Origin of the sequence: Actinacidiphila guanduensis (assembly GCF_900103985.1) — a bacterium.
In the GTDB taxonomy this organism is placed as follows: domain Bacteria; phylum Actinomycetota; class Actinomycetes; order Streptomycetales; family Streptomycetaceae; genus Actinacidiphila; species Actinacidiphila guanduensis.
This window is the reverse complement of sequence record NZ_FNIE01000006.1, coordinates 1-57,326: the sequence shown is the minus strand read 5'-3', so window position 1 is coordinate 57,326 and position 57,326 is coordinate 1. Positions and strand designations below refer to the sequence as shown.

General features: G+C 73.6%; 48 protein-coding genes (1 of these 48 running past the window's edge). 27 read left to right on the top strand and 21 right to left on the bottom strand.

All coding sequences use genetic code 11. The annotated features are described in order from the left end of the window. Positions 1-1,060, bottom strand: partial view of an LPXTG cell wall anchor domain-containing protein gene (locus tag BLR33_RS14465; RefSeq protein ID WP_107408882.1) — the 5' portion only. 542 nt of this gene lie to the left of the window's left edge; only the first 1,060 of its 1,602 coding nucleotides appear in the window; its start codon is at positions 1,058-1,060; its stop codon lies off the left edge, out of view. A gap of 397 nt (positions 1,061-1,457) precedes the next feature. Between BLR33_RS14465 and BLR33_RS14460 the strand changes: the two genes are divergently transcribed. Further along, positions 1,458-1,973 carry a hypothetical protein gene (locus BLR33_RS14460; RefSeq protein WP_245771408.1) on the top strand — a complete coding sequence of 172 codons (516 nt, stop codon included), beginning with the start codon at positions 1,458-1,460 and terminating at the stop codon, positions 1,971-1,973. Positions 1,974-2,201: 228 nt separating this feature from the next. On the opposite strand, the gene BLR33_RS14455 is transcribed toward BLR33_RS14460, so the two are convergent. Next, positions 2,202-3,539, bottom strand: a complete 1,338-nt coding sequence (locus BLR33_RS14455) for a type III PLP-dependent enzyme domain-containing protein (protein ID WP_093785180.1) — start codon at positions 3,537-3,539, stop codon at positions 2,202-2,204. 184 nt (positions 3,540-3,723) lie between these two features. Here BLR33_RS14455 and hutU point away from each other — a divergent pair, with 184 nt between their 5' ends. From hutU to hutI, 4 genes are all read left to right on the top strand, one after another. Beyond that, positions 3,724-5,388 carry a urocanate hydratase gene (gene hutU, locus BLR33_RS14450; RefSeq protein WP_093784858.1) on the top strand — a complete coding sequence of 555 codons (1,665 nt, stop codon included), beginning with the start codon at positions 3,724-3,726 and terminating at the stop codon, positions 5,386-5,388. 101 nt (positions 5,389-5,489) lie between these two features. Beyond that, positions 5,490-6,686 carry an allantoate amidohydrolase gene (locus BLR33_RS14445; protein ID WP_093785179.1) on the top strand — a complete coding sequence of 399 codons (1,197 nt, stop codon included), beginning with the start codon at positions 5,490-5,492 and terminating at the stop codon, positions 6,684-6,686. Further along, a complete protein-coding gene (locus BLR33_RS14440) occupies positions 6,677-8,065 on the top strand; it encodes a formimidoylglutamate deiminase (protein ID WP_093784857.1) in 1,389 nt (462 codons plus the stop codon). The genes BLR33_RS14445 and BLR33_RS14440 overlap by 10 nt, the downstream gene beginning before the upstream one ends. Before the next feature lie 68 nt (positions 8,066-8,133). Next, positions 8,134-9,357 carry an imidazolonepropionase gene (gene hutI / locus BLR33_RS14435; RefSeq protein WP_093784856.1) on the top strand — a complete coding sequence of 408 codons (1,224 nt, stop codon included), beginning with the start codon at positions 8,134-8,136 and terminating at the stop codon, positions 9,355-9,357. A 105-nt stretch (positions 9,358-9,462) separates the two neighbouring features. Here the strand turns inward: hutI and BLR33_RS14430 are convergent, their stop codons facing one another. Continuing rightward, positions 9,463-10,383 (bottom strand): RNA polymerase sigma factor SigF, encoded by a 921-nt coding sequence (locus tag BLR33_RS14430; protein WP_093784855.1) that lies wholly within the window; start codon positions 10,381-10,383, stop codon positions 9,463-9,465. Between the two features lie 193 nt (positions 10,384-10,576). Between BLR33_RS14430 and BLR33_RS14425 the strand changes: the two genes are divergently transcribed. After that, complete coding sequence (locus tag BLR33_RS14425; RefSeq protein WP_093784854.1) at positions 10,577-10,945, top strand: STAS domain-containing protein; 369 nt, start codon at positions 10,577-10,579, stop codon at positions 10,943-10,945. 151 nt (positions 10,946-11,096) lie between these two features. Next, positions 11,097-11,594, top strand: coding sequence for an ATP-binding protein (locus BLR33_RS14420; protein ID WP_093784853.1), 498 nt, complete (start codon positions 11,097-11,099; stop codon positions 11,592-11,594). A 325-nt stretch (positions 11,595-11,919) separates the two neighbouring features. On the opposite strand, the gene BLR33_RS14415 is transcribed toward BLR33_RS14420, so the two are convergent. The 3 genes from BLR33_RS14415 to BLR33_RS14405 all read right to left on the bottom strand — a co-directional run bounded on the left by BLR33_RS14415 (position 11,920) and on the right by BLR33_RS14405 (position 14,887). Further along, the gene (locus BLR33_RS14415) at positions 11,920-13,119 is read right to left on the bottom strand and encodes a dipeptidase (protein ID WP_093784852.1); all 1,200 of its coding nucleotides are present in this window, start codon (positions 13,117-13,119) and stop codon (positions 11,920-11,922) included. A 78-nt stretch (positions 13,120-13,197) separates the two neighbouring features. Further along, on the bottom strand, positions 13,198-13,743 hold the full coding sequence (gene purE, locus BLR33_RS14410) for a 5-(carboxyamino)imidazole ribonucleotide mutase (protein WP_093784851.1): 546 nt from the start codon (positions 13,741-13,743) through the stop codon (positions 13,198-13,200). Further along, on the bottom strand, positions 13,736-14,887 hold the full coding sequence (locus BLR33_RS14405) for a 5-(carboxyamino)imidazole ribonucleotide synthase (RefSeq protein ID WP_407639675.1): 1,152 nt from the start codon (positions 14,885-14,887) through the stop codon (positions 13,736-13,738). The genes purE and BLR33_RS14405 overlap by 8 nt, the downstream gene beginning before the upstream one ends. Positions 14,888-15,079: 192 nt before the next feature. Here BLR33_RS14405 and BLR33_RS14400 point away from each other — a divergent pair, with 192 nt between their 5' ends. Continuing rightward, complete coding sequence (locus BLR33_RS14400; RefSeq protein WP_093784850.1) at positions 15,080-15,643, top strand: GtrA family protein; 564 nt, start codon at positions 15,080-15,082, stop codon at positions 15,641-15,643. A gap of 22 nt (positions 15,644-15,665) precedes the next feature. Here the strand turns inward: BLR33_RS14400 and BLR33_RS14395 are convergent, their stop codons facing one another. From BLR33_RS14395 to BLR33_RS14380, 4 genes are all read right to left on the bottom strand, one after another. Then, positions 15,666-16,934 carry an ATP-binding protein gene (locus tag BLR33_RS14395; RefSeq protein ID WP_093784849.1) on the bottom strand — a complete coding sequence of 423 codons (1,269 nt, stop codon included), beginning with the start codon at positions 16,932-16,934 and terminating at the stop codon, positions 15,666-15,668. Positions 16,935-16,946: 12 nt separating this feature from the next. Then, positions 16,947-17,621, bottom strand: a complete 675-nt coding sequence (locus BLR33_RS14390) for a response regulator transcription factor (protein ID WP_093784848.1) — start codon at positions 17,619-17,621, stop codon at positions 16,947-16,949. Positions 17,622-17,663: 42 nt separating this feature from the next. Then, the gene (locus BLR33_RS14385) at positions 17,664-18,623 is read right to left on the bottom strand and encodes a lysylphosphatidylglycerol synthase domain-containing protein (protein WP_093784847.1); all 960 of its coding nucleotides are present in this window, start codon (positions 18,621-18,623) and stop codon (positions 17,664-17,666) included. Between the two features lie 148 nt (positions 18,624-18,771). Beyond that, positions 18,772-19,140, bottom strand: coding sequence for a VOC family protein (locus BLR33_RS14380; protein ID WP_093784846.1), 369 nt, complete (start codon positions 19,138-19,140; stop codon positions 18,772-18,774). A 153-nt stretch (positions 19,141-19,293) separates the two neighbouring features. On the opposite strand from BLR33_RS14380, the gene BLR33_RS14375 reads away from it, so the two are divergent. Continuing rightward, complete coding sequence (locus BLR33_RS14375) at positions 19,294-19,845, top strand: CGNR zinc finger domain-containing protein (RefSeq protein WP_245771407.1); 552 nt, start codon at positions 19,294-19,296, stop codon at positions 19,843-19,845. Positions 19,846-19,933: 88 nt separating this feature from the next. Here BLR33_RS14375 and BLR33_RS14370 read toward each other — a convergent pair whose 3' ends face one another. Then, on the bottom strand, positions 19,934-21,274 hold the full coding sequence (locus BLR33_RS14370) for a UDP-glucose dehydrogenase family protein (RefSeq protein WP_093784845.1): 1,341 nt from the start codon (positions 21,272-21,274) through the stop codon (positions 19,934-19,936). 107 nt (positions 21,275-21,381) lie between these two features. On the opposite strand from BLR33_RS14370, the gene BLR33_RS14365 reads away from it, so the two are divergent. From BLR33_RS14365 to BLR33_RS14350, 4 genes are all read left to right on the top strand, one after another. Next, a complete protein-coding gene (locus BLR33_RS14365) occupies positions 21,382-22,659 on the top strand; it encodes an LCP family protein (RefSeq protein ID WP_245771406.1) in 1,278 nt (425 codons plus the stop codon). Between the two features lie 133 nt (positions 22,660-22,792). After that, complete coding sequence (locus BLR33_RS14360) at positions 22,793-23,956, top strand: acyl-CoA dehydrogenase family protein (RefSeq protein WP_093784843.1); 1,164 nt, start codon at positions 22,793-22,795, stop codon at positions 23,954-23,956. Positions 23,957-24,235: 279 nt separating this feature from the next. Continuing rightward, positions 24,236-24,910 carry an LAETG motif-containing sortase-dependent surface protein gene (locus BLR33_RS14355; protein ID WP_093784842.1) on the top strand — a complete coding sequence of 225 codons (675 nt, stop codon included), beginning with the start codon at positions 24,236-24,238 and terminating at the stop codon, positions 24,908-24,910. A 143-nt stretch (positions 24,911-25,053) separates the two neighbouring features. Further along, on the top strand, positions 25,054-25,476 hold the full coding sequence (locus tag BLR33_RS14350) for a hypothetical protein (protein ID WP_093784841.1): 423 nt from the start codon (positions 25,054-25,056) through the stop codon (positions 25,474-25,476). Between the two features lie 100 nt (positions 25,477-25,576). Here BLR33_RS14350 and BLR33_RS14345 read toward each other — a convergent pair whose 3' ends face one another. Beyond that, on the bottom strand, positions 25,577-26,782 hold the full coding sequence (locus BLR33_RS14345; RefSeq protein WP_093784840.1) for an LCP family protein: 1,206 nt from the start codon (positions 26,780-26,782) through the stop codon (positions 25,577-25,579). Between the two features lie 267 nt (positions 26,783-27,049). Here BLR33_RS14345 and BLR33_RS14340 point away from each other — a divergent pair, with 267 nt between their 5' ends. Next, positions 27,050-27,517, top strand: a complete 468-nt coding sequence (locus tag BLR33_RS14340) for an acyl-CoA thioesterase (protein WP_093785176.1) — start codon at positions 27,050-27,052, stop codon at positions 27,515-27,517. Positions 27,518-27,682: 165 nt separating this feature from the next. On the opposite strand, the gene BLR33_RS14335 is transcribed toward BLR33_RS14340, so the two are convergent. From BLR33_RS14335 to BLR33_RS14315, 5 genes are all read right to left on the bottom strand, one after another. Further along, positions 27,683-29,230, bottom strand: a complete 1,548-nt coding sequence (locus tag BLR33_RS14335; RefSeq protein WP_456049197.1) for an LCP family protein — start codon at positions 29,228-29,230, stop codon at positions 27,683-27,685. Between the two features lie 333 nt (positions 29,231-29,563). After that, positions 29,564-31,600 (bottom strand): LCP family protein, encoded by a 2,037-nt coding sequence (locus BLR33_RS14330; protein WP_107408881.1) that lies wholly within the window; start codon positions 31,598-31,600, stop codon positions 29,564-29,566. A 331-nt stretch (positions 31,601-31,931) separates the two neighbouring features. Then, a complete protein-coding gene (locus tag BLR33_RS14325) occupies positions 31,932-33,620 on the bottom strand; it encodes an LCP family protein (RefSeq protein WP_093784839.1) in 1,689 nt (562 codons plus the stop codon). Positions 33,621-33,672: 52 nt separating this feature from the next. Continuing rightward, a complete protein-coding gene (locus tag BLR33_RS14320) occupies positions 33,673-34,956 on the bottom strand; it encodes an LCP family protein (RefSeq protein WP_245771404.1) in 1,284 nt (427 codons plus the stop codon). A gap of 194 nt (positions 34,957-35,150) precedes the next feature. Further along, complete coding sequence (locus tag BLR33_RS14315; protein ID WP_093784837.1) at positions 35,151-35,918, bottom strand: TIGR03089 family protein; 768 nt, start codon at positions 35,916-35,918, stop codon at positions 35,151-35,153. A gap of 109 nt (positions 35,919-36,027) precedes the next feature. Between BLR33_RS14315 and manB the strand changes: the two genes are divergently transcribed. Both manB and BLR33_RS14305 read left to right on the top strand, forming a co-directional pair. Next, positions 36,028-37,164: a mannose-1-phosphate guanylyltransferase gene (manB, locus tag BLR33_RS14310; RefSeq protein WP_093784836.1), complete on the top strand. Its 1,137-nt coding sequence runs from the start codon at positions 36,028-36,030 to the stop codon at positions 37,162-37,164. Between the two features lie 374 nt (positions 37,165-37,538). Then, positions 37,539-38,492 carry a DNA-3-methyladenine glycosylase family protein gene (locus tag BLR33_RS14305; protein ID WP_093784835.1) on the top strand — a complete coding sequence of 318 codons (954 nt, stop codon included), beginning with the start codon at positions 37,539-37,541 and terminating at the stop codon, positions 38,490-38,492. Positions 38,493-38,607: 115 nt separating this feature from the next. Here BLR33_RS14305 and BLR33_RS14300 read toward each other — a convergent pair whose 3' ends face one another. From BLR33_RS14300 to BLR33_RS14290, 3 genes are read right to left on the bottom strand one after another with little or no spacing between them, the layout of a single operon-like run. Continuing rightward, a complete protein-coding gene (locus tag BLR33_RS14300) occupies positions 38,608-40,077 on the bottom strand; it encodes a coenzyme F420-0:L-glutamate ligase (protein WP_093784834.1) in 1,470 nt (489 codons plus the stop codon). Beyond that, entirely contained in the window at positions 40,074-41,030 is a 957-nt protein-coding gene (gene cofD / locus BLR33_RS14295) for a 2-phospho-L-lactate transferase (RefSeq protein ID WP_093784833.1), read from the bottom strand. Before cofD ends, BLR33_RS14300 begins: the two co-directional genes overlap by 4 nt. A 37-nt stretch (positions 41,031-41,067) precedes the next feature. Then, positions 41,068-41,601: a cysteine dioxygenase gene (locus tag BLR33_RS14290; RefSeq protein WP_093784832.1), complete on the bottom strand. Its 534-nt coding sequence runs from the start codon at positions 41,599-41,601 to the stop codon at positions 41,068-41,070. A gap of 707 nt (positions 41,602-42,308) precedes the next feature. On the opposite strand from BLR33_RS14290, the gene BLR33_RS14285 reads away from it, so the two are divergent. From BLR33_RS14285 to BLR33_RS14275, 3 genes are all read left to right on the top strand, one after another. After that, positions 42,309-42,572: a WhiB family transcriptional regulator gene (locus tag BLR33_RS14285; protein WP_031519519.1), complete on the top strand. Its 264-nt coding sequence runs from the start codon at positions 42,309-42,311 to the stop codon at positions 42,570-42,572. Between the two features lie 231 nt (positions 42,573-42,803). Beyond that, the gene (locus BLR33_RS14280; RefSeq protein WP_093784831.1) at positions 42,804-46,634 is read left to right on the top strand and encodes a glycosyltransferase family 2 protein; all 3,831 of its coding nucleotides are present in this window, start codon (positions 42,804-42,806) and stop codon (positions 46,632-46,634) included. Next, on the top strand, positions 46,631-48,088 hold the full coding sequence (locus BLR33_RS14275; RefSeq protein ID WP_093784830.1) for a DUF5719 family protein: 1,458 nt from the start codon (positions 46,631-46,633) through the stop codon (positions 48,086-48,088). Before BLR33_RS14280 ends, BLR33_RS14275 begins: the two co-directional genes overlap by 4 nt. Positions 48,089-48,151: 63 nt before the next feature. On the opposite strand, the gene BLR33_RS14270 is transcribed toward BLR33_RS14275, so the two are convergent. Next, positions 48,152-48,604 carry a metallopeptidase family protein gene (locus tag BLR33_RS14270; RefSeq protein ID WP_093784829.1) on the bottom strand — a complete coding sequence of 151 codons (453 nt, stop codon included), beginning with the start codon at positions 48,602-48,604 and terminating at the stop codon, positions 48,152-48,154. 349 nt (positions 48,605-48,953) lie between these two features. On the opposite strand from BLR33_RS14270, the gene BLR33_RS14265 reads away from it, so the two are divergent. The 8 genes from BLR33_RS14265 (at position 48,954) to BLR33_RS14225 (ending at position 57,041) form a co-directional block, all read left to right on the top strand. Continuing rightward, on the top strand, positions 48,954-49,373 hold the full coding sequence (locus BLR33_RS14265; RefSeq protein WP_093785173.1) for a DUF3499 domain-containing protein: 420 nt from the start codon (positions 48,954-48,956) through the stop codon (positions 49,371-49,373). A 91-nt stretch (positions 49,374-49,464) separates the two neighbouring features. Next, positions 49,465-50,823: a phosphomannomutase/phosphoglucomutase gene (locus BLR33_RS14260; RefSeq protein WP_093784828.1), complete on the top strand. Its 1,359-nt coding sequence runs from the start codon at positions 49,465-49,467 to the stop codon at positions 50,821-50,823. Between the two features lie 179 nt (positions 50,824-51,002). Next, positions 51,003-51,182 (top strand): Trm112 family protein, encoded by a 180-nt coding sequence (locus BLR33_RS14255; RefSeq protein ID WP_093784827.1) that lies wholly within the window; start codon positions 51,003-51,005, stop codon positions 51,180-51,182. Between the two features lie 33 nt (positions 51,183-51,215). Continuing rightward, complete coding sequence (locus BLR33_RS14250; RefSeq protein ID WP_093784826.1) at positions 51,216-52,355, top strand: SIS domain-containing protein; 1,140 nt, start codon at positions 51,216-51,218, stop codon at positions 52,353-52,355. A 5-nt stretch (positions 52,356-52,360) separates the two neighbouring features. Next, a complete protein-coding gene (manA, locus tag BLR33_RS14245; RefSeq protein ID WP_093784825.1) occupies positions 52,361-53,569 on the top strand; it encodes a mannose-6-phosphate isomerase, class I in 1,209 nt (402 codons plus the stop codon). Between the two features lie 105 nt (positions 53,570-53,674). After that, positions 53,675-54,634 carry a cation diffusion facilitator family transporter gene (locus tag BLR33_RS14240; protein ID WP_093784824.1) on the top strand — a complete coding sequence of 320 codons (960 nt, stop codon included), beginning with the start codon at positions 53,675-53,677 and terminating at the stop codon, positions 54,632-54,634. 229 nt (positions 54,635-54,863) lie between these two features. Next, positions 54,864-56,315, top strand: coding sequence for an adenosylhomocysteinase (gene ahcY / locus BLR33_RS14230; RefSeq protein ID WP_093784822.1), 1,452 nt, complete (start codon positions 54,864-54,866; stop codon positions 56,313-56,315). A 111-nt stretch (positions 56,316-56,426) separates the two neighbouring features. Next, the gene (locus tag BLR33_RS14225; RefSeq protein WP_093784821.1) at positions 56,427-57,041 is read left to right on the top strand and encodes a hypothetical protein; all 615 of its coding nucleotides are present in this window, start codon (positions 56,427-56,429) and stop codon (positions 57,039-57,041) included. Positions 57,042-57,326: the final 285 nt, after the last annotated feature.

The following is a 57,326-nucleotide window of genomic DNA, read 5'->3' as shown; positions in this document are numbered from 1 at the left end:
GGATGTCGACCAGCAGGCTGAGCTGGTCGTCACTGGTGAACAGGTCCACCGAGGCGGGGCCGTTGTTCGTGACCGTGGCTGTGAGCGTGGCCTCGGTGCCGGGCGCGGCCGTCACGGTGTCGCCGGTGACGGCGAGGTCGGCGGTGTTCTCGGCGTCGATGATCCACTCGTCGTGCGTCTGGCCGCTCTTGGGCGCGGTGCCGTCGGGGACGAGGGAGAGCGTCGGGCCGCCGTCGGTCTTCGCCGCGGAGGGCACCGCACTGCCGGTGGAGGTCGCCTGATAGCTGAGGAACTCGAACAGCGCGGAGTCCTTGACCTTCAGCTTCAGCGGCGTGGACAGGGCGTACTTCTTGCCCGGCTCCAGCGGGGTGTCGAAGTGGCAGACGGCGTCCTCGACCGTCTGGCCCCAGCTGTCGTCGACCACGGCCGTGCCGTAGGCGCAGTTGGCGTAGTGCTGGGCGAAGGAGAGGCCGGGGGAGATCGCGAACCGGTAGTCCACACCGGTGGAGGTGAGCGAGCCGGTGTTGGCGACGGTCAGCGGCGCGCTGACGGTGCCGCCCGGCGTCACGTCCTCCAACTGCGTGCGTGCGCCGACCACCAGGCCGACCTGGCCGACCGTCACCTTGACCGTGTAGCTCTTCAGCGTCGCGTCCGAGGCGGTGCCGGTGATGACGGCGGTGCCCGTGTCGCCGAGGTGGGCGCCGGACTTCGCCTTGATGTCGACGATGCCGCCGGTGCCGTGCCCGTCCACCTCGTCGTGCGTGAAGGTGCACAGCCCGGCCGTGCAGTAGCCGTCCGAGGTGTCGGCGAAGGAGGAGATGCCGGTGATGTCCACCGTGACGCTGACGTCGTGGATCGTGTCGCCCTGCGTGTCCAGGCCCCAGCTGATCTGCCCCTCGTCGTCCGGCGGCAGGGCGAGGCCGACCGGATTCGTGGCGGTCAGCTGGAGCGTCGGCCCGGTGTCGGCGTGTGCCGGGACGGCGGTGAGCGCGCCGCCGAGCAGCGCGGCGGCCGCCGCTGCCGTCGCGGCCGCCCAGCGGCGCCAAGTGCGGTTCCTCATATAAGGGTCCCCCCACGTTCTTGCGGATGTTGCTGTCAGGACACCCAGTGGGACCGGTGGGGTGGGGTGAAGGTTGCACGGATCACGACGGGCATTGGCGGCCGCTCCCGCGCCGGTCCCGCGCCGGCCCCTGAGCGGAGGCTGCGACGGGCCGCCCGTACGACGGCCGCGCTCGCCGGAGCCCGTGGCAGGAAGGGCCGTGCGGTCCATGTGCCGCTCACCCCCACTGCTTTCCGGAACCCTTCCGGGCCGGCGTCCCGCTCTCACGGAAATCTGAGATTGACGAAGTAACCTCCCTCCCCGCACACAGCGGCAGGGCGCGGTCGCCCCGCAGGAGCGGCGGCCGCGGGACGGAAGGGAGCGGGAAGTGGTGCGCGGGCCCTACACATTGGCGCGGGTGGCGGTGACGGTACGCGCGGCGGCGGCCTGGTGGTGGTGGGCGGGCGTGGTCGCCGCGCTGCCCGGGCTCGCGGTCACGTTCGGCCCGACGGGGCGGCGGATCGGGGTGCTGTCGGGAGCCGCGCTGTTCGTCGTGGCGCTGGTGGTCACCGCCCTGGCCCGCGGCGGGCGGCACAAGGCGCGGGCACGCGCGGCCTCGCGCGCCGCCAAGAGCGTCTTCCTGCAGGACCGCCGCATCACCGCCCGGGCCTGGCTGCGCCGCCGCAGGTGGTGGCTGCTGCTGGCGTTCGTGCTGGCCGCCGCGTCCAACGTGGCCCTGCCCTGCGCGGGCGGCATGCTGCTGGGCGGTGTCGGCGCCGGACTGTGGATCAGGTCCCGCCGGCTGGCCCGGATCGAGCGCGCGGCCGATGCGCTGCTGTGGTTCCGCCCCGACGGCGACCCCGCGAACTACCAGCTCACGGGTATCGCCGCGGGCGACGCCGCCCCGGGCGGCGGCCCCCGCCGCCACCGCTGACCGGGGAGGTTGACCGGGGCTGACCGGGGAGGGCTGATCAGGGCCCGGGCCGGGGAGGCCGGCCCGGGCACGACCGGCGGAAGGCGGCCACGGTGGTCCGCCCGCCTGGGGAAGCCGTCTGTGAAATCCCTGAATTTCGCCGCGGCCGCGCCGGATCGCCCGCGCGCCCGCCGCGCCGGACGACCTGCGGGCTCACCGCGCCGGACCGCTGGCGGGCCGCGGTGGCGGCTACGCGCCCGTCCGCCGCAGCGGAGGAAGGCCGCCGCCGCTCTCCGCGACAACCTCCGCCTCGGTCTGCGCGGCCCGCACCAGGGCAAAGCGGACGCTGCCGTCCGGCAGGACGGTGTAGCCGTGGACCGCCGGGCGGGGGAGCGAGTTGTAGGCGAAGTGGTTGGAGAAGTAGTAGGCGCCGGTGTCCAGGAGGGCCACGTGGTCGCCGGACTCCAGGAGCGGCAGCGCGCGGCCCTTGGCGACCAGGTCGCCGGCGAAGCAGCAGGGCCCGGCCACGTCCTGCACGACCGGCTCACCGCTCTTCTCGCGGCCCTTGGCGTCCAGCGCCAGGACGCGGATCGGCCAGGCGTCGGGCACGAACACCGTCCGGGTCGCCACTTGGGCGCCCGCGTGGGTGACCGCTATCGGCCGCCCCCCGGCGGACTTGGCGTACTCCACGCGCGCCAGCACCGTGCCGTTCTTGGCCAGCAGCGAGCGGCCGAACTCGGTGACGATGCCGTACCGCCCGTCGAAGAGCCCGGGCACCTCGGCGCGCAGCACCCGCGCGTAGTCGGCGAAGGCGGGTGCCGTCTCGTCGGAGCCGAAGTTGACCGGCAGGCCGCCGCCGATGTCGAGCACGGTGATCTGCTGCCGCCCGGCCGCCGCGTTGACCTGCTCGGCGAGTTCGTAGGCCGCCTTCACGCCCGCCGCCATCAGCTCCAGCGGCACTCCTTGCGAACCGGTGTGCGTGTGCAGGCGGTTCAGCCGGGGCCGCTCGGCGTAGGCGCGCAGCACCCACGCGGTGGCGCCGTCGTCGCGCAGGGCGACGCCGAACTTCGAGGTGGCCGTCGCCGTGCTCATCGCACCGATGCTGCCGCCGCCCACCTGCGGGTTCACCCGGAGGCCGATCGGCGAGGCCGAAGGCGTACCGCCCGCGGCCGCGCGCAGCGCGTCGATGCGCTCCAGCTCCTGCGGGTTGTCGGCGTTGACCGCGATGCCGAGCGCGAGCGCCTCGCGCAGTTCCTGCACCGTCTTGGCCGGCGAGTCCAGCACCGTGCGGTCCGCCGGGATGCCCGCCGCGCGGGCCAGCGCCAGCTCGCCGGGACTGGCGACCTCCGCGCCGAGCCCGCACTCGCCGAGCAGCGCGAGCACCGGCACCAGGGAGGCGGCCTTCACCGCGAAGGTGTGGGTGACCGCCACCCCCGGTGTGTCGAAGGCCGCGTGCAGCGCCGCAGCCGACTGCTCGATGCCCGTGACGTCGAGCAGGCCCACCACCGGCTCCGCCGGCCCGGCCAGCCCCTGCTCCACCGCGGCCCGCAGCGCGTGGCCCCGCCGTATCCCCAGCTCATCCGTCATGCCGGCCATCCCACCATCATGCCGTTCCGGACCGGCACCCGGGTCCTGTTGACTAGCGCTATTCAGCTGGTCAGGATGTGAATAGTTTTCGCCACACGGAACGGCGGACCAGGGCGGCGGGGGCACCCCGCCGCGGCCGCGGCCCTTCCCGGCGACCGATCGCCACGACGAGGAGGCTTGCCCGATGACGGGACCGAGGCCGGTCCGCGCGCCGCGCGGCACGGAGCTGAGCGCTCAGGGATGGCAGCAGGAAGCGGCGCTGCGGATGCTGCAGAACAACCTCGACCCCGAGGTCGCCGAGCACCCCGACAAGCTCGTCGTCTACGGCGGCAGCGGCAAGGCCGCCCGCGACTGGAACTCCTTCGATGCCATGGTGCGCACCCTGCGCGGCCTGAAGCAGGACGAGACCATGCTCGTGCAGTCCGGCCGCCCGGTCGGCGTCATGCAGACCCACGAGTGGGCCCCGCGTGTGCTGATCGCCAACTCCAACCTGGTGGGCGACTGGGCCACCTGGGAGGAGTTCCGCCGCCTGGAGGCGCTCGGCCTGACGATGTACGGGCAGATGACCGCCGGCTCGTGGATCTACATCGGCACCCAGGGCATCCTCCAGGGCACCTACGAGACCTTCGCCGCCGTCGCCGACAAGCGCTTCGGCGGCTCGCTCGCGGGCACCATCACCCTGACCGCCGGCCTCGGCGGCATGGGCGGCGCCCAGCCGCTGGCCGTCACCATGAACGGCGGCGTCGTCATCTGCGTCGACTGCGACCCGCGGGCCATCGAGCGCCGGATCGGCCACCGCTACCTCGACGTGCGGGCCGACTCCCTGGAGCACGCCCTGCACCTGGCCACCGAGGCCCGCGACGCGCGCCGCCCGCTGTCCATCGGCGTGCTGGGCAACGCCGCCGAGGCGGTGCCGCATCTGCTCGCCATGGGCGCGCCCATCGACATCGTCACCGACCAGACCTCCGCGCACGACCCGCTGGCCTACCTGCCGCTGGGCGTGGACTTCGCCGACATGGCCGCCCTCGCCGCCGACAAGCCCGCGGAGTTCACCGCCCGCGCCCGGGAGTCGATGGCCCGCCACGTGGAGGCCATGGTCGGCTTCCAGGACGCCGGCGCCGAGGTCTTCGACTACGGCAACTCCATTCGCGGCGAGGCGCAACTGGCCGGCTACGAGCGGGCCTTCGCCTTCCCCGGCTTCGTCCCTGCCTACATCCGCCCGCTGTTCTGCGAGGGCAAGGGCCCCTTCCGGTGGGCCGCGCTGTCCGGCGACCCCGCCGACATCGCCGCCACCGACCGCGCCATCCTCGACCTCTTCCCGGAGAACGAGTCGCTGGCCCGCTGGATCCGGCTGGCCGGTGAGCGGGTGCACTTCCAGGGCCTGCCCGCGCGCATCTGCTGGCTCGGCTACGGCGAGCGCGACAAGGCCGGCGAGCGGTTCAACGAGATGGTCGCCGACGGCACGCTGAAGGCCCCGATCGTCATCGGCCGCGACCACCTGGACACCGGCTCGGTCGCCTCCCCCTACCGCGAGACCGAGGGCATGCTCGACGGCTCCGACGCCATCGCCGACTGGCCGCTGCTCAACGCCATGGTCAACGTCGCCTCCGGCGCCTCCTGGGTCTCCATCCACCATGGCGGCGGCGTCGGCATCGGCCGCAGCATCCACGCCGGGCAGGTCACCGTGGCCGACGGCACGGCGCTGGCCGGCGAGAAGATCCGCCGCGTGCTCACCAACGACCCCGGCATGGGCGTCATCCGGCACGTGGACGCCGGGTACGAGCGGGCCGAGGAGATCGCCGCCGAGCGCGGGGTGCGGGTGCCGATGCGCGAGGACGGGCAGGAGTGAGCGGGCCGCAGCGCGGCGCCACCGGGCAACAGGGCGAGGGCGCGGACCGGCACGGCACCACCCCCGGTTCACCGGGCGCGGCGCCCGACTCCTTCCGGACGATGTGGCGCGACCTCGCGGGCATCGGCCGGCACCCCTCCTCCGGCGGCTACCGCCGCTTCGCCTGGACCGCGGCCGACACCGACTGCCGGGCCTGGTTCGAGGAGCAGGCCCGCGCCCGCGGCCTGGCCTACGAGGTGGACCGCAACGGCAACCAGTGGGCCTGGCTCGGCGACCCCGCCGCCGGGGACGCGGTCGTCACCGGCTCGCACCTGGACTCGGTGCCCGACGGCGGGGCCTTCGACGGCCCGCTCGGCGTGGTGTCCGCCTTCGCGGCGGTGGACGAGCTGCGGGCCCGGGGCGCGGACCCGAACAAGCCGCTGGCCGTGGTCAACTTCGGCGACGAGGAGGGCGCCCGCTTCGGACTCGCCTGCGTGGGCTCGCGCCTGACGGCCGGTCAGCTCGACGTCGAGCGCGCCCGCGAGTTGCGCGACGCCGACGGGGTGAGCCTGCCGCAGGCCATGGAGCGCGCGGGCCGGGACCCCGAGGCGATCGGCCCCGACCCCGAACGCCTCGCCCGCGTCGGCGCCTTCGTCGAACTGCACGTGGAGCAGGGCCGTGCCCTGGACCTCGGCGGCCACCCGGTCGGCGCCGCCTCGGCGATCTGGCCGCACGGGCGCTGGCGGTTCGACTTCCGCGGCGAGGCCAACCACGCGGGCACCACCCGCCTGGAGGACCGTCGCGACCCCATGCTCACCTACGCCACCACGGTGCTGGCCGCCCGCAAGAAGGCCCGGCTCGCGGGAGCGCTGGCCACCTTCGGGAAGGTCGCGGTGGAGCCCGGTGGCGTCAACGCCATCGCCTCCCTGGTGCGCGGCTGGCTCGACTCCAGGGCGGCCGACGAGCAGACCCTCGCCGAGGTGGTGACCGCGATCGAGCAGACCGCCAGGGAGCGCGGGCAGCGCGACGGCGTCACCGTGGATGTGGTGCGCGAGTCCTTCACCCCCGTGGTGGAGTTCGCCCACGAGCTGCGCGACACCGTGGCCGCCCTGGCCGGCCGCGGCCGGCCCGTCCCGGTGCTGCCCACCGGCGCCGGGCACGACGCCGGCATCCTCTCGGCCCGGGTGCCCACCGCGATGCTGTTCGTGCGCAACCCCACCGGGGTCTCGCACGCCCCGGCCGAACACGCCGCCGAGGACGACTGCGCGGCCGGCGTCACCGCGCTCGCCGACGTACTGGAGGGCCTCGCGTGCCGGTGACCTACTGGCTGGAACACGCCTGGCTCGACCCGCAGGTCGCCTCCGGCGTGCTGGTCACCGCCGACGGGGGCCGGATCACCAAGGTGCGCACCGGCACCCCGGCCCCGCCACCCGGAGCCACCGCCCTGCACGGCCTGACCCTGCCGGGCCTGGCCAACGCGCACAGCCACGCCTTCCACCGCGCGCTGCGCGGCACCGCCCAGGCCGGCCGCCTCGAGGACGGGACCCGGGGAACAGGGCCCGGGCACCAGGCGCCCACCTCCTTCTGGACCTGGCGCGAGGTCATGTACGCGACCGCCCGCAGCCTCACCCCCGACTCGTACTTCGCACTCGCCACCGCCGTCTACGCCGAGATGGCGCTGGCCGGCATCACCTGCGTCGGCGAGTTCCACTACCTGCACCACCAGGGGGACGGCACGCCCTACGCCGACCCCAACGCCATGGGCGAGGCCCTGATCGCGGCCGCCGCCGAGGCGGGCATCCGCATCACCCTGCTCGACACCGCCTACCTCCGCGGCGGCCTCGGCCCGGACGGCCACCTGCCGCTGGAGGGCGTGCAGGCACGCTTCGGCGACGGCACCGCCGACCGCTGGTACGACCGCTGGTCCCGCCTCAAGGGCGCCGCGCACGCCCGGATCGGCGCCGCCGTGCACTCGGTGCGGGCCTTCGCAGAGGAGGACGGCTACGCCACTTTCGCCGAGCGCACCAGCGGCGTGCCCGTCCACGTCCACCTCTCCGAGCAGCCCGCCGAGAACGAGGCGTGCCTGGCCCGCTACGGCCGGACCCCCGCCCGGCTCCTCGCCGACCACGGCTTCTGGGGCCCGCACACCACCGCCGTGCACGCCACCCACCTCACGGACACGGACATCGACCTCCTCGGCGGCGCCGGCAGCACGGTGTGCATGTGCCCCACCACCGAACGCGACCTCGCCGACGGCATCGGCCCCGCGCCCGCCCTCCAGCGGGCCGGCAGTCCGCTGAGCCTGGGCAGCGACAGCCACGCCGTGATCGACCTGCTGGAGGAGGCGCGCGCGATGGAACTGGACGAGCGGCTGCGCACCCGCGCCCGCGGCCACTGGACCGCGGCCGCCCTGCTGCGCGCGGCCGGCGCCGACGGGCACGCCTGCCTGGGCTGGCCCGAGGCGGGCCGCATCCGGCCGGGCGCGCTCGCCGACCTCACCACGATCGCGCTGGACTCGGTACGGACCGCGGGGCCGCCACCCGGACTCGCGGCCGAGACCGCGGTATTCGCCGCGAGCGCGGCCGATGTGCGGCACACCGTGGTGGGCGGGCGGCACGTCGTGGCCGACGGGCGGCACCGGCTGGTGGACGATGTGCCCGCGGCCCTGGCCGCCGCGATCGCCGCCACCCGCGGCTGAGCGGCCCGTCCGGCCGCACCGCCCACGCCACCCCTCCAACGCCCGCGAGCAGCACGAAGGAGCAGGCCATGACCGCGACCAGCACGGCCGTCACCGGCATCGGCAGCCTGGTCACCAACGATCCCTCCTTCAGCGGCGCGGACAATCCCCTGGGCCTGGTCCGCGACGCCGCGGTCGTCGTCGAGGGCGACCGCGTGGTGTGGACCGGCCCGTCAAGCAAAGCACCCCCCACCGACAACCGGGTCGACGCCGGCGGGCGGGCCCTGCTGCCCGGCTTCGTCGACTCCCACTCCCACCTGATCTTCGCCGGGGACCGAGGCGCCGAGTTCGCCGCGCGGATGTCCGGCCGCCCCTACACCGCGGGCGGCATCCGCACCACGGTCGCCGCCACCCGCGCCGCCTCCGACGCCGAACTCGGCGCCGCCCTGGACCGCTTCCTCGCCGAGGCGCTGCGCCAGGGCACCACCACGGTGGAGACCAAGTCCGGCTACGGCCTGACCGTCCACGACGAGGCCCGCGCGCTGCGGATCGCCGCCGAGCGCACCCCCGAGACGACCTACCTCGGCGCCCACGTCGTCGCCCCCGAGTACGCGGACGACCCGGCCGGATACGTGGACCTCGTCACCGGGCCCATGCTGGACGCCTGCGCGCCGCACGCCCGCTGGGTCGACGTCTTCTGCGAGGAGGGCGCCTTCGACGGCGACCAGGCCCGCGCGATCCTCACCGCGGGCGCCGCCCGCGGCCTCGTCCCGCGCGTGCACGCCAACCAGCTCACCGCCGGGCCCGGCGTGCAGCTGGCGGTCGAACTCGGCGCCGCGTCGGCCGACCACTGCACCCACCTGACCGGCGCCGACATCGACGCCCTGGCGGGCTCGGCCACTGTGGCCACCCTGCTGCCCGGCGCGGAGTTCTCCACCCGCGCCGTCTACCCGGACGCCCGCCGCCTGCTGGACGCCGGCGCCACGGTGGCGCTGTCCACCGACTGCAACCCGGGCTCGTCGTTCACCAGCTCCATGGCCTTCTGCGTCGCCGTCGCCGTCCGCGACATGGGCATGACTCCGGACGAGGCGGTACGTGCGGCCACGTACGGCGGCGCGCGGGCCCTGCGCCGTACCGACATCGGCACCGTGGCACCTGGCGCGCGCGCCGATCTGCACCTGCTGGACGCCCCCGGCCACGTCCACCTCGCCTATCGCCCGGGAGTGCCCCTCACGGCGGCCGTGTGGCAGGCGGGGGAGCTGCGATGGCGGGCCGGGCACGTGACACTCGAAGGGGCGCCCGGCGGGACGTGAACCCCGGCAGGCGCCGCTCGCCGGTTCCCGCGCGGGACAAGCGGCGCAGCAAGAGGGGCCCCGCGGTACGGGACCCCTCTCCGGCTCGTTCTCAGCCCGCTCGGCTCACTCCTCGACCATCAGGCCCCTGCGCAGCCGGGCCAGGGTGCGGCTGAGCAGCCGCGAGACGTGCATCTGGGAGATGCCCAGCTCCTCGCCGATCTCGGACTGCGTGAGGTTCCCCACGAAGCGCAGCGACAGGATGGTGCGGTCGCGCTGCGGCAGCCCGGCGATCAGGGGCTTGAGGGACTCGACGTACTCGACGCCTTCGAGGTCGTGGTCCTCGTAGCCGATCCGGTCCGCCAGGGCGCCCTCCGGGTCGTCCTCGGCGGGCTGGGCGTCCAGGGAACTGGCGGTGTAGGCGTTGCTCGCCGCCATGCCCTCGATCACCTCGTGCTCGGGCAGGTCGAGCCGGTCGGCCAGCTCGCGCACGGTGGGCGCGCGGTCCAGCCGCTGCGCCAGCTCGTCGCCGGCCTTGGCCAGGTCCAGCCGCAGCTCCTGCAGCCGCCGGGGTACCCGCACCGACCAGCTGGTGTCGCGGAAGAACCGCTTGATCTCGCCGACGATGGTCGGCATCGCGAATGTGGGGAATTCCACGCCGCGGGCCAGCTCGAACCGGTCGATCGCCTTGATCAGGCCGATCGTGCCGACCTGGACGATGTCCTCCATGGGCTCGCTGCGGGTGCGGAACCGCGAGGCGGCGAACTTCACCAGGGCGAGGTTGAGCTCCACCAGGGTGTTGCGCACATAGCTGTACTCGGCGGTGCCCTCCTCCAGGGAGTGCAGCCGGGCGAACAGGGTCTTGGACAGCGCCCGGGCGTCCACCGGGCCGATCTCGTCGTACGGAGGGATCTCGGGGAGCCCGTCCAGCCCCTCCGGGGCCTGGGCCGCGCGCACCCCCAAGGGGCCTTCCTGGCCTTCGTCCGCCCACCGGGCGGCGCCCCCCTGCTTTTCCTGCTCGTGTTCCAGGCCGAGCCGGGGTGTCATGTGCTCATCCCTCTCTTGCGGCGCGGGTGTACCTCTGCCGTACTTCAGCCCTACCGCGTCACCGGCGCCTTCTGCAAGTCCTTGAAGCCCTTGTGACCGGCGGATGACTACCGCGCGTGTCGGGCGGCAAGTAGGGTCTAAGCGCGGCACCCGGGGCGTACAGGAGTCCCCGGGGCGCGGTGAGGGAGCGCAGATGGACCATGAGGCAGTGGGCACGGCAGGGCTCGGCCGGCTGCACGTCGATGTGACGCGGCACGGCAGGAGCACGGTTCTCACTCCTTCCGGCGAACTCGACCACCACACGGCCGAGGTGCTCGCGGAGCCGATCGCGGCTGCGGTCGACGCCGGCGCGACCCGGCTCGTCGTGGACTGCTCGGGTCTGGAGTTCTGTGACTCCACGGGACTGAACGTCCTGCTCGGTGCCCGGCTGCGGGTCGAGGAACTGGGCGGCGAGGTCCACCTGGCGGCGATGCGCCCGACGGTCTCGCGGGTGTTCGAGATCACCGGCGCCGAGGCGGTGTTCACCGTGCACGCCACACTGGAGGAGGCGCTCCGGGAGTAGCCGGGGGGCGGGAGTGGGGGGCAGAACGCGTGGCACAGGAGCGGCAGTGGCCGGGCGACGGGATCATTCATCGCGTCCGGCGCGTGTTCCCGGAGATCGACCGGGCAGAAGACAGTCGGACCCAGCCGGACATCCGTGAGATGAGGCCCAGATGAGCACCACTCGGCCCTACGCCGCGGGTGACCGCCGTCCCGCGACGGAAGACGACGGCGGTGACCCCGACGTGGTACCGCAGCCGCCCGAACCGGTCCGGCGGCTGCTGCTGACCGGGGAGAGCGGCATCGTGCCGCGCGCACGCGACTTCACGCGTCAGGCGCTGTACGACTGGGGCTGGCTGCCCGCGGCCACCGCCGACCGCCGCGCGGCCGCCGAGGATGTCCTGCTGGTGGTCTCCGAGCTGGTCACCAACGCATGCCTGCACGCCGGCGGCCCGGAGGAGCTGCGGCTGCTCCACAACGCCAAGGCGCTGCGGCTGGAGGTCGTGGACGGCAGTGCGGGCGATCCGGCCCCCCGCACCCCGCACCGTGCCGGGCGCCCCGGCGGCCACGGCATGTTCATCGTGCAGCGGCTCTGTCTGGACTGGGGCGTCGTCCGCGACGCCTCGCGCCCCGGCAAGACGGTCTGGGCGGAGCTGGCCGCCCCCTCCTGAGCGGTGCCTCCCCGAGGCCCGGATCGATCCACCGCCCATAGAGCCCGACGGGCTCCATGGGCTCTTCGCGTGCGCGCCCACGGGTGGCCCTCGGGCGCCGGGCCCCCTCCGCCGTCCATGAGGCGCAGCCAGGCGCTCAGGGCAGCCACCCCCCGGGCGCCGAAGCCGGCCTCCGGCCCCAGCGGGCGGCTGCTCTGCGGAGAGGGCGCGTGCCGGTGGTCGCCCAGGGCGGCCACCGCGAGCCCTGCCCGGCTCTCTGCCGCCTCGGAACGGTCCCGCCGGACCAGTGGCCCACCGCAGGCCCGACGGACCGCCGTACGGCCGCTCAGGCGGCCGCGGCGCCGTCCAGCTGCCCGATCGTCGCCGCGGAGGGGCCGCGCTCGGCGGCGATGCCGCGTGCGGCCGCCTCGGCGTCCCGCAGCACCCGCACCGCGTTGCCCCAGGTGAGCTTGGCGAGGTCGGCCTCGGACCAGGAGCGGCGCAGCAGTTCGGCGACGAGGTTCGGGTAGCCGGACACGTCGTCCAGGCCGGCCGGGGTGAAGGCGGTGCCGTCGAAGTCGCCGCCGATGCCGATGTGGTCCACGCCCGCGACCTCGCGCATGTGGTCCAGGTGGTCGGCGACGGTGGCGGCGGTGGCCTGCGGGCGCGGGTGCGCGGCCTCGAACTCCCGCTGCACGGCCATCCCCTGCGGGGTGGTGTCCAGGGGGTGCAGGCCGTGCGCCTGCATGTTGGCGTCGGCCTGCGCCGTCCACTCGATCGCCGCGGGCAGGATGAACTTCGGCACGAAGGTCGCCATGGCCACGCCCCCGTTGCCGGGCAGGGCCGCGAGCACGTCGTCGGGGATGTTGCGGGGGTGGTCGCAGACCGCGCGCGAGGAGGAGTGCGAGAAGAGCACCGGCGCCTGCGCCACCCGCAGGGCGTGCCGCATGGTGCCGGCCGACACGTGCGAGAGGTCGACGAGCATGCCCAGGCGGTTCATCTCGCGCACCACCTCCTCGCCGAAGGCGGACAGCCCGCCCAGCACCGGCTCGTCGGTCGCCGAGTCCGCCCACGGGGTGTTGTCGTTGTGGGTGAGCGTCATGTAGCGCACGCCCAGGGCGTACAGGCCGCGCAGCACCGCGAGCGAGCAGTCGATGGAGTGGCCGCCCTCGGCGCCCATGAGCGAGGCGATGCGGCCGGAGGCGCGCGCCGCCTCCATGTCGTCGGCGCCCAGGGCGAGCACCAGGTCCGCGGGGTGGCGCTCGGTCATCCGCCGCACCACGTCCACCTGCTCCAGCACCGCCGTCACGGCGTCGGCGCCCTTGAGCGACACCGACACGTAGACCGACCAGAACTGCGCGCCCACCCCGCCGGCCCGCAGCCGCGGGATGTCGGTGTGGGTGCGATCGCTCTGGTCCGCGGTGAGGTCGAAGCGGTCCAGGTCGTAGTCGACCTGGGCGCGCAGCGCCCAGGGCAGGTCGTTGTGGCCGTCCACCACGGGGTGGTCGGCGAGCAGGTCGCGGGCGCGGGCGAGCAGGGCATCCACGGTGGCAGGCTCCCGGGGTCCGGTGCGGCCGGGCCGCGCGCCGCGCAGGTCCGGCGGGGCGGGCGCGCCGCCCGCCGGCTACCTGGCGAAGCCGAACCCGGAGGTCCCCCCCACCTTCGCACGCAGCCGCCGGCCCTTCTCCGCGGCCTGCTCGCGCAGTGACGCCTGGAACTCCTCCATGCGCGCGCGCAGCTCCGCGTCGTGCGCGGCCAGGATGCGCGCGGCCAGCAGCCCGGCGTTGCGGGCACCGCCCACCGACACCGTCGCCACCGGCACCCCGGCGGGCATCTGCACGATGGACAGCAGCGAGTCCATGCCGTCGAGGTACTTCAGCGGCACCGGCACCCCGATCACCGGCAGCGGCGTCACCGAGGCGAGCATGCCCGGCAGGTGGGCCGCGCCGCCGGCGCCGGCGATGACGGCCTTCAGGCCGCGCCCGGCGGCCTGCTCGCCGTAGGCGATCATCTCGTGCGGCATCCGGTGCGCCGAGACGACGTCGACCTCGTAGGGGACGGCGAACTCGTCGAGCGCCTCCGCGGCGGCCTCCATGACCGGCCAGTCGGAGTCCGAGCCCATCACGATGCCGACCTGGGGTGCGGAGGACTCCGCGGCCGCTTCACTCATCGATGGTCCCTCGCAGGTAGTCGGCGGCGTGGCGGGCGCGCTCGCGCACATCGGCCAGGTCGGCGCCATAGGTGTTGACGTGGCCCACCTTGCGGCCGGGCTTGACGTCCTTTCCGTACATGTGGATCTTCAGGCCCGGGTCGCGCGCCATGCAGTGCAGGTAGGCCGGGTACATGTCGGGGTAGTCGCCGCCCAGCACGTTGGCCATCACCGTCCAGGGCGCGCGCGGGCGGGGGTCGCCCAGCGGCAGGTCCAGCACCGCCCGCAGGTGGTTGGCGAACTGCGAGGTGGCCGCGCCGTCCATCGTCCAGTGCCCGCTGTTGTGGGGGCGCATCGCCAGCTCGTTGACGAGGATCTGCGGGCTGCCGTCGGCGTCGCGCACCTCGAACAGCTCCACCGCCAGGTGCCCGACCACGCCGAGTTCGCGGGCGATGGTCAGCGCCAGCTGCTGGGCCCGCGCGGACAGCTCCTCGGACAGGCCGGGAGCGGGCGCGATCACCGTGTCGCACACGCCGTTCACCTGGACCGACTCCACGACCGGGTAGGCGACCGCCTGGCCGTGCGGGGAGCGCACCACATTGGCGGCCAGCTCCCGGACGAAGTCGACCTTCTCCTCGGCGAGCACCGGCACGCCGGCCCGGAAGGCGTCCTCGGCGTCCTCGGTGGAGCGCACCACCCACACGCCCTTGCCGTCGTAGCCGCCGCGGGCGGTCTTCAGGACCACGGGCAGGCCGTCGCCCTCCTCGGCGAAGCGCAGCACGTCGGCGGGGTCGGACACGACCCGGTGGCGCGGCGCGGGGGCGCCGATCCGCGCGAGCCGGGCGCGCATCAGCACCTTGTCCTGGGCGTGCGCCAAGGCGTCGGGCCCGGGGCGCACCACGACGCCGTCGGCCTCCAGCGCGCGCAGGTGCTCGATCGGCACGTGCTCGTGGTCGAAGGTGAGCACGTCGCACCCCGCGGCGAAGGCGCGCAGGGTGTCCAGGTCGCCGTAGTCACCGACGGTGACGTCGGAGACGACCTGGGCCGCGGAGTCCTGCGGGGTGTCGCTGAGGAGCCTGAACCTGATGCCGAGCGGGATGCCGGCCTCGTGGGTCATACGGGCGAGCTGGCCGCCGCCGACCATGCCGACTACGGGAAATGTCACGCCTCCAGGGTATCGGCGCGCAAGACGGGCCGAATACCGCATGTGGATCACGGCGGATCGCCGTATTTTCGCACCGCGCGGTTAGCATGTGGAGACGCCCCCACTGCCATCAGGACGCCTCGGGCGTCCCCGAGACCCCCGCAGAACCCGGCTGGAACCCCGATACCGCACAGACAGGGCCGATCGACCACCATGAGCGGACTGCGCGCACTGCGTTGGAAACTGGCCCTGCTGTACCGGGAGATCGCCAAGTTCGGCGCGGTGGGCGCGGCGGGCGTGCTGGTGAACATCGGGGTGTTCAACCTCGTGCGGCACAGCACCGGGTTGCAGACGGTCCGGGCCAGCGTCGTGGCCACCATGGTGTCGATCGTCTTCAACTACGTCGGTTTCCGGTACTTCACCTACCGTGACCGCGACCGGGCGAGCCGCCCCAGGGAACTCGGCCTCTTCCTGTTCTTCAGCGCCATCGGCCTGGTGATCGAGAACGGCGTGCTCTACCTGGCGACCTACGGCCTGGGCTGGGACACCCAGCTGCAGAGCAACGTCTTCAAGTTCGTCGGCATCGGGATCGCCACCCTCTTCCGCTTCTGGTCCTACCGCACCTGGGTGTTCCGGGCGCTGCCGGCCGCTGGGCCGGAGCAGGCCGAGCCCCTGGCGGAGGCGGCCGCGGAGGGCGCCCGCCAAGGGGCGGAGCCCGCCACCAAGGCGGCCAGGGTCGGGAAGCAGAAGAAGCCGGCGGCCGATCCCATCAGCTGACCCCATCAGCTGACGGGGGAGGTCAGCCGATGACCTCCTCGCGCGGCGGCTGCGGCGGCATCTCCTGGGCGAGGAAGAGCGCGAAGACCGGCGGCCGCTGCTGGAGCAGTTCGAGCCGCCCGCCGTCCGCCTCGGCCAGGTCGCGGGCGACGGCGAGCCCGAGCCCGGTGGAGTTGCGCCCGCTGACCGTCCGCTCGAACACCCTGGCGCCCAGGTCCGGCGGCACCCCGGGGCCGCCGTCGGAGACCTCGACCACCGCCTGGTTGCCGGTCACCCTGGTGTGCAGGGCGAGGGTGCCGGCGCCGTGCATCAGCGAGTTCTCGATGAGCGTGGCCAGCACCTGGGCCACGGCCCCAGGGGTGCCGACCGCCCGCAGCCCCCTGGTGCCCGACAGCTCCACCGCGCGCCCCTCGCCCTGGAAGGCCTGCCGCCACTCCTCGACCTGCTGGCGGATCACCTCGTCCAAGTCGAAGTCCACCGCCGAGCCGGTGCGCGGGTCACGGGAGTTGGTCAGCAGCCGCTGCACCACGTCGGTGAGCCGCTCGACCTGGCCGAGCGCGATGGCCGCCTCCTCCTTGACCGCCTCGTGGTCGTCGGCGGTGGCGACGATCTCCTCCAGTCGCATCGACAGCGCCGTCAGCGGGGTGCGCAGCTGGTGCGAGGCGTCGGCGGCCAGCCGCCGCTCGGCGGTGAGCATCCGCCCGATCCGCTCGGCGCTGGCGTCCAGGACGTCGGCGATGCGGTCGAGTTCGGGCACGCCGTAGCGGCGGTGCCGCGGCCGCGGGTCGCCCGAGCCGAGCCGCTCGGCGGTCTCGGCGAGGTCGGTGAGCGGACTGGCCAGCCGGCGCGCCTGCCGGACCGCGAGGGCGACAGCGGCCAGCACCGCGAGCAGCGCGACCGCCAGGATCACCAGCAGGGTGCGGCCGATCTCCTGGCTGACGGTCGAGCGCGGCTCCTGCACGGTGACCGACTCGCCGTGGTCGCCGTGCTCGGTGGAGCTGATGACGGCGCCCGAGGGGCGCTCGCCCAGGCGCACCTGCGGGTGGCCGGGGACGCTGACGACGGCGTACCGGTCGGCGGAGATCTGCCGGTCGAGGCCCTTGGCGTCGACCGACTCGCCGGCCAGCAGCCGGTTCTCCACCAGGCCCACCATGCGCACGGCCTCGGACTGCACGCTGTCGTGCGCGCTGGACTGGATGGTGCGCGCCTCCACGATCACCAGCGAGATGCCGAAGACGGCGATCACGACCAGCACCACGGCCAGCGTGGAGGTGATCAGGCGGCGGCGCATGGAGCGGGCGGGTCAGTTCTTCTCGAAGCGGAAGCCGACCCCGCGCACGGTGGCGATGTAGCGCGGGTTGGCGGCGTCGTCGCCGAGCTTCTTGCGCAGCCAGGAGATGTGCATGTCCAGGGTCTTGGTGGACGACCACCAGGTGGTGTCCCACACCTCGCGCATCAGCTGCTCGCGGGTGACGACCCGCCCCGCGTCGCGCACCAGCACCCGCAGCAGGTCGAACTCCTTGGCGGTGAGCTGCAGTTCGTCGTCGCCCATCCAGGCGCGGTGCGACTCGACGTCGATCCGCACGCCGTGGGTGGAGGGCTGGGCCGGCTCGGTGGTGCCGCGGCGCAGCAGGGCCCGGACCCGTGCGAGCAGCTCGGCCAGCCGGAAGGGCTTGGTGACGTAGTCGTCGGCGCCGGCGTCCAGGCCGACCACGGTGTCCACCTCGTCGGCCCGCGCGGTGAGCACCAGCACCGGGAAGGTGTGCCCCTCGGTGCGGATGCGGCGGCAGACGTCCAGCCCGTCCATGCCCGGCAGGCCGAGGTCCAGCACCACCAGGTCGACAGCGCCGAGCAGCGCCGTCTCCAGAGCGGTGGGGCCGTCCTCGCGCACCTCGACCTCGTAGCCCTCGCGGCGCAGTGCGCGGGCGAGCGGCTCGGAGATGGATGCGTCGTCCTCTGCGAGAAGTACGCGGGTCATGCGGTTGATGGTAGTCCGCGCGGCCATGAGCTGACCCGGAGGTCAGATGACGCGTGCGCGGATGAGCGCAATGAGCGTGAGGGCGGCCGGCAGGAGGGGCAGCCAGACGGTGACGAGGCGGAAGCCGAGGACCGCGGAGGCGGCGGTCGCGGTGGGGGAGCCGGCCGCCACCAGGGCGACGGTCAGGGCGGCGTCCACCGAGCCCAGGCCGCCGGGGGTGGGCACCAGGACGGCCAGGCAGCTCGCCGCCAGGTACGCCAGCGCCACGTGCACGGCGGGGACGGGCATCCGCAGGGCGAGGGCGACCGCCGCCATGGAGGCGGCCTGCAGCAGCGGGAAGGCGAGCGAGCCGCCCCACAGGGCGGCGGCGCGGGCCGGGCGCGCGTGCAGCAGGCGGGCGTCGTAGAGGGCGGCGAGCAGGAAGTCGGCCAGGGCGCGGCGCAGCCGGTGCAGGAAGGCGAGCGCCAGGACGGCGGCGAGCACCACCGCCAGGGCGAGCAGGCCCATCAGCAGCAGCCCGGTGCCGCCGGGCAGCAGGCCGCCGGTGTGCAGGGCGTGCGGGTAGGCGGCCAGCAGCACCAGCAGCAGGCCGACCCGGCAGCCGGACTCGGCCAGCGAGTAGAGCGCCAGGGCGGCGGTGGAGCGGGCCAGCGGCAGGCCGTTGACCCGCAGGAAGCGCAGGTTGACCGCGCTTGCGCCCAGGCCGGCGGGGGCGAGCTGGCCGGCGGCGGTGGCGGCGAACTGCGTGGCCAGCAGCCGTGCGGGCGGCAGGGGTTCGAGCACGGTGCCCTGCCGGGCGACCGCGTTGGCCACCCAGCCCAGCCCGGTGGCGGCCAGGGCGGCCAGCAGCCAGCCCGGTTCGGCCGTCACCAGGTCGTGCAGCCCGGAGGACATCAGCGAGCGGTGCAGGACGACCCAGACCGCGACCAGGACGGCGGGCAGCAGGCCGGCCAGCGTGCGCCAGGGCATCCGCCGCGGCTGCCGCACCGGGATGTCCGCCATGGCCCCCGCTTCCCGTGCTCGCTCCCTTTGGTGCGCGGCCGGGCGGCCGCGCACCGGGGCAGCATCCACCGGCCGGGAGACGTACGGGATACGCGGGGGCCACGGATGGGACACGTCCTGGCATCGGGCGCCGCCGCGGGGGCGGGGGTCAGTGGGCGCAGAGGCAGAAGGGGTGGCCGACCGGGTCCGCGTACACCCGCCAGTTGCGCGTGCCGTCCAGGTCGCCCTCAAGGAGGGTGGCGCCCAGGGCGAGGACCCGCTTCTCCGCGGCGTCCATCTCCGCCCGCGGTACCACGATGTCGAGGTGGAACTGCTGCGGCCGCTCGGGGTCCGGCCAGGCGGGCACCCGCAGGCCGGGAGCGCGCTGGAAGGACAACCGCTGGCCGCCCTCCCGGTTCAGCTCCACCCAGGTCTCGTCCTCCGCCTCGACGGTGCCGCCGACGAGTTCGGCGTAGAAGGCGGCCAGGGCCGCGGGGTCGGGACAGTCGAGGACGACGGCGCCGAGGGTGCCGATCATGGCGGTTTCCTTTCGCAGGTCTGCGGGTGTGCGGACGGGCGCGGCGGCCGGGCGGGAGTGTGGTTACCCCCAACCGGCCTCAACCGGTAACCGTTACCTCATCATGGGGGTACAGAGGTAACGACGCAAGAGGGGAGCAGTAACGTGGCGGACGTGGAGCAGCCCGGAGACCGTCACGCCGCACCCGAGCGACTGCAGCTGGTGCAGGACCTGGTCAACACCGTTGACCTGGAAGGCGGTACGGAGGAGCTGGACACCCCCGCGGCGCTCACCGCCTGGATGCGCGGTCAGGGAATCGACCCCGGCGCCTGCGGCGAGCAGGACTTCGCCGAGGCGCTGCTGCTGCGCGAGGCGCTGCGGGATGTGTGCTCGGCCCACGCCGGCACCGACGTGCCGCCCGACCGCCTGGCGCTCCTGGACCGCCTGCTTGCGGGCGCGCCCCTGCTGCTGTCCCTGGACGCCAGGGGCGCCGCCACGGTGGTGCCCGCCCCCGGGCTGACAGGCGCCGGCGCCCTTGCGGCGCACGTCGCCGCCGCCATTGCGGCGGCCTCCGCGGACGGCACCTGGCAGCGGCTCAAGGCGTGCGCGTCCGACACCTGCCGGTGGGCGTACTACGACCGCAGCCCCGCCGGGCGCAGCCGCTGGTGCACGATGTCGCTGTGCGGCAGCCGCGCCAAGATGCGCGCCTACCGCAGCAGGAAGTGAGGCCCTGGGGTCCGCCGCACCCGGATGCCGGCCCGAGGGTGCGAATCAGCAAGCCCGGGTCATCAAGCGCAGGTCAAGGGGGCGGATCTCAGGCGTTGGGGCGGCCCATGGCCCGGTAGGTCCACCCGGCCTTGCGCCACAGGGCGGCGTCCAGCGCGTTGCGCCCGTCGAGGATGTGCCGCCGCCCGGCCACCTCGCCCAGCTGGGCCGGGTCCAGCTCGCGGAACTCCCGCCACTCGGTCAGGTGCAGCACCACGTCGGCCCCCCGTACGGCGTCCAGCGCGGTGGGCGCGTACCCCAGGGTGGGGAAGAGCCGCCGGGCGTTGGCCATGCCCTTGGGGTCGTAGACGGTGACCTGGCCGCCCTGGAGCTGGATCTGCCCGGCCACATTGAGCGCGGGGGAGTCGCGGACGTCGTCGGAGTCGGGCTTGAAGGCCGCGCCGAGCACCGCGATCCGGTGCCCCAGGAAGGCGCCGCCCAGTGCCTCCCTGGCCAGCTCCACCATGTGGGTGCGGCGGCGCATGTTGATCGAGTCGACCTCGCGCAGGAAGGTCAGCGCCTGGTCGGCGCCCAGCTCGCCCGCCCGCGCCATGAAGGCGCGGATGTCCTTGGGCAGGCAGCCGCCGCCGAAGCCGATGCCGGCCCGCAGGAACTTCGGGCCGATCCGGTCGTCGTAGCCGATGGCGCGGGCCAGGGTGGCGACGTCGCCGCCGGCCGCCTCGCACACCTCGGCCATCGCGTTGACGAAGGAGATCTTCGTCGCGAGGAAGGCGTTCGCGGCGGTCTTGACCAGCTCGGCGGTCGGGTAGTCGGCCACCACGAAGGGCGTGCCCTCGCCGAGCGGGGTGGCGTACACCTCGCGCAGCAGCGCCTCGCCGCGCTCGCCCTCCACACCGACCACGATCCGGTCCGGGTGCAGGGTGTCCTCGACCGCGAAGCCCTCGCGGAGGAACTCCGGGTTCCACGCCAGCTCGACCTGCTCGCCGGCCGGCGCGAGGGAGCGCAGCAGCCCCGCCAGCCGGGCCGCGCTGCCCACCGGCACGGTGGACTTGCCCACCACCAGAGCGGGCCGGCGCAGGTGCGGGGCGAGCAGCGAGAACGCGCTGTCCACGTAGCTCATGTCGCAGGCGTACTCGCCGTGCTTCTGCGGGGTGTTCACGCAGACGAAGTGGATGTCGCCGAACTCGCCGACCTCCTCCCAGGAGGTCGTGAAGCGCAACCGCCCGCTGGAGCCCTCGATGCCGGCCACGTGCCGCGAGAGCAGGTCCTCCAGGCCCGGCTCGAACATCGGCACTCTGCCCTGCGCCAGCATCTCCACCTTGCGCTCGTCGATGTCCAGGCCGAGCACGTCGAAACCGAGTTCGGCCATGGCCGCGGCATGGGTGGCGCCGAGGTATCCGGTGCCGATGACGGTGAGCTTCAGGGGCATGCGCGAAGCATAGTGGGCACGGGCTGGGTCAAATCCAGCGTGGTGACGTGCCCTGAGGGCCACAATGCGTGCAGAGTCGGACGGTTCGGCCGGGTGGGGGTGCGCTGGTGGACGACGCGGGCGGCACGGACGGAAGAGGCATCACGGAGCGCGGCGCGGCGGGTCCGGCGGAGGGCGCCGCGGCCGGGCCCGCGCCCGGGGCGCCCGGCGCCACCGAGGACCCGGGCGGTCCGGACGGCGCCGAGGCTCCGGGCGGCGCGGTGGGCGCCGGCCTCCTGGGGAAGCCCGGTGACTCCGCGGCGCCGGACACCTCTGACGCTCCCGCCGGCCCCGAGGAGGAGCGCCGCCGCAGGCGCCGCCGCCGCACCCGGCGGGTCCTCTACGGCGCCCTCGCCCTGCTGTGCGCCGGTGTGCTGCTCGTCGTCGGCACCGGCTACTGGGCGTACGAGCACTACACCGGACGGGTCCAGCGCATCCCGAACGTCTTCCCCACCGGGGTGCCCCGGGCGGCGCAGCCGCCGCCGTCCAGGAGCGGCAGCCAGACCTTCCTGCTCGTCGGCCTGGACGCCCGCTCCGACCTGCCGACCACCGGCAGCGGCGCCGAGGCACCGGAGTGGAAGCCGGGCGCCCAGCGCAGCGACACGATGATGCTGGTGCACATACCGGCCGACCACAAGCACGCCTACGTCGTCTCGCTGCCCCGCGACTCCTGGGTGCCGATCCCGGGGCACGGCAGCGCCAAGCTCAACGCCGCCTTCTCCTGGGGCGGCCCCCCACTGCTCATCGACACCGTCCAGCGCCTGACGCGGGTGAAGGTGGACCACCTGATGGTCATCGACTGGAGCGGCTTCAAAAAGCTCACCGACGACGTCGGCGGGGTGGACATCACCGTGGACAAGACCGTCTCCCGGCGCAACGGCCCCGGCGGGGTGTGGACCAAGGGCACCCACCACATGGACGGCAGCGAGGCCCTGGACTACGTGCGCGAGCGCTACGGCCTGCCCCGCGGCGACCTGGACCGCACCCACCGCCAGCAGAACTTCCTGCGGGCGGTGCTGGCCAAGACGCTCTCGGCCGGCACCTTCACCAACCCGTTCACGCTCAAGCGGACGCTGGACCAGCTGACCTCCGTGGTCAGTGTGGACGACCGGCTCTCCGACGGCGACCTGCGCAGCCTGGTGTGGAGCATGCGCGGGGTGCGCGCCAAGGACATGGCCTTCATGAACGCCCCGGTCGCGGGCTTCGACACCATCGACAAGCAGTCCGTCGTCCTGCTCGACGCGAACGCCTCCTCGGGCCTGTGGGAGGCGATGCGCAACGACACCATGGCGCACTGGATGGCGACCACCGACGGGATCGACGAGTTGGGCACCAGGGTGTCCTGAGGCGCCTCCAGGGTGTCGTGAAGCTCACGCGCGGGGAAGCTGCACAGACGGTGGGCCTGGTGGCACCGCCCGTCCTACGATCGTAGGGTTACGTGGTTACTTAACGGTAATTAGCTTGCGGGAGTGAGACACCATGGCCGGAAACGCCGACTTCGACCTCTTCCGGACCTCCGAGGAGCACGAGATGCTCCGCGACGCGGTCCGCTCGCTCGCCGAGGCCAAGATCGCGCCCTTCGCCGCGGAGGTGGACGAGCAGGGCCGCTTCCCCCAGGAGGCGCGCGACGCCCTGGAAGCCAACGACCTGCACGCCATCCACGTACCCGAGGCGTACGACGGCTCGGGCGCCGACGCGCTGTCCACCGTCATCGTGATCGAGGAGGTGGCCCGTGTGTGCGCCTCCTCGTCGCTGATCCCCGCGGTCAACAAGCTCGGCTCCATGCCGGTGCAGATCTCCGGCTCCGAGGAGCTCAAGGCGAAGTACCTGGGCGCCCTCGCGCGCAAGGAGGGCATGTTCTCCTACGCCCTCTCCGAGCCCGAGGCGGGCTCGGACGCCGCCGGCATGAAGACCCGCGCGGTCCGCGACGGCGACTCCTATGTGCTCAACGGCGTCAAGCGCTGGATCACCAACGCCGGCGTCTCGGAGTTCTACACGGTGATGGCCGTCACCGACCCCGACAAGCGCTCGCGCGGCATCTCCGCCTTCGTGGTGGAGAAGTCCGACGAGGGCGTCTCCTTCGGTGCCCCGGAGAAGAAGCTCGGCATCAAGGGCTCCCCGACCCGCGAGGTCTACTTCGACAACGTCCGCGTCCCCGCCGACCGGATGATCGGCGAGGAGGGCACCGGCTTCACCACCGCCATGAAGACGCTGGACCACACCCGCGTCACCATCGCCGCCCAGGCGCTCGGCATCGCCCAGGGCGCCCTGGACTACGCCAAGGGGTACGTCCAGGAGCGCCGGCAGTTCGGAAAGGCGATCGCCGACTTCCAGGGCATCCAGTTCATGCTCGCCGACATGGCGATGAAGCTGGAGGCCGCCCGGCAGATCACCTACGCGGCCGCCGCCAGGTCCGAGCGCAACGACCGCGACCTGACCTTCTTCGGCGCCGCCGCCAAGTGCTACGCCTCCGACGTCGCCATGGAGATCACCACCGACGCCGTCCAGCTCCTCGGCGGCTACGGCTACACGCGCGACTACCCCGTCGAGCGCATGATGCGCGACGCGAAAATTACGCAGATCTACGAGGGCACCAACCAGGTGCAGCGCGTCGTGATGGCCCGTCAACTGCTCAAGGGCTGAGGCCCGCAGAGGTGTCCCCGGGGCCTCCCGCGCCCCAGGGGCACCACGCGCCCCGATCACCGAAAGTTCGTCTCAACTCTGTAATAAAGACTGGAGCCTTGGTGGGCGGGTGGGCGAAGTTTGGCCCGATGGAGCGGCTTAGCGGTCGGTATGCGATCAATTGACAAGTGGTTGCGGCCGCTTGTAGAGCTGTGCATGCCATCGGCGGGGACGGGGGGTCCAAGCGTCGCCCGCTGAGTGGCCTTCCACGCTTCTGCTCCGAAACTGTGAAGGGCAAACGTGTCCATATCCCGCCGCACCTCCCGTACGGTGCGTTACGTAGGCGTTGCCTCCGCCGCGGCCGCTCTGGCCCTTGGCGTCGCAGGCACCGCGTCGGCTTGCCAGATCGGCGACTTCAGCATCAGTGGCCAGGCCCAGTGCGACCAGGCGAACTCGCAGGGCCTCATCACCGTCCACGACACGGACGGCACCCGGCCTGTGACCCTGACCGTCAAGGACGACAGCGGCAAGCAGATCAACCAGAAGGAGATCGACGACCGCTCGAGCGATCTCACCATCACCGTGCCGTGGTCCGCGGGTGAGCACCTCCAGGTGCTCGTCACCGTGCCGGGCCACTTCACCGACAGCCCGATCAACGGCGGAGTGACCCTCCCGAACACGGCCTGCGCTGCTCCCACCAAGGACAGCCCGACGCCCACGCCGTCGGACTCCTCCAGCGCACCGGCCACGCCGACCTCCGCTCCGCCCAGCACCTCGGCCCCGAGCCCGGCCGAGAGCAGCGCCGCCGCCGTGGCCGACACCAACTCCCCGGCCCCGTCGCCGAGCGGCAACCTGGCCGAGACCGGTGGCAGCAGCGCCACCCCGGTCATCGCCGGTGTCGCGGCCGCGCTGGTCGTCGCCGGTGGCGGCACGGTGTTCTTCCTGCGCCGCCGCACCCCCGCCGCACGTCACTGATTCGTCACGGTCGTCACGGACGGGTCCCAATCGCCTCGTCCGGCATGTCCCGGACAGTTTCAGGGCGATACGCTGCGACGCCGCCACCGAACCACGGTGGCGGCGTCGTTGCGTAGTTGCGCACAACCTATGGGGGCACGTCCATGGCCATTCGCAAGTCCACCATGCAGGAGCAGGTGGCCCAGGCCATCGCACAGATCAATCCGGCCGACCGCGTCATCGTCACCTTCCACACGGTCACCGGCCCGAGCCCGTGGCTGATCAACAGCCTCGGCGTCATCGCGCAGGCTTTCGTGAAGTACTACTTCGTGACCGTCACCGACCAGGCCGTCGTCTTCCACAAGGCCGGCCGGATGAGCGCGCGCCCCAAGGAGCTCGTCGCGGCGATACCGCGGGCCGAGGCGGCCCACCTGGTGAGCGACGTGCGGCGCGCCGCCATCTGGAGCTCGCTGAAGTTCCAGCTGCCCGGCGAGGCCAAGCCGACCCGCCTGAACGTCGGCCGCTACTGGCGCGCCGAGCTCGACCAGTGGGTCCCCGCCGTCACCGGTGCCCCCATCGCCGCCTGACCCGCGGCCCGCAGCGCAGACGGCCCCGTCCTCCCGCCGGGAGGACGGGGCCGTCGCCTGCTCCGGCGGAGCGATACGCCGGGCCCGGGCGGCCGGGCCGCTAGCTGACGGTCACCTTCTGGTCCTGCTTCAGCTCGCTGAACAGCTCGTTCGCCTTCGGCATGTCCCACTTGACCGCGTCGCCGTCGGTGGCGGTCTCGTAGTTGGCGTTCGCGATCGGCACCGTCAGCTGCTTGCCGTTGCCGCCCGTGACGCCCTTCATCGCCCAGAACATGTGCGTGAGGTCGAGCAGGCTCATGTTCTTGTCGACTATCAGGGTGTCCAGGCCCGAGCCGATGACCGGGTAGAGCTTGAACGGGTTCAGCACGGTGGACGGCGAGGCCGCCTGGTGGGCCAGGGTGGACAGGAACTTCTGCTGGTTGCGCATCCGGCCGAGGTCCTGGTCGGCCTCCTGGTGCCGCTGCCGGACGAAGGCCAGCGACTGCTTGCCGTTGAGCTTCTGGCACCCGGCGTTGAAGTCGGCGCCCGACGCCTTGTCGTGCAGCGGCTTGTCCAGGCACATGTGGACCCCGCCCAGGGCGTCGACCAGGTTCACGAAGCCGGAGAAGCCGATCTCCGCGTAGTGGTCGATGTGGATGCCGGTGTTGTACTCGATGGTCCGGGTCAGCAGCTCGGGGCCGCCGTCCGCGTACGCCTTGTTGAGCTTGTGGGTGGAGGCCGCGTACTTCTTGCCGGACTGCTGGCCGACGAACGAGGGGATCGTGACGAAGGAGTCGCGCGGCAGGCTCATCATCGTGGTGCCGTTGCTGCCGGTGTGCAGGATCATCATCGAGTCCGTGCGCTGCCCGGAGTCGGCGCCGGTGTGCAGCTCCTTCTCCTCCTGGGGGGTCAGCCCCTCGCGGCTGTCGGAGCCGACGATCAGGTAGTTGGTGCCCTTGCCCTTCGGCGGGGCGTCGGTGATCTTGCCGAGGTCCACCTCGCGGCGCACCTTGGAGTCGGCCCAGAAGTAGGTGGAGACCGACACGACGAGCAGCACCACGACCAGGCCGAGCGCGGTGTAGCCGATCTTCTTGCGGGTGCTCCAGCGCGGGCGGCGCGGGCCGGCGGCCTGCGCGCCCTGACCGCCCGGGGTCGGCGGGCCGTAGGGGCCCCCGGGACCGCCCGGCTGACCGCCGGGCTGGGCACGGCGGGTCTGCTGCGGCGGGACACCTCCGGCGGCAGCGGCGGCCCGGCGCGGCGACAGTTCTGGGGGCAGCGGGGGCTCGGAGAGCCGGCGCCGCTCGGTGTCATCGCTCCAACCGTTCATGCCCGCCAGTGTGCCCGGCCCGGTCGCGCGACCTGCAACAGCAGGCGGTTCTGTAGCAGATCCGATGCATTCGCCCGCCGTACGCAGCGGTTCCGTCACGGACATAAGGTGGATGCCGTGATCGACTCATCCCCGGCGCCGGGCACCCCCGGCGGCGACCGGCCCTCCGCCGCCGACCCCGCGGGCCCCGAGGCGCTGCCCACCCCGGCCGTACCGGTGATCCCGGGCAAGCCGACGTCCGCCTCCCGCATCACCCTGTCCCACATCATGTCCGCCCACGACACCAACCTGCTGGGCACCGTCCACGGCGGTGTGGTGATGAAGCTCGTCGACGACGCCGCGGGCGCCGTCGCCGGCCGTCACTCCGAGGGGCCGGCCGTGACCGGCGCCATGGACGAGATGGCCTTCCTCGAACCGGTCCGCGTCGGCGACCTCCTGCATGTGCGGGCTCAGGTCAACTGGACGGGCAAGACCTCCATGGAGATCGGCGTCCGGGTGGTCGCCGAGCGGTGGAACGAGTCGGGCCCCGGCGAGCAGGTCGCCAGCGCCTACCTGGTCTTCGTCGCCGTGGACGCCGAGGGCAAGCCGCGCCCGGTGCCGCCGGTGCTCCCCGAGACCGACCGCGACCGCCGCCGCTGGCAGGAGGCCCAGATCCGCCGCACCCACCGGCTGGCCCGCCGCCGCGCCATCCTCGAACTGCGCCGCGAGCGCGCCGCCGAGGGCCTGGACGCCTGAGCCGCCGACCTGACCTCCATTGCGCCGCGGCCTGGCATCCATGGCGCATCCATGGCGGCGGACGGCGCCCATGGCGGCGGGGTGCGGTACCCATGGCGGCGAGCGGCTGCCGCGGCGGCGGGCCTGGCATCGATGGACGCCGGGCCCGAGCTGCCAGGTGCGCGGTCAGCAGGCGGCGTCGTCGGCGGGCTGCGCCGGATTCGCGGTGACCGCCGGCTTCTGGGCGCCGCGCAGGGCGACACGGAGGACCTTCGGCGCCTTGTCGTCCTCGCCCAGAGTGACCTTCATCACCGGACCCTGCCCCTCGGCCGGCACCAGCCGCGCGCCGGGGAGGGCGGCGGCCAGGGAGCGCGCCGAGCGGTCCCAGCGCGGGTCGTAGGCGATCGTGGTGCGGGCGGTGTGCCGCTCGGCGGTCGTCGGCAGGCCGGGGGTGGCGAAGCCCGTGCCGTGCAGGGACTTCTGCACCGAGGCGCCGAGGCCGTTCACCCCGGAGGCGTTCTCCACCTCGACGCTGATCTGCGAGGGCGCGACGTCCACCGGGACGGCCTTGCGCTCGGACCCGGCGGACCTGCCCGCCTTGGCGGGCTTCTTCGCGTCCAGCGGCCGGTCGGCCCTGATGTCGGCCCACAGTACGTTCGCCTTGGGGACGTCCCACTTCACAGTGGAGCCGACCCCGGGCACGTTGTACGACAGGTCGCTCAGCGGCACCGTGGCGAACTCCGAGGACGCGGAGCTGAACCCCTTCATGCTGCGGGCCAGCGCGATCAGGTCGGCCGGGTCCAGCCCCTTGTCGGCCCGCACCGACCCGAGCACCGTGCTCGCCACCTGCTCCAGCCGCAGCGGGTCGGTGAGCGTGCCGGTGCTGGTGATCTTGTGGATCACCTGGGCGACGAAGCGCTGCTGGCGCTGCATGCGGCCCAGGTCGGAGTCGGCGTCGATGTGCCGGGAGCGCACGTACTGCAGCGCCTGGCCGCCATTGAGCACGGTGGTGCCCACCGGCAGGTCCAAGCCGGTGTAGGAGTCCTTCAGCGGGCGCCTGGTGCACACCGGCACGCCGCCCAGGACGTCCACGGTCTTCATGAAGCTGGTGAAGTCGACCTCCAGATAGTGGTCGATGTGCACGTCGGTCAGCTTCTCCACGGTGGCCACCGTCAGCTTGGGGCCGCCGTCGGCGTACGCCTCGTTGATCTTCGCCGGGTGGGTGGCCGGCATCCTGGTGCCGCCGGCGGACCGGTGCGCGGGCGAGGCGCCGGGCGCCGGGCGCGCGTTGCCCATGGTGGGCAGCTGGACGTAGGTGTCGCGCGGGATGCTCACCACGCTGGCCCGCTCCCGGTCCTGCGAGAGGTGCACCAGCATGATCGTGTCGGTGCAGTGGCAGGGGGCGCCGCCCAGGTGGTACTGCTTCTTCTCCGCCGGGTCCAGGCCGTCCCGCCCGTCGGTGCCGACCAGCAGGAAGTTGGTGCCCTTGCTGTCGCCCGGCCGGTTCTGCATCCCGCCGAAGGCGTCCACCCGGCCGATCGCCCCGTTGAGCCCGGTCACCACCGCGTGGCCGACGCCGCTGGCGGTGATCACCACCACCGCCACCGCCCCGGCGATCCGCGTGCTGCGCCGGACCGGCGGCCTCGGGCGCGGTCGCCGTCCGGCCAGAGGGCGGTCGCCCGGCTGCGGCTGGCGGCTACGGGTGGGCGGCACGGGCGACCTCCGAAACAGCACAATGGCGTACAGACCCGTTCAGGCTAGGTACAAATAGGACTGTCGTCCTTGACCCCACGCGCTGGTGTCCCCCAATAGCGGTAACGCGAGCCGCGATGGCCGCGTCCGCCGGCCCGCCGGGTGGTCGCCGGCCGCCGCCCGGCGGCGACCGCGCGGGCCACGCAGCTGTCCGGCGCATAAGCCGGCACCCAAGGGTGCGAGGCCGCCGTACAGGCAGCGCCAGGACCGTGTGGAACCCCTGACGGAAGGGGCCCGCCGGAAGCTTCCGGCGGGCCCCTTCCGGCGTTACCGTCCCGTTCCCGCCCGCGGTGGCGGCCCGCCCGGCGCCGGGGATCAGAACTGGTACGTCGGCAGGATGTCCATGCAGCCCTTGGTGTCGGCGCCGTTGACCACGTCCGCGTCACTCGGCACGCCGCCCGCCTTCGGCAGGGTGGCGCCGTAGTCGGTGCCGTCCTTCCAGTCGGCGCCGATCGTCACGGTGATCTGCTGCACGTCCGACGCCTTGACGTCCCCGTTCGGGATCTTCAGCGCCTTGGCGACGGACAGCGCGTCCGACTTGGCCTGCGCGCCGCCGCTGCTCGGGTAGTTCAGCACCGTGGACGAGCGCGGCGCGGACTGCTGGTCCGCCTCGGACTGGGTGAAGCCCGCGGTCTTCAGGAACGTGGTGATGGCGCCCGCCCGCCCCGGCACCGGCGACCCGTCGGCCGAGCCGGCCGTGCCGTTGACCACGCTGACCGGGATGTCGGCGGCCGCCTGGGCGGTCGGCCCGGCGGACGCGCTGGGCTTGCCCGTGGCGGGCGTCTTGGGCTTGCCGTTGGCGTCCATGGCGACGTCGTTGCGCATCAGCGACCACACCGTGGCCGCGTCGGGCGCCGGCAGGTAGTGCGCGTTCGGGTCCTGCGGGTCGGCGATGCGCGGCATGGTGAGCATCGTGATCCGGTTCGGCGGGATCGTCTTGAGCTGCATGCCGAGGTCGTAGAGCTTCTTCGGGGTGCCGATCTCGGAGGAGACCTCGAAGGCCGACAGCGCCGCGGTGGCGATGTGGTTGAGCCGGCCCGGGTTGGTGAAGAGGTTCTGGCTGCGCAGGTTGCGGATCAGCGAGCTGAGGTACATGTGCTGGGCCTTGGAGCGGCCCGCGTCACTGCCGAAGGCGTGCCGGGTGCGCAGCCACTGCAGCGCCTGCTGGCCCTTGATGTTGTGGGTGCCCGCGGTCAGGTGCAGGTGCGAGCCGCCGGGCTGGGCCGCGGTCGGGTGGTCGTCGACGTTCTCCTTCACGCAGACGTCCACACCGCCGACCACGTCGGCCATCTTCACCACGCCGGCGAAGTCGATGGTCAGCCAGTGGTCGATGTAGACCCCGGTGAGGTTCTGCACGGTCGCCAGGGTGCAGCCGGCGCCGCCGCGGGAGAGCGAGGCGTTGATGATGTCGTTGGTCGCCGGGTAGACCTTGTGCGTCTTGGGGTCGGTGCACTCGGGTATGTCCACCCGGGTGTCGCGCGGGATGCTCACCACCGACATGTTGCTGCGGTCCGCCGAGAGGTGGACCACCATGATCACGTCTGCCCGGGCGCCGGTGGCGTCGGCGGCGCCGCCCAGCTTGGCGTCCTCGGGGTCGGACCTGGTGTCGGACCCCAGGATCATGATGTTCATCGGGGTGTCGCCGTCGGAGTTCGCCTTCGGCTTGGCGACGTTGGTGTCGCCGCTGTTGCGCTCGCCCTTGCGGATCTTGCTCGCCAGGTACTCGTAGTAGCCGTAGGCGGCGCCCGCGGTGCCCAGCACCGCGACGGCGGCCGCGATGGCCACCCATTTGAGCGCCTTGCGCTTGCGGCTCTTGGGCCGGCGCCGCCCGCCGCGCCGGTGGCCGGGGGCGTCCGGGCCGTCGGGGTCCTCGGGGCCGCCGCCGTCGGAACCGCGCCCGGAGCGGTGGCCCGCCGAGCGCGGCCGGGGTATGTCCGGCTCGTCCTCGCGGTCGGTGTCCGGCCCCGCGCTCTCCTCGCCGCCCAGGCCGCCGGCCTCGTACGGGGCCTCCTCGTACGGGGCGGTGCCGGTGCGGCCGGGGCCCTGGGGGGCCTGGTAGCCGTCCTCGTAGGTGGTGCCGGGGCCCTGGCGGACGCCGTAGCCGGGGCCCGCCGGGTTGCTCTGGGGCGGATAGGGCCGCCCGCCCTGCGGGCCGTAGCCGGGCTGGCCGACCGGCTGCCCGTACTGCTCGCCGCCCTGCCCGTAGTAGCCGCCCTGGGGGCCGTAGCCGGGCCCGCCGCCCTGGGCCTGCGCCTCGTCCCGGTAACCGCCGTAGGAGCCCTGGTCCCAGCCATGGCCGCCCGGGTTGGAAGCGCCGTCGTATCCGGGCCCTCCCACCCTGCCGTCGCGCATGCGGACTCCTCCATCGTCACCGGCGGCTTCCGGCCGCCCTGCGGTCTTCGTCGGTCTGCTGTTCTCCGGGCCGTCCTCAACACAGACGGTCGGGCGCCGCCCAAAGTTGCAGCGGGCGGCTGTGACTTGCGGTGGCCCCCCGTGCCGGACGACTCCGGCGGACCCCGGCGGTTCCCGGACCCGCCCCCCGGCGGAGTCGCTCTCGTGGCGGCCGGTGCGGCCGTGGCCGAGGGTCAGGGTAACGGTGCCGGCGTCCGCCGATGGTTTCACATCTGTTTCGGCGACTCCCCGGCCGCACTTTGACCTCGGGGTCCGCCGCCCGGAGCGTGAGCTATCCCACGCACGCGGTGCTGTCAGCGGTCAGGGTCCGAAGCCCCTTGGGCGGCGCGGTCGGTGGGCCGATCGGCGCCCCCGGACTGGTGTAGTCCGCGCCCAGGGTGAGCGACATGTACGCCAGCTTGGGCGCGTCCTTGGTGCCCTCCACAAGCGCCGAGGCGGGCAAGTGCATCATCGCGGCCAGTGAGCGCGCCTGATCGGCCTGATTGGGCGCGTACTTCAGGATCGTCCTCGGCGCCTTCTGCGGTGCGTCGCCGCCGTTGGCCGAGCGGTTGACGCCCTCGTCGTTCTGCAGCCAGGCCAGGACGTCCTGGGAGGCGCCGAAGGTGCCGGTGCCGTTGTAGACGGTCACCCTGGTGTCGTGCGGGGTGGTCTTCGGCCCGACGAGCTTGGGGTCAGGGGCTTTCTTGCCCTGGGAGAGCGACACATCGGCCTTCACCATGGCGAACAGGTCGGCGGCCGTCGTCCGGTCGAGCACCACGGTGCCGGTCCGCGGGCCGTTCTTCACCGGCAGTTCGGCGAAGGTGAAGTGCTTGGCGGGGACCTTCCCGATCTGTCCCGCCAGGGTGTCCAGCGCCTGCACGCTGCCGATGGGGGAGTCCACGGTGAGGGCGCCCGCCGCGGTGGTGGCCAGGCCCATCAGCTTCTTGGGGTCGCCGAACAGGCCGCCGGAGGTCGCCGAGCGCAGCAGTCCGGACAGGAAGCGCTCCTGCACCGCGACGCGCGCCAGGTCGTCGTGCCCGGGCGGCGCCTTGAGGGTGCGCACCAGGGCGAGCGCCTGGTCCCCCTGGACGCGCTGCCGACCGGCCTTCAGGTCCAGGTGCACCCGGGGGTCGCTCAACGGCTGCTTCAGGCACAGTTCGACGCCGCCGACGGCCGTCGACAGCGACTTGACGGCCGCGTAGTCGACCATCAGGAAGTGGTCCACCGGCAGCCCCGTCATCTGCTGCACCAGCCGCATCGCGCAGCCCGGGTCGCGTCCGGCCAGGACCGCCGAGAACGGCTGCCCGCTGGCGCCCTTGACCACGTTGTTGCCCACCGGGCAGTCGGGCACGTCCGTCACCAGGTTCGGCGGGATGCTGATCGCGGTGGCGTTGCTGCGGTCGGCCGACAGGTGCAGCAGGACCGCGGCGTCGGCCGAGCCGGTCCTGGCCGCGCTGCCCATTTCGCGGCCCAGCCCCGCCGTGCTGTCGGTGCCCAGGACGAGCAGGTTCGCCGCCCCCGGTCCCGTCACCGCGGTGCTGCCGGCGTCGCCGACGTCCACGGTGTGGATGACGGTGCTGGTGTGCCGGAAGGCGAGGTAGCCGCCCATACCGCCGGCGACGATGGCGAGCCCGACGGCGCCGGCCGTCCACAGCAGGGTGCGCGGCCGCTTCTGCTTCGGCTTGCGACGGCTGGAGGTCCCGCCTGCGGCCCGCCGCCCGTGGCCGGAGCGCGCGGCCCGCCGGGCGGCGCTGCGGCCGCCGGGAGGAGGCGCGGCGGGGGCCTCGCGCCGCTGTGGCGCGGCCGGTTCGGGCGCAGGGGCGGCGGCGCCCGGCGCCGTGTGCCCGGGGGCCGGCTGCTGCGGCGGGACGTCGGCGGCGGGCGGCTGCGCGGGTTCCAGCCGCAGCTGGTAGGTGCCCGTGACCGGATCGAGCACCCACTGGTCCGCCGGGTCGACGTACCCGGACCCTTGCGTGTCCACGGTCGCTCGGGACCTCCATCCGCAGTCCGCCGGGGCGCCCCACCTTAGTTCATCAGTCTTTGCCGCAGAGGTCGCGGTCGGCGGTGGTCCCCTTGAAGGTGGGCGTGCCCGTGGGATCGGCGGTCGCGCTCCCCGGGGCGCTCGCCGTGCCGGTGGGGCTCGCGGTGGCCGGGCCGCCCGGGGTCGCGCCCGCGGAGTCGTCCGGGGAGGCGCTCTTGGCGGTCTTGCCGACGTTCACCGGCTGGTCGGCGCGCACGGCGGCGAAGAGCTGGTCGGCCTCGGGCTGCACCAGCTGGTCGCGGTTGTGGTCCGCGACGTAGGGCTCGATCGGCGCGGTGACGAAGTGGATCGACCCGGTGGGGACCTTCTGCAGGGACTGCGCGAGCTTGTAGAGCTCGCCCAGGGAGTTCAGTCCCGGGTCGGCGGTCAGCGACTTCGTGGCCGCGTCCAGCAGCGGATAGACCTTCACCGGGTTGAGCAGCACCCCGTTGGTCTGCACCTTCTTGATCAGCGAGGCCAGGAAGTCCTGCTGGCGGCCTATGCGTTCGGTGTCGCTGCCGTCGCCGAGGCTGTGCCGGGCCCGCACGTAACCGAGCGCCTGCTCGCCGTCGAGCTTCTGCCGGCCCGCGGGCAGGTCGAGGTGCGCCTGGGCGTCGTGGACGGGGTGCGCGACGCACACCTCCACGCCGCCGACCGCGTTGACCATGTTCTTGAAGCCGTTGAAGTCCACGATCAGGTGGTGGTCGATGCGCACCCCGGTCAGGTCCTCCACGGTGCGGATCGTGCAGGCCGCCCCGCCGAACTCGAATGCCCAGTTGAACTGCTCGAACCGGGCCGGCACCGTGCTCCCGTCGGCCTTGGTGCACACCGGCTGATGCACCATCAGGTCGCGCGGGATGCTGATCGCGGTGGCGTTGCTGCGGTCGGCCGACAGGTGCAGCAGGATCGTGGTGTCCGAGCGCTGGGTGCCGGTGTCCTTGCCGTACTTCCCGTTGCCGTCACCGCGGTTGTCCGAGCCGATCAGCAGGATGTTCTCGGCGGAGGTGGGCTCCTCGGTGGGGCGCTGCGACTCCTGCGCCTTCAGCTCCGTCTCGGTGACGTTGTCGGTGGTGATGTTGCCGTTGAGGTGCTGGTAGACGTACCACAGGCCGCCGGCGCCGGCCAGGACGAGCAGCGCGGTGGAGACCGCGAGCACCCGAAGCCAGGTGCGGCGCCGGCGCTGCGGAGGGGCGGTGAGGTCCTCGGCGGCGTCCTCGGGTCTCCCGGCCGGCGGCGCGTCCTGCGCGTCCTTCTCGGCGGGGGAGTCGCCCTGCGGGGGCTCTGGTGGCGTGGTCACGTCGGTGCCCGTCCCTCGGTCAGTTGCCCGACGGGGACGTCGGACGCCGGTGGCCGCCGGGGCGTCGGGGACGCGCATCCGTGCGGCACTCGTTCAGACAGTCGAGCCCGGCGAACGGTTGCCTGACGCATCCGATTCAAAGGGGAGATGAGCGGATGTTCACCCAGGTTTAACGAAGAGCCGCCATGAGGCGGTCAGATCCCCTCCGGTACGGCGGTGTGCGTGACGCGCTCCTCCTCCTTGCGGCGGGCCAGGCCCTCCGCCGGGAGCCTGTCGAGGTGGCGGCACAGGACGACGGACGCCCCCGCCGCAAGGGGTGCCAGCAGCCCGGCGGCCAGGCCGTCCCAGCTCCCGTAGGGCAGACCGGACAGCAGCCGCGAGCCGGGCTCCAGGCCGAGTGCCTCGGCCTGCGAGCGGGCCCGGGTCACGACCTCGCCGGCCGTCAGCACACCCTCGCCGGGCAGTTCGAGCGCGGGTGCCTGCGGACCGACCGGCTCGTAGGGGACGAACCGGTCGCCCTGGCCCGGTACGTCCACCGCGTAGTCCGCGAACCCCCGCGGCGGCTGCGGGAACCGGCCGCCCAGCGGCCGCAGCGCCAGTGCCACCCGCTCGCCCCGGCAGGCCAGCGCCTCCTCCAGGGTGTCGGGGCCGCTCACCACGAGGTCCGCGCGGGCCGGGTCGCCGCCCGGGACGGCGACCACGCCCGTGGAGAAGGCGGCCAGCAGCCACACCGCGGTCTGCCAGTGAGCGGGCAGGAGCAGCGCGACCCGGTCGCCGGGCTGGGCACCCAGGTCGTCCTGCAGCAGGTTGGAGGTCTTGGCCACCCAGTTGGCGAACGTCGCCACCGACAGTTCGACCCGCTCGCCGGTCGCGTCGTCGTAGAAGGTGATCAGCGGGCGGCCCGGGTCGCTGCGGACGGCGTCGGCGAGCAGACCTGCGGGAGTCGGGGCACTGGACGTCACGGCGGCCAGGCTACCCGCACCGCTTCCGGGCCTCGCGGTCGCACGACGCGCCTGACGGGTAGTCAGGTCATGGTTCATCGGGTTTACGGCTTATGCCACTATCTTCCCCATGCGCGCACACCCTGCCTCCGAGGCCGGCTCCGACGACACCAGCCGCCGTCCCGCGGCCGAAGCGATCCTCCTGGTCGGCGGCAAGGGCACCAGACTGCGCCCGCTCACCGTACACACCCCCAAGCCGATGATCCCCGCCGCGGGGGTGCCCTTCCTCACCCATCAGCTCGCGCGGGCCCGGGCGGCGGGCGTCGAGCACATCGTGATGGCCACCTCCTACCTCGCCGAGGTCTTCGAGCCGCACTTCGGCGACGGCTCCGCGCTCGGCCTGCACCTGGAGTACGTCACGGAGACCGACCCGCTCGGCACCGGCGGCGCCCTGCGCAATGTCGCCCACCGGCTGCACTCGGCCCCCGGCGAGCCCGTCCTGGTCTTCAACGGCGACATCCTCACCGGCCTGGACATCGCCTCCCTGGTGGCCACCCACCGCGCCAGCGGCGCCGACGTCTCCCTGCACCTCACCCGCGTCGACGACCCGCGCGCCTTCGGTCTGGTGCCCACCGACCCCGGCGGCCGCGTCACGGCCTTCCTGGAGAAGCCGCAGACGCCCGAGGAGATCGTCACCGACCAGGTCAACGCCGGCGCCTACGTCTTCACCCGCTCCCTCCTGGACGCCATCCCCGCCGGGCGCCCGGTGTCCGTCGAGCGCGAGACGTTCCCCGGGCTGCTCGCCGAGGGCGCCCACCTGCAGGGCATGGTCGACTCCACCTACTGGCTCGACCTCGGCACCCCCCAGGCGTTCGTCCGCGGCTCGGCCGACCTCGTCCTGGGCCGCGCCCCCTCCCCGGCGGTGCCCGGGCGGCGCGGCGAGCGGCTGGTGCTGCCCGGCGCCCGGGTCGCCGAGGACGCCAAGCTCTTCGGCGGCACCTCGGTGGCCGCGGGCGCGGTCGTCGGCGCGGGCGCGCACGTCGAGGGCAGCACCGTCCTGGCCGGCGCCCGGATCGACCCGGACGCCGTCGTGCGCGACAGCCTGATCGGCGCCGGCGCCCACATCGGCAGCCGGACCGTGCTCGACGGCGTGGTGGTCGGGGACGGCGCCTTCGTGGGGGCGGACAACGAACTGCTGCACGGGGCCCGGGTGTGGTGCGACGCGCGCCTGGAGGCGGGGTCGGTGCGGTTCTCCTCCGACGAGTAAGGGCGCGGGCGCCCGCCGCCATGGAGGCGAGGCAGCTGCGCCTTCCGGGGCGGTGCCATGGCGGCTTGCGGAGTGGCTTGTCCGTCATGCGGCTTGAGCGGCGGCTTCTGCGACGCGGTCCGGGGGCGCCAGGGTGGCGGGGCCGGGCCGTACTCAGGGATGCGCGGTCGAGGCCGTGCCCAGGGTGGCGCGATCGGGCCGGTAACCCGGGGATGCGCGGTCGAGGCCGTGCCCAGGGTGGCGCGATCGGGCCGGTACCCGGGGATACGCGATCGGGGCCGTGCCCCCGGCCGCGCAGGCCGGCGTCCTGGGCGCCCGGGCGCTCATGTGCCGTCCGAGGCCCTGTGACGCGGGGCGGCCGGTAGGCTCGCCGCGTGCCCCAGGAAGCCGTCGCCCCCCGAGCCGCCCCCGCCCCGGCGGGTACGCGGACGTGGGTGCCCGACGGCCCGCTGGACGTGCGCCGCACCCTGATGCCGCTGCGCCGGGGCGGCGGCGACCCGACCTTCCGCATCACCCCCGACGGCACGGTGTGGCGGGCCAGCCGCACCCCCGAAGGGCCCGGCACGCTGCGCCTGACCGGCAGCCCCGCGGCGGTCGAGGGCACCGCCTGGGGCCCCGGCGGCAAGTGGCTGCTGGACGCGATGCCCGCGCTGCTCGGCGCGGAGGACGACCCGACAGCCTTCGTGCCGCGCCACCGCGTCGTGCACGCGGCCCACCGGCGCCACCCGGGCCTGCGCCTGACCCGCACCGGACTCGTCCTGGAATCCCTGATCCCCTCCGTGCTGGAGCAGAAGGTCACCACCATCGAGGCGTACCGCGCTTGGCGGCTGCTCGTGCTCAAGCACGGCGAGGCGGCACCGGGTGTCCAGGGCAGCGACGCCCCTCGCGGCATGCGCGTCATGCCGGCCCCGCGGGAATGGGCGCGGGTGCCCTCCTGGGACTGGCGCGGCGCCGGGGTGGACAACAAGCGGGCCTCCACCGTCCTGCGGGCCGTACGCGTCGGCGCCCGCCTGGACACCCTTGCCGCCCGCTCCGCCGAGGACGCCTCGGCCCTGCTCCAGACGCTCCCCGGCATCGGCCCCTGGACGGCCGCAGAAACCCTCCAGCGCAGCCACGGCGCCCCCGACGCGGTCACCGTGGGCGACCTCCACCTGCCGCACCACATCGGCTACGCCCTCACCGGGGAGCGCCGCAGCGACGACGAGACGATGCTGCGCCTGCTCGCCCCCTACGACGGCCAGCGGCACCGGGCGACCCGGCTCATCCTGCTCGCCTCGCCGCCCCCGCCGCGGCAGGCCCCCCGCCTGGGCCCGCCCGCGCACCGCTGAGCACCTGCGCGACGCCGGGCCTTCGCCGCGGAAGGGCCGGCGAGGGGCCGCACTGTGCTCAGTCCCAGGGCGCCCGGCCCGGTCGCCCACGGTGCCGAACGCGCGCCCCAGGCCGTCAGCGCACCGCCAGGAACGGCTCTGCGGGCCGCTCGGGCCGCGGGCCCGGCGCGGAGGCGGCCCGGCCGATGGCGACCGTGCCGAGCGGGTCCCAGGACTCCGGCAGGTCCAGCACCTCGCGCACCACGTCCCGGCAGAAGAGCGAGGAGGACACCCACGCCGAGCCCAACTGCTCGCCCGCCAGCGCCACGAGGAAGTTCTGCACGCCGGCGCCCGCCGACACCAGGAACATCTCCCGCTCGGCGGCGGCCCGGCGCGCGTCCGGGTAGGGGTGCGCGCCCTCGGCGACCAGGCAGGGCACCGCGAGGTAGGGCGCCTTGCGCAGCACGTCGCCCCGGCGCAGCCGCTTGGCCACGCTTGCCTCGGAGAAGCCGTCGCCGCGCAGGTCCGCCGCCCAGGCGTCGCGCATGGCGTCCAGATAGCGCTCGCGTACCCGCGGGCTCTCCAGGAGCACGAACCGCCAGGGCGTGGTGTGGTGCGGCGCGGGCGCGGTGACCGCGAGCGCCACCGCCCGCCGTACCGCCTGCGGGTCCACCGGGGCGTCGGTGAACTCCCGTACCGTGCGCCGCAAGGAGACCGCCTCCCGCACCGCCTCCGAGGTGCCCAGCCGGAACATGTCGTTGGCCGCGGACCGCACCAGTGCCCGCGCGCCCGTGTCCGCCGCAGGGGAGACGGACGCGCCGGCCTCCTGTGTGGCGGGCCGCGCATGCTGCTCCGCCACCTGGGTGCCGGAGCCGTCCGCCGCCATGGCGTCGACAGGGTCCGCCGCCAGGGCGCCTGACGCTTCGTCAGCGACGGTGTCGGGTGTGTTCAGCACCAGATCGGCCAGGCCGCGCACCACCGCGACGGGCACCCCGCTCGCCTTGCCCTTCACCAGCTCGGCGGCGGCGGCGAGTTCGTCGGCGAGGGCGGTGACCGTGACGTTCAGCGGGTTCCCGTGGCTGTCCACGCCGCCCCGCAGGTCGTCGAGCACCCGCACACCGGCGGCGCCGATCGCCACGTCGGTCAGCCCCTCGCGCCAGGGCCGCCCGAAGGTGTCGGTCACCAGGACGCCCACCCGCACGCCGAACGCCTCGCGCAGCCCCTGCCGGATCCGGCGGGCCGAGCCGTCGGGGTCCTCCGGCAGCAGCAGGACGGTGCCCGCGGGGGTGTTGGAGGCGTCCACGCCCGCCGCGGCCATCACGAAGCCGTGCCGGGTCTCCACGATCCGGGTCGTGCCGCGCCGGGCGACCAGCCGCACGGCCTCGGCGTCGATGGCGGCCTCGCGGTCGTCCGCCCGCACCATCCGCCCCTCGGCTTTGCTGACGATCTTCGAGGTGACCACGACCACGTCGCCGTCGGCGAGTTCGACCCCGGTGGCGGCGATCAGCTTCGCGATGTCCGCCCCGGGCTGCACCTCGCCGATGCCGGCGACGCCGAACACCTCGTAGCGCGGCGCCTGCCCCGCCGTGCCCGTCCGCCCCGTCACGCCCGCACCTCCTCGGCCAGCGCCAGCGCCTCACGCGCCATCTGCGCGGTCGCCTCCACGCTCTCCATCAGCAGCGGCACGGCCCGGCAGCGGATGCCGGCGGCCTCGACCTCCGGCGCCGCGGCGGCGTCCACGGTGTCGACCAGCCAGCCGTCCAGCAGCCCGCTGCCGTAGTGCGTGGCGACGGCGGCCGCGGTGGACTCCACACCCACGGCGGCCAGCACCTTGTCGGCCATGCCGCGCACAGGCGCGTCACCGACGATGGGGGACAGGCCCACCACCGGCACCCCGGCGTCGGCGATGGCCTCGCGGATGCCCGGCACGGCGAGGATGGTGCCGATGCTCACCACCGGGTTGGAGGGCGGGAAGAGGATCACGTCGGCCTCGCCGATCGCCTCCAGGACGCCGGGCGCGGGCTTGGCGCCCTCCGCCCCCACCGGGACCACGGCGTGCGCCGGCACCGAGGCGCGCAGCCGCACCCAGTACTCCTGGAAGTGCACCGCCTTGCGCTCGCCGTCGAGTTCGACCAGCACATGGGTCTCGACCCGGTCGTCGGACATCGGGATGAGGCGCACCCCGGGCTGCCAGCGCGCGCACAGCGCCTCGGTGACGGCGCTGAGCGGATAGCCGGCGCCGATCATCTGGGTGCGGACGATGTGCGTGGCGAAGTCGCGGTCGCCCAGGCCGAACCACTCCGGCCCGACGCCGTAGGCGGCCAGCTCCTCCTTGACGGCGAAGGTCTCCTCCGCGCGGCCCCAGCCCTGCTCCTCGTGGATGCCGCCGCCGAGGGTGTACATCACGGTGTCCAGGTCCGGGCACACCTTCAGCCCGAACAGGTGAATGTCGTCTCCCGTGTTGCCGACGACGGTGATCTCCGCCTCCGGCGCCGCTGCCTTGAGGCCGCGCAGGAAGCGCGCTCCTCCGATACCTCCGGCCAGAACCACGATTCGCATGGCCCCAGTCTGGCAGCCCGCCCGCCGGGACCGGCGCCTACGCCTGCGCGTGCGACCGGGCCCCGCTCTCCTGCCCGGCGAGCGCGCCCGGTGTGCAGGCGGACCGGTCGTAGGGAGTCATCTCGGTGAGCCCGGGGAAGTAGACGTGCAGGCTGACCGCGCCCTCCAGCGACTCGTTGGCCACCTCGTGGACGTAGCCGGGGCCGAACGCCCGCTGCCGGCCCGGGGACAGGGCGCGGCGGGTCTCGCCCCGGGCGGTGAGCGCGCGCTCGTGGAGCGTGCCGTCCAGGACGGTGAGCACCCCGCTGGATCGCCCGTGGTCGTGCAGCCCGCTGGTCTGGCCGGGCAGCCAGCTCAGCAGCCACACCTCGTAGCCGGGGCCGGTCTGCAGGCGCGCGTACCAGCGGGTGGCGGCGTCGTAGCGGACCAGGGGGGCCCAGCGGGCGCGGTCGGCGGCGATGGCGCGGGCGAGCCCGGCGAACTCCGCCACGGTGACCGGGTGCCGGGGCACCGGGGGGAGGAGGTGGAGCAGGTCGAGGGGGTCGCCGGCGATGGAGACGTCGGAGTTCATGGAAGTGGGTGTTCCTCGCGGGTGCGCATGGAGCGGGCGGGGCCGGGGGCCGGGTCACTCCGATCGCGGGAACGCGTCGGGCCGGGCGCCGGGCGGGGTCAGCGGCAGCGGCGGGAACAACAACAGCTCTGCGCGAGCGCGACGCAGCAGAACCCGCGGCGGCGGGTCCGGAAGGGCGCGAAGGGCTCGGCGGACATGGATCAAGCAGACCCTGCCCGCAAGTCGGCTGTCAACTCGATGCCCGGTATGTCGCGCAGGTTCACCTGATCCGGCAACCTCCGACGCTGAAAGGTTTGCCCCCGCGAAGGTGCGGATAGGAGGTGCCGCATCCGTGCAGATCCGATGGAGATCGGATTCCGGTCTGGGAGAACGCGCCGCCGAGTGTGACGTTGGACTTCTGTGATCGAAATGTGATCCGCAGCGCTTCACCCGATCGGGCGGAACGCCCCGCGTCGCCACTGCGTCTGACGGGACGTGAGCGTTTGACCGGTGGGACCTCGGTTGACGGATGCAGGCGGTTGGGCCGATATCAACACTATCTGTCACGTCTTGGTTCAGCGGAGTGAATAACGGGCCCAATAGCAGATCTCGGCTTGACTGGCTCGGATCGGCACACTTGTAATTTCACTCGTGTCGTTTCCACCGCACGTCCCCGACGCGGCGGCGGAGGGCAGCATCACGGGGAAGCACGACAGACAGGGGCGCGCATGACCGAGCAGTTCCAGTTGCTGCTGGCCGAGGAGGCCGACGAGGAACTCGGCTGGCAGGAGCGCGCGCTGTGTGCGCAGACCGACCCCGAATCCTTCTTCCCCGAGAAGGGCGGCTCGACCCGCGAGGCCAAGAAGGTCTGCCTCGCCTGCGAAGTCCGCTCCGACTGCCTGGAGTACGCCCTTGCCAACGACGAGCGCTTCGGCATCTGGGGCGGCCTGTCCGAGCGCGAGCGCCGGCGGCTGAAGAAGGGCGTCGTCTGATCCACGCCCGGTCCGATCCGGCCGCAGTTGCACCCGGCAGCGCCCGAAAACCCCCTGATCACGGCCCGTCTCCCGTGCCCCCGCGCACGGCAGGCGGGCCGCCGTCGTCCCCGCACCCGGACGGCCGCACCGGTATGAGCCGTTAGTGTGGGGGGCCGTCCAAGATGCCTACCCCGCCCACGGCGGGTCCGCGCATCCACCGCAGTCCAGCGAACCGGGGCCCGAACCTCGATGTCCGTGAACAGCCCAGCACCGGCCGCACAGCAGGCCGGGCTCCCTGAGTTCCCGCGCCACGTCGTCACCGCCGTGCTGGTCGCCCACGACGGCGCGCGCTGGCTGCCCAAGGCCCTGCAGGGCCTCCTGGTGCAGGACCGCCCCGTCCAGGACGTCATAGCCGCGGACACCGGCAGCGCCGACGACTCCGCCCGCCTGCTCGCCGACGCCCTCGGCGACCAGCGCGTGCTGCACCTGGCCCGCCGCACCGGCTTCGGCGCCGCCGTCGACGAGGCGGTCCGCACCGCCCCCGTCCTCACCGCCGAGGACGTGCCCTACCTGGAGCGCCACGGCGGCTGGGACCCGGCCACCCGCAGCTGGAACGACGACGGCTACGACACCCCCGCCCGCCCGCACGGCGACCCGGTGCACTGGCTGTGGCTGCTGCACGACGACTGCGAACCCGAGCCCGACGCCCTGGCCGCGCTGCTGCGCACCGCCGAGGCGAGCCCGAGCGCCGCGATCATCGGCCCCAAGCTGCGCAGCTGGTACGACCGCCGCCAGCTCCTCGAAGTCGGCGTCAGCATCGCCCGCAGCGGCCGCCGCTGGACCGGCCTGGAGCGCCGCGAACAGGACCAGGGCCAGCACGACCAGGTCCGCCCGGTGCTGTCGGTCTCCTCCGCGGGCATGCTGGTGCGGCGCGACGTCTGGGAGGAGCTGGGCGGATTCGACCGCCGGCTGCCCCTGATGCGCGACGACGTCGACTTCTGCTGGCGTGCCCAGTCCGCCGGCCACACCGTCCTGATCGCCCCCGACGCCGTGATGCGCCACGCCGAGGCCGCCTCCAGGGAGCGCCGCCCCGTCGACTGCGCCGGACGCTCGGCGGTCAACCCGCACCGCGTCGACAAGGCCGGTGCCGTCTACACCCTGCTGGCCAACACCCGCGGCCCGCTGCTGCCCTACGTCGCCCTGCGCGTGGTGGTCGGCACCCTGCTGCGCACCCTGGCCTACCTCGTCGGCAAGGTGCCCGGCCAGGCCGTGGACGAGATCGTCGGCCTGCTCGGCGTCCTGCTGCGGCCGGGCCGCCTGCTGGCCGCCCGCAGACGCCGCGGCCGCGGCACCGTACCGCCCTCGGAACTGCGGCCGCTCTTCCCGCCGCCCGGCGCGACCGTACGCGCCACCGTCGACCAGGTGGTCAGCAACTTCTCCGGCCGCGCCGACGCCGCCACCGCCGCGGTCGGCCGCCATGGCGGCGCGGTCGAGTCGGGGCCGGGCGACGAGGACGGCGACTTCCTGGAGATCGAGCAGTTCGCACGGATCAAGCGCATCGCCCGCAAACCGGGACCGGTGCTCTTCGCCGTCCTGCTCGTGGTCTCCTTCGCCGCCTGCCGCAGCCTGCTCGGCGGCGGCGCCCTCTCCGGTGGCGCGCTGCTGCCCGCCGACCCGGGCGCCTCCGACCTGTGGGACACCTACGCCGGCTCCTGGCACGCCCTGGGCACCGGCGGCACCCAGGCCGCGCCTCCTTACCTCGCGGTCCTCGCGCTCTTCGCCACCGTGCTGTTCGGCTCCACCGGCCTGACGCTGACGCTCTTCCTGGTCGCCTCCGTGCCCCTGTCCGGCGTCACCGCCTACTTCGCCTCGCGCCCCCTGGTGGAGTCCCGGCTGCTGCGCGCCTGGGCGTCGGTCGCCTACGCCTTCCTGCCCGCGGCCACCGGCGCCCTGGCCGCGGGCCGCCTGGGCACCGCGGTCCTGGCGATCCTGCTGCCCCTGATGGCCCGCGCGGCCGCGGCCGCCGCCGGGCTCCAGCTCGGCGACGCCGCCATAGAACGCGGGGTGCGGCCCGGCTGGCGCTCCACCTGGGCGCTGGCCCTGATGCTCACCTTCACCACCGCGTTCACCCCCGTCACCTGGCCGATCGCCCTGGTGCTCGCTGCGGTCGCGCTCGCCTGGCGCCTGGCGCGCGGTCAGAGCGCCCTGCTCGCGCCGCTCCTGATGCGCTGGGCCGCCCTCCTGGTCACGCCGATGGTGCTCCTGGCGCCCTGGTCGCTGACGCTCCTCTCGCACCCCGGGCGGATGCTCAACGAGGCCGGGCTCCCCTACAGCACCAAGACCGCCTCCGGTGTCGACCTGCTCCTGCTCAGCCCCGGCGGCCCCAAGGCGTCCGGCGGCTTCCTGCTCATCGGCGTGGTGCTGGCCGCGCTCGCCGCCCTGATGCGTGGCACCCGCCGCACCGCTATCACCGCCGCCTGGGCCGCGGCCGTCACCGGACTGCTCTTCGCCGTGATCGAGAACGGCAAGGACTGGGCAGGCCCCGCCACTCTGGTGTACGGCCTCGCCCTGTTGGCGGCCGCCGCCATAGGCGCCGAGGGCGCCAACGAGCGCATCGCCGCCAGCGGTTTCGGCTGGCGCCAGCCGGTGGCGGGCCTGATCGCCCTGGCCGCTGCCGCGGCCCCCGTCCTCGCCGCCTTTACCTGGATGGTCGACGGCGCCGACGGCCCCCTGGAGCGCCGCGACCCCCAGCAGGTGCCCGCCTTCGTCGCAGAGGAGGCCACCACCGGCGACCAGCCGCGCACCCTGGTGCTCAACGGCACCGAGGCCCACGTCGGCTACGCGCTGGTGCGCGGCTCCGGTGTCCGCATCGGTGACGCCGAACTCGCCGCCGAGGCCGCGCCCGACCACGCCCTGGACTCCGTGGTGGCCAACCTGGTGGCCGGCTCCGGCGCCGACCAGGGCAGCCGCTTGGCCGGCTACGCCGTCCGCTACGTCCTCGCCCAGAAGGGCGCCCCCCGCTCCTTCGGCCGCGTCCTGGACAGCACCCCCGGCCTCTCGCGCGTCAGCCAGGCCGACGGCAGCGAGCTGTGGCGCGTGGACGCCCCCGTCTCCCGGATGACGATCATCAGCAAGGGCGCCGCCCCCATCGGTGTCGCCTCCGGCCGCGTCCAGGCGCACACCAAGGTGCCGGCCGGGCCCGCCGGGCGGCAGTTGCGCCTGGCCGACAGCGCCGCGCCCGGCTGGCACGCCAGCCTCGACGGCAAGGCGCTCACCCCCGTCACCCTGGACGGCTGGGCCCAGGGCTTCGAACTGCCCTCCTCCGGCGGCAAGCTGGACGTCGGGTACAACGAGCCGGTCACGCACATCGGCTGGCTCGGCATCCAGGCGTTCCTGCTGCTCGTGGTGGTCGTGCTCGCGCTGCCCGGCCGCCGCCGCGAGATCGACGACGACCTGCCCGACGCCGAGGGCGCCGCCGCCGCGGACATCCCCGCCCAGGCCGGCGAGGGCCGCCGTGCCCGCCGCCTGCAGGCCGCGGCCGACGCGGAGGCGGCAGCCGCGGCAGCCGACGACCCCGCGGAGGCCGGGCAGCCCCCTGCCGAGGTCCCCGGCCCCCGCAGGGAGGACGACCCGGACTACGGCGCCCAGCCCGCCTACGAGGGCGCCCAGGCCCCTTACGACCCCGAGGCCGACCCGGCCGGGTACGACCCCTACGCGGGTCCGCCCGCAGAAGGCCCGGACGGCTACGGCTACCAGGGGACGGGCTACCAGGAGGGCGCCTACCAGGAGGGCGGCTACGACCCCGCCTATGCCCAGAACGCCCCCGGCTGGGAGAACGCCGAGGGCTACCCGCCCGCGCCCGGCTACGAGGGCCAGTACGAGGCGTACGGCTACCCGCCCCAGCCCCCCGGCTACGCCCCCTACCCGCCCGGTGAGGACGGCCAGGGCGGCCAGGGCTACGAGCAGGGCTACGGCGAGCAGCAGTACCCCGAGCAGCCCTACGACCCCAACGCCTACGGCGGCGCGGCCCCGTACCACCCAGAAGGCGACCAGCGCCGCGACGGGAGCGACTACCAGTGAACCGGAGCACCATCTCCCTGGCCGCGGGCGCCGCCGCACTCGTCGCCCTGACCGGCGCGGCGTCCCTGACCGGCGGCAGCAGCTCCGACGCCGCGCCCGCCACCGCCGCTGCCCAGCTGCCGGTCCAGCGCAGCACCCTGCTGTGCCCGGAGCCCTCGCCCTCGGAGTTCGCTCAGACCACGTACACCTCGTTCACCCCCCAGGGCACCGGCTCCGGCACGGGCAGCGCCACCCTGGTGCCCGCGACCGCCAAGCCCAAGCCACTCAAGCCGCTGACGGCCACCGGCAAGCCGGCCACCTCCACGAACAACAAGGCGGGCGCCCCCGCCCTGATCGGCAACGCCGAGGGCGCCTTGGCGCCGGGCTGGACCGTCCAGCAGACCACCACGGTGACCGACGGGCCCGGACGCGGCCTGCTCGGCCTGTCCTGCGTCGCCCCGGACACCGACTTCTGGTTCCCCGGCGCCAGCACCAAGGACGACCGCCAGGACTACGTCGACCTGGTCAACCCCGACGAGACCCCCGCCGTCGTGGACATCGAGCTCTACGGCCCGAACGGCGCCCTGAAGACGGCCACGGCCGACGGCATCACCGTCCCCGGCGACAGCTCCAAGCCGGTGCTGCTGTCCACCCTGGTCGCCGAGAAGGAGACCGACCTGACGGTGCACGTGGTGGCCCGCAGCGGCCGGGTCGGCGCCGCCGTCCAGGCGACCGACACCACCAAGGGCACCGACTGGCTGGCACCCGCCGCCGAGCCCGCCACCAGCCTCGTCCTGCCGGGAATCCCCAAGGACGCCACCGACGTGCGCCTGGTCGCCTATGCGGCCGGCTCCGACGACGCCGACCTCACCTTGAAGCTCGCCACCTCCACCGGCTCGATCGTCCCGGCCGGCCACGAGACGCTGCACGTCAAGAGCGGGATGACGGTGGGGGTCGACCTGGGGGACGTCACCAAGGACGACGCCGGCTCCCTGCTGATCGGCTCCAGCACGGTGCACCAGGCGGTGCCCGTGGTCGCTGCCCTGGTGGTCACCCGCGGCAAGGGCAGCGACCAGGAGATCGCCTTCCTGCCCGCGACCCCTGCGATCGGCAAGCGCGGCACCGTCGCCGACAACCGCGCCAAGGGGTCCACGCTCTCGCTGACCGCCGTCGGCCAGGACGCCAGTGTGAGGATCACCTCTTCTGCGGGATCCACCGGCGGCAGCGCCGCCACCAAGACGGTCACGGTCAAGGCGGGCACCACCACGGCACTGACGCCCCCGCAGCCGTCCGGTCTCAAAGGGGGCTACGCCGTGACCGTCGAGCGCCTCTCAGGCGGTCAGCTCTACGCCTCCCGGACGCTGGCACTCCCGCAGAACGGTGTGCCGATGTTCACGATCCAGCCGATCCCCGACGACCGGAGCACTGTCGCGGTGCCCAAGGCGCACACCGACCTGCGCATCCTGGAGCCCTGACACGGCCGACGGCTGAGCGCCCCGGACCTCGCGCCCCAGGTGCTCAGCCCCGCTCCTCCCCGCTCAGTCCTCGCCGTACTTGGGGTCGACGTTCTCCGGGGACAGACCCAGCAACTCGGCGACCTGCTCCACGACCACCTCGTGCACCAGCAGGGCCCGCTCGTCGCGGCTCTTGGCGCGGATCTCCACCGGCCGCCGGTAGATCACGATGCGGCTCGGCCGGTCCTTCGCCGCGCCGATCAGCCGCCCCAGCGGCACCGGGTCGCCGTCGGCGGGCTGCCCGTCCTGCGGCCACGGCACGTCCTGGACGGCGAACTCCACGTCGGCGAGCTGCGGCCAGCGCCGCTCCAGGCGGTCGGCCGCGTCGCGCACCAGGTCGTCGAAGGCGTCGGCGCGGCTGAGCGCGAGCGGCACCTGCGGGGGCGCGATCGGTCCGCGCATCCCGCGGCCGTGCCGGTCGCGCCGCCGCGGCCCGGGTGCGGGCGTGGGGGCGGAGGTGGGGGTCGAGCTGTCCATCAGCGTGAGCCTAGTCCTCGCGGGAGGTGCGCACAGCAGGGCGCCTGCCGCCTTGCCGCGCGCCCGCCCCCGAACGAGCGAACCCGCGCACCGTCGGGGTTCCCCGCAGGTCTCGTTCAGGTCTCTTCGCGGTCTTCGTCCAAGCGCTGCCGGCGGGCGGGGGGATGGCTTCCGGCCACAGCGGTGACGGAAATCCGCCACGTAGCATATGAAGCCGCTGCTCGGGAGGGCCCTACCCGAAGCGTTACTCTCGGTACTGGCTCGCGGGCCCGAAAAAGTCGCCGCAGGTCAGCGCCACGGCACCGGCAAATGGCGTGTTTCGGCCCGCCGCACGACACGACCGGGTGACCTGGCGGAGAGTCGTCGCGGCCCGCTCAAGAGTGCGGTACCGTCCAACCTCGTGAGCCCTGTACGTCGCTGTTCGCGCACCGCTTGCGGCCGACCCGCCGTCGCGACGCTGACGTACGTCTACGCGGACTCCACGGCCGTCCTCGGGCCGCTCGCGACCTACGCCGAGCCGCACTGCTACGACCTGTGCTCCGAGCACTCCGAGCGGCTGACCGCCCCGCGCGGCTGGGAGGTCGTCCGCCTGGCCACCGACGCCGGCCCGGTCCGCCCCAGCGGCGACGACCTCGAAGCGCTCGCCAACGCCGTCCGCGAGGCCGCCCGCCCCCAGGACCGCGCCCAGGGCGCCGCCGCCCGCGACATCGACCCGCTCGAGGTCGCCCGCCGCGGCCACCTGCGCGTGCTGCGCTCGCCCGAGTCGTAGGCCCCTGCGCACGGATTCACCGGGGTCGTCCGGGCTCCTCGGATAGGTTGTCCCGTACCGAGCCGCAGGGACCGTCCAACAGGGGTGTGCAGTGTCCGACTTGTCGCAGATCGTCAAGGCGTACGACGTACGCGGCGTCGTCCCCGACCAGTGGGACGAGCCGCTCGCCGAGATCTTCGGCGCCGCCTTCGCCACGGTCACCGGCGCCTCCGCGGTAGTCGTCGGGCACGACATGCGCCCCTCCTCGCCCGGCCTGTCCCGCGCCTTCGCGCGCGGCGCCGCCTCCCGCGGCGCGGACGTCACCGAGATCGGGCTGTGCTCCACCGACGAGCTGTACTTCGCCAGCGGCCACCTCGACCTGCCCGGCGCGATGTTCACCGCCAGCCACAACCCGGCCCGCTACAACGGCATCAAGATGTGCCGGGCCGGCGCCGCCCCCGTCGGCCAGGACACCGGACTCGCCGACATCCGCGCGCTGGCCGAGCAGTGGTCGGCCGGCGGCCTGCCTCCCGGCGCGCCCACGGCCGGCACCATCACCTCGCGCGACGTCCTGCACGACTACGCCGGCTTCCTGCGCTCCCTGGTCGACCTGTCCGGCATCCGCCCGCTGAAGGTCGTGGTGGACGCGGGCAACGGCATGGGCGGCCACACCGTCCCCACCGTCCTGGACGGCCTGCCCCTGGACCTGGTGCCGATGTACTTCGAGCTCGACGGCACCTTCCCCAACCACGAGGCCAACCCGCTCGATCCGAAGAACCTGGTCGACCTGCAGGCCAAGGTGCGCGAGACCGGGGCCGACCTCGGGCTCGCCTTCGACGGGGACGCCGACCGCTGCTTCGCCGTGGACGAGCGTGGCGAACCCGTCTCGCCCTCCGCCGTCACCGCCCTGGTCGCCGCCCGCGAACTGGCCCGCAACCCCGGCGCCGTGATCATCCACAACCTGATCACCTCCCGTTCCGTACCCGAGGTCGTCGCCGAGCACGGCGGCACCGCGGTGCGCACCCGCGTCGGCCACTCCTTCATCAAGCAGCAGATGGCCGCCACCGGCGCCGTCTTCGGCGGCGAGCACTCCGCGCACTACTACTTCCGCGACTTCTGGAACGCCGACACCGGCATGCTCGCCGCACTCCACCTGCTGGCCGCGCTCGGCGGCCAGCAGGGCCCGCTGTCCGCCCTCGTCGCGGCCTACGACCGCTACGCCTCCTCCGGCGAGATCAACAGCACCGTCGCCGACCAGGCCGGGCGCACCGCCGCGGTCCGCGCCGCCTTCGAGGGGCAGGAGGGCGTCACCTTCGACGAACTCGACGGGCTGACCGTCGCCGCCGCCGACTGGTGGTTCAACCTGCGCGCCTCCAACACCGAGCCGCTGCTGCGGCTGAACGTCGAGGCCAGCGACGCCGCAACCGTCAGCCGCCTGCGCGACCAGGTACTCGCCGTCGTCCGCGGCTGAGCCCGCCCCGCGGCCGCCCGGAGCGGCGGGCGGCCCGCGCCCCGCGCGGGCGCGGCGATAGGCTGGACGCCAGGAGAAACCACTGGTCCAGCACGCGACCCGGGCCGGCCGCGCCGCCCCACGGCACCGCGAACCGCCCGCCACCCCCAGCCGACCGCACCCGCCCGGAGGACCCGCACATGTCGCTCGTCGAACCCAGCCTGCTGGAGATCCTCGCCTGCCCGGCCTGCCACGCCCCGCTGCGCGAGGACACCGCCGAGAACGAGCTGGTGTGCACCTCCGACACCTGCGGCCTGGCCTACCCGGTGCGCGACGAGATCCCCGTCCTCCTCGTCGACGAGGCCCGCCGCCCCGCCTGACCCCAGGCATCCGCACCCGACCGGGAGGTCGTGTTGTTCGACGAGTCGCTGCTGGACGACCCCGACGCGCTCACCCGCGCCGACGCCCACGGGCTGCTGCGGAGCGCCGCCGCGGCGGGCGCGCGCGTCCGCACCGCCCTGCGGCTCGCCGAGGAGGCCGGCGTCACCGCGCTGCGGCCCGACGGGCGGCCGCGCGCCGTCCTCGTCGTCGGCAGCGGCTCCGAGGCCGAAGCCGTCGCCGACCTGGTCGCCGCCCTCGGCTCCGGCATCTGCCCGGTGGAACTCCTCACCCCCACCGGGCCCTCCCCGCAGCAGGCCCGCTGGACCCTGCCCGGCTGGGCCGGTCCGCTCGACCTGCTGATCCTGCTCTCGCCGCGCGGCACCGAGGAGGGCCTGACCGACCTGGTCGAGCAGGCGTACCGCCGCGGCTGCACGGCGGCCGCGGTCACCCCCACCGGGGCGCCCCTGGCCGAAGCCGTCGCCCAGGTCCGCGGTATGGCCCTGCCGTTCGCGACCCCCGGCGGCAACGGCTTCGAGCTGCCCGCCGACGCCCCGGACTCCGCCGACACCAGTGCCTTCTGGGCCCTGCTCACCCCGCTGCTCGCCCTCACCGGCCGCATCGGCCTGACCAGCACCCCCGTCGCGGCCCTGCACCAGGTCGCCGACCGCCTGGACGACATCGCCACCCGCTGCGGCCCCGCCGTCGCCACCTACACCAACCCGGCCAAGACGCTCGCCGCCGAACTCGACGACTCCCTGCCGCTCCTGTGGAGCCAGGGCCGCGTCGCCGCCGCCGGCGCCCGACGCTTCGCCACCGTCCTGGCCGTCCAGGCCGCCCGCCCCGCCCTGCCCGCCGAACTGCCCGCGGCCCTCGTCGCCCACGGCCCCCTCCAAGCGGGCGCCCACCCGCTCGCCGCCGACCCGGACGACTTCTTCCGCGACCGCGTCGAGGACCCCGAAGGACTCCGGCTGCGCGTCGTCCTCCTCCAGGAGGCCCCCGACCAGCCCGGCTCCGCCGCACCCGCCGCCCGCGAGCAGGCATACGCCCACGGCACCCCCCTCAGCGAGATCACCGCCCCCGGCGGCACCCCGCTCGACACCGCCGCCGAACTCCTCGCCCTCACCGACTTCGCCGCCGCATACCTGGCCGTCGCCTCGAACGAGAGACCCTGACCGGAATGAACCGCCTCACCAACACCGTCCGCCCCTACGCCTGGGGATCGACCACCGCCATCCCCGACCTCATCGGCACCGAACCCACCGGCGAACCCCAGGCCGAACTGTGGATGGGCGCTCACCCCGGCGCACCCTCCCGCATCGACCGCGGCCACGGCCCGGTCGCCCTCGACGCCGTCATCGACGCCGACCCGGCGGGCGAACTCGGCGAAGCCGCCGTCAAGCGCTTCGGCCCCCGCCTCCCCTTCCTGCTCAAGGTCCTGGCAGCCGCCGCGCCCCTGTCCGTCCAGGTCCACCCCGACCTCGCGCAGGCCCGCGCCGGCTTCGCCGACGAGGAGGCCCGCGGCATCCCCCTCGACGCCCCCGAGCGCAACTACAAGGACGCCAACCACAAGCCCGAGATGATCGTCGCCCTCACCCCCTTCGACGGGCTGTGCGGCTTCCGCCACCCCGCCGAGGCGGCCGACCTCATCGAGGCACTTGCCGTCCCCGCGCTCACCCCCTATGTCGACATCCTGCGCGCCCAGCCCGAGGACCAGGCGCTGCGCGAGGTCCTCGCCGCCGTCCTGGGCGCCGACGCGGACGCCATCGCCGAGACGGTCCACGCCGCCACCGCGTCCGCCGAACGCCTGGCCGCCGACCCCGACGGCCTCCACGCCCGGTCCTACGGCGCCTACGCCAAGGCCGCCCGCAGCTTCCCCGGCGACCGCGGCATCATCGCCGCGATGCTCCTCAACCATGTGCGCCTCCAGCCCGGCGAAGCCCTCTACCTCGGCGCCGGCGTCCCGCACGCCTACCTCGACGGCCTCGGCGTCGAGATCATGGCCAACTCCGACAACGTCCTGCGCTGCGGCCTCACCCCCAAGCACATCGACGTCCCCGAACTCCTGCGCGTCGTCCGCTTCGAGGCCGGCGACCCCGGCGTCCTGCGGCCCGAACCCACCCCCGAGGGCGAGGAGGTCTACCCCGCGCCCATCGACGAGTTCTGCCTCTCCCGGCACCTCCTCTCCACCGGCGGCCACCCGCGCACCCTGCCCGCGGGCACCCCGCAGATCCTGCTGTGCACCGACGGCGAGGCCCGCCTGCACACCACCGGCCCCAACGGCACCACCATCACTCTCAGCCGCGGCGAGTCCGCCTACGTCCCCGCCCCGGAGACCGTCGAACTCACCGGCGACGGCACCCTGTTCCGCGCCACCGTGACCGCCTGACCCGAACCCCCACACAGCGGCTGCAACAATGTCCGTCCGCAACGCCCGTACCGCCGGGGCGCGAGCCCCGGCCCACCGAGCCGACCGAAGGGACACCCACCACCTATGAGCGCGTCAGGCGGAAGCAGGGCGGTCATCGCGGCACTGAGCGCCAACCTCGCCATCGCCGCCGCCAAATTCGTGGCCTTCGCGTTCAGCGGGTCCTCCTCCATGCTCGCCGAGGGCGTCCACTCCGTGGCCGACTCCGGCAACCAGTTCCTCCTCCTCATCGGCAGCAAGAGGGCCAAACGCGCCGCCGACGACGAACACCCCTTCGGCTACGGCCGCGAACGCTACGTCTACGCCTTCCTCGTCTCCATCGTCCTGTTCTCCGTCGGCGGCATGTTCGCCCTCTACGAGGGCTACGAGAAGATCCGCCACCCGCACGCCGTGGACCACTGGTACTGGCCCGTCGGCGTCCTCGTCTTCGCGCTCCTCGCCGAGGGCTCCTCCTTCCGCACCGCCGTCAAGGAGTCCAACCACACCCGCGGCGGGGCGTCCTGGCCGGAGTTCATCCGCCGCGCCAAGGCACCCGAACTCCCCGTCGTCCTCCTGGAGGACTTCGGCGCCCTGATCGGCCTGGTCCTCGCCCTCGCCGGCGTCGGCCTAGCCCTGGCGACCGACTCCGGTGTCTGGGACGGCATCGGCACCCTGTGCATCGGCACCCTCCTCATCTGCATCGCCCTGGTCCTCGCCACCGAGACCAAGTCGCTGCTCATCGGCGAGGGAGCCGCAGCCGATTCCGTCGACCGCATCCGCGCCGCCGCCGTCGACGGCCGCACCGTCACCGGCGTCATCCACATGCGCACCCTCCACCTCGGCCCCGAGGAGCTCCTCGTCGCCGCCAAGATCGCCGTCCGCCACGACGACACCGCCGACGAGGTGGCCCGCGCCATCGACGCCGCCGAGGAGCGCATCCGGGCCGCCGTGCCCATCGCCCGCGTCATCTACCTCGAACCCGACATCTACAGCGCGGCCGCCGCAGCGGCGGGCCCCGACCCCGACCAGACCCCCGGCGGCAGGTGACCGCCACACCCTGCGCCCGATCCGCACCCCGGTGTAGCCTCGTGCGTAGCCAGACGTCGCTGCTGATGGCGGTCGGGCGGTCCCCTCGTGGCGACCGCGCGAGGGAGAGAGGGCCTCCGACGGATTGCGCTGCCGCCAGGGGACAGGTGTGTCCGCACCCTGCGACAAACCGCCCCGCCCGGTCGCGCTGAGTCCCTGTCCGCCTCGACCATCGCGAGGAGCAGCCCGCATGACCACCACCGCCACCGACTTCAAGGTCGCGGACCTCTCCCTTGCCGCCTTCGGCCGCAAGGAGATCACCCTCGCCGAGCACGAGATGCCCGGCCTGATGTCCCTCCGCAAGGAGTACGCCGACGCGCAGCCGCTCGCGGGCGCGCGCATCACCGGCTCCCTGCACATGACCGTGCAGACCGCCGTGCTCATCGAAACCCTCGTGGCGCTGGGCGCCCGGGTCCGCTGGGCGTCCTGCAACATCTTCTCCACCCAGGACCACGCGGCCGCTGCCATCGCCGTCGGCCCCGAGGGCACCCCCGACAACCCGCAGGGCGTCCCTGTCTTCGCCTGGAAGGGCGAGACCCTCGAAGAGTACTGGTGGTGCACCGAGCAGGCACTGACCTGGCCGGACGCCGCCACCGGCGGGCCGAACATGATCCTGGACGACGGTGGCGACGCCACCCTTCTGGTCCACAAGGGCGTCGAGTTCGAGAAGGCCGGCGCCGTGCCGGCCACCACCGACGAGGACAGCGAGGAGTACGGCTACATCCTCGCCCTCCTGCGCCGCACCCTGTCCGCGACCCCGCAGAAGTGGACGCAGCTGGCCTCCGAGATCCGCGGCGTCACCGAGGAGACCACCACCGGCGTGCACCGGCTGTACGAGATGCAGCAGGAAGGCACGCTTCTCTTCCCGGCGATCAACGTCAACGACGCGGTCACCAAGTCGAAGTTCGACAACAAGTACGGCTGCCGGCACTCGCTGATCGACGGCATCAACCGCGCCACCGACGTCCTGATCGGCGGCAAGGTCGCGGTCGTCTGCGGCTACGGCGACGTCGGCAAGGGCTGTGCCGAGTCCCTGCGCGGCCAGGGCGCCCGCGTCATCATCACCGAGATCGACCCGATCTGCGCCCTGCAGGCCGCGATGGACGGCTACCAGGTCGCCACGCTGGACGACGTGGTCGAGACCGCCGACATCTTCGTCACCACCACGGGCAATCGCGACATCATCATGGCGTCCGACATGCAGCGGATGAAGCACCAGGCGATCGTGGGCAACATCGGCCACTTCGACAACGAGATCGACATGGCCGGCCTCGCCAAGATCCCCGGCATCGTCAAGGAAGAAGTCAAGCCGCAGGTCCACACCTGGACCTTCCCGGACGGCAAGGCGCTGATCGTGCTCTCCGAGGGCCGTCTGCTCAACCTCGGCAACGCGACCGGCCACCCCTCCTTCGTGATGTCCAACTCCTTCACGGACCAGACGCTGGCCCAGATCGAGCTCTTCACCAAGCCCGAGGAGTACCCGATCGGCGTCTACGTGCTCCCCAAGCACCTCGACGAGAAGGTCGCCCGGCTCCACCTCGACGCGCTCGGCGTCAAGCTCACGACGCTCCGCCCGGAGCAGGCCGCGTACATCGGCGTCAAGGTCGAGGGCCCGTACAAGCCGGACCACTACCGCTACTGATCGTCGGAGCCGCACCGCGGCGTCCTTCGCCCGGCGGCGAACCGAACCACCGCGCACCGGCCCCCGTCTCGCCAGCGAGGCGGGGGCCTTGCCAGATCCCGGAACCCCACGATGCCCCGCGGCCGCTACTCGTTCCACGACACGCATGACCACACACCCCTCGGCACTGAGCACTTCCACTGCGCCACCGGCCCCTCCGGCTGGCGCTACACCGCACAGACCACGACGCCAGCCGGCGACCACGCCGGCTCCGTCGACCTCACCATCGACGAACTCGGCCGTCCCATCCGCCTCGAACTGCACGCTTCCGCATGGCAGGTCCGCGGCGCCGCTCTGGACGGCGTGACCTGGGTCAGAACCGACCCCACCGGCGAGCACGCCCAAGAAGGGAACGCACCCGCCCACGCGTTCACGGGCGTATCGCCCGCGTTCCTGATCGCGACAGCACGGCTGCTGCGCCTCGAACCGGGTGCGCCCGCCACCCGCGTACGTCTCGTGTCATTTCGGGCCCCCGTCCTCGCTCCGCTCACCGTCGACCAGTCGTGGTCGCTCCTGACCAGGACAGCACATTCCACGGACAGCGGTGAGCTGCCTGTGGATAACTTCCGAGTGGCCGACCTCGCGACGGGCGAGGAGAGCGATGTCCACATCGCCGGCGACGTGGTCCTGGCCGCACCCGGCATCGAGCTGGAGGACCTCGACACGCCCCCGTCCAGCTTCGGCTGATTTGACGCTCCCCTGGGCGGGAGGTAGGTTAGAACGGTTGTCGCGAGCCGGACTGCTCCGGCCGTGGGCAACCAAGATCCTTGCCACTTCGTACATCGAAGACACCAGACGCTCTAGCCGGGTGAAAACTCGGCGGGGCATTTGTGTCCCCGAAGTCGGGTGGTAATTCCGACTCGAAAGGGTCTGATAGAGTCGGAGACACAACGAAGGGAAAGCCCGGAGGGCGCCGGTGACGGTGGCCGATGGCAGCTTCCGTTCCTTGAGAACTCAACAGCGTGCCAAAAG

Bases quoted from the DNA above. Each gene is read 5' to 3' on its own strand.
- BLR33_RS14455 (WP_093785180.1), bottom strand. From the start codon at position 3,539: ATGACGGATGAGCTGGGGATACGGCGGGGCCACGCGCTGCGGGCCGCG.
- hutU (WP_093784858.1), top strand. From the start codon at position 3,724: ATGACGGGACCGAGGCCGGTCCGCGCGCCGCGCGGCACGGAGCTGAGC.
- BLR33_RS14445 (WP_093785179.1), top strand. From the start codon at position 5,490: ATGTGGCGCGACCTCGCGGGCATCGGCCGGCACCCCTCCTCCGGCGGC.
- hutI (WP_093784856.1), top strand. From the start codon at position 8,134: ATGACCGCGACCAGCACGGCCGTCACCGGCATCGGCAGCCTGGTCACC.
- BLR33_RS14430 (WP_093784855.1), bottom strand. From the start codon at position 10,383: ATGACACCCCGGCTCGGCCTGGAACACGAGCAGGAAAAGCAGGGGGGC.
- BLR33_RS14425 (WP_093784854.1), top strand. From the start codon at position 10,577: ATGGACCATGAGGCAGTGGGCACGGCAGGGCTCGGCCGGCTGCACGTC.
- BLR33_RS14420 (WP_093784853.1), top strand. From the start codon at position 11,097: ATGAGCACCACTCGGCCCTACGCCGCGGGTGACCGCCGTCCCGCGACG.
- purE (WP_093784851.1), bottom strand. From the start codon at position 13,743: ATGAGTGAAGCGGCCGCGGAGTCCTCCGCACCCCAGGTCGGCATCGTG.
- BLR33_RS14400 (WP_093784850.1), top strand. From the start codon at position 15,080: ATGAGCGGACTGCGCGCACTGCGTTGGAAACTGGCCCTGCTGTACCGG.
- BLR33_RS14395 (WP_093784849.1), bottom strand. From the start codon at position 16,934: ATGCGCCGCCGCCTGATCACCTCCACGCTGGCCGTGGTGCTGGTCGTG.
- BLR33_RS14390 (WP_093784848.1), bottom strand. From the start codon at position 17,621: ATGACCCGCGTACTTCTCGCAGAGGACGACGCATCCATCTCCGAGCCG.
- BLR33_RS14385 (WP_093784847.1), bottom strand. From the start codon at position 18,623: ATGGCGGACATCCCGGTGCGGCAGCCGCGGCGGATGCCCTGGCGCACG.
- BLR33_RS14380 (WP_093784846.1), bottom strand. From the start codon at position 19,140: ATGATCGGCACCCTCGGCGCCGTCGTCCTCGACTGTCCCGACCCCGCG.
- BLR33_RS14370 (WP_093784845.1), bottom strand. From the start codon at position 21,274: ATGCCCCTGAAGCTCACCGTCATCGGCACCGGATACCTCGGCGCCACC.
- BLR33_RS14360 (WP_093784843.1), top strand. From the start codon at position 22,793: ATGGCCGGAAACGCCGACTTCGACCTCTTCCGGACCTCCGAGGAGCAC.
- BLR33_RS14350 (WP_093784841.1), top strand. From the start codon at position 25,054: ATGGCCATTCGCAAGTCCACCATGCAGGAGCAGGTGGCCCAGGCCATC.
- BLR33_RS14345 (WP_093784840.1), bottom strand. From the start codon at position 26,782: ATGAACGGTTGGAGCGATGACACCGAGCGGCGCCGGCTCTCCGAGCCC.
- BLR33_RS14340 (WP_093785176.1), top strand. From the start codon at position 27,050: ATGTCCGCCCACGACACCAACCTGCTGGGCACCGTCCACGGCGGTGTG.
- BLR33_RS14330 (WP_107408881.1), bottom strand. From the start codon at position 31,600: ATGCGCGACGGCAGGGTGGGAGGGCCCGGATACGACGGCGCTTCCAAC.
- manB (WP_093784836.1), top strand. From the start codon at position 36,028: ATGCGCGCACACCCTGCCTCCGAGGCCGGCTCCGACGACACCAGCCGC.
- cofD (WP_093784833.1), bottom strand. From the start codon at position 41,030: ATGCGAATCGTGGTTCTGGCCGGAGGTATCGGAGGAGCGCGCTTCCTG.
- BLR33_RS14290 (WP_093784832.1), bottom strand. From the start codon at position 41,601: ATGAACTCCGACGTCTCCATCGCCGGCGACCCCCTCGACCTGCTCCAC.
- BLR33_RS14285 (WP_031519519.1), top strand. From the start codon at position 42,309: ATGACCGAGCAGTTCCAGTTGCTGCTGGCCGAGGAGGCCGACGAGGAA.
- BLR33_RS14280 (WP_093784831.1), top strand. From the start codon at position 42,804: ATGTCCGTGAACAGCCCAGCACCGGCCGCACAGCAGGCCGGGCTCCCT.
- BLR33_RS14270 (WP_093784829.1), bottom strand. From the start codon at position 48,604: ATGGACAGCTCGACCCCCACCTCCGCCCCCACGCCCGCACCCGGGCCG.
- BLR33_RS14255 (WP_093784827.1), top strand. From the start codon at position 51,003: ATGTCGCTCGTCGAACCCAGCCTGCTGGAGATCCTCGCCTGCCCGGCC.
- manA (WP_093784825.1), top strand. From the start codon at position 52,361: ATGAACCGCCTCACCAACACCGTCCGCCCCTACGCCTGGGGATCGACC.
- BLR33_RS14240 (WP_093784824.1), top strand. From the start codon at position 53,675: ATGAGCGCGTCAGGCGGAAGCAGGGCGGTCATCGCGGCACTGAGCGCC.
- ahcY (WP_093784822.1), top strand. From the start codon at position 54,864: ATGACCACCACCGCCACCGACTTCAAGGTCGCGGACCTCTCCCTTGCC.
- BLR33_RS14225 (WP_093784821.1), top strand. From the start codon at position 56,427: ATGCCCCGCGGCCGCTACTCGTTCCACGACACGCATGACCACACACCC.